The 57,671-nt window shown below is 54.5% G+C and carries 49 protein-coding genes and 1 riboswitch (1 of these 50 only partly in view); of the genes, 42 read left to right on the top strand and 7 right to left on the bottom strand.

The window, feature by feature from the left end:
• Together gap and JSS75_04850 are read left to right on the top strand one after the other, a co-directional pair.
• On the top strand, positions 1–863 hold the 3' portion of the coding sequence (gene gap / locus JSS75_04845; GenBank protein ID MBS1903011.1) for a type I glyceraldehyde-3-phosphate dehydrogenase. Its footprint begins 142 nt before the window's first position; only the last 863 of its 1,005 coding nucleotides appear in the window; its start codon lies beyond the left edge, outside the window; its stop codon occupies positions 861–863.
• Positions 864–921: 58 nt separating this feature from the next.
• Positions 922–2,121, top strand: coding sequence for a phosphoglycerate kinase (locus JSS75_04850; GenBank protein ID MBS1903012.1), 1,200 nt, complete (start codon positions 922–924; stop codon positions 2,119–2,121).
• On the opposite strand, the gene ruvA is transcribed toward JSS75_04850, so the two are convergent.
• Complete coding sequence (gene ruvA / locus JSS75_04855) at positions 2,118–2,717, bottom strand: Holliday junction branch migration protein RuvA (GenBank protein ID MBS1903013.1); 600 nt, start codon at positions 2,715–2,717, stop codon at positions 2,118–2,120. The two genes, JSS75_04850 and ruvA, sit on opposite strands and share 4 nt — an antisense overlap.
• Positions 2,718–2,829: 112 nt before the next feature.
• On the opposite strand from ruvA, the gene ald reads away from it, so the two are divergent.
• The 18 genes from ald to ccsA (JSS75_04945) all read left to right on the top strand — a co-directional run bounded on the left by ald (position 2,830) and on the right by ccsA (JSS75_04945) (position 25,618).
• On the top strand, positions 2,830–3,945 hold the full coding sequence (gene ald, locus JSS75_04860) for an alanine dehydrogenase (GenBank protein MBS1903014.1): 1,116 nt from the start codon (positions 2,830–2,832) through the stop codon (positions 3,943–3,945).
• A 19-nt stretch (positions 3,946–3,964) separates the two neighbouring features.
• Positions 3,965–5,680 (top strand): (2Fe-2S)-binding protein, encoded by a 1,716-nt coding sequence (locus JSS75_04865; GenBank protein MBS1903015.1) that lies wholly within the window; start codon positions 3,965–3,967, stop codon positions 5,678–5,680.
• A 15-nt stretch (positions 5,681–5,695) separates the two neighbouring features.
• On the top strand, positions 5,696–6,712 hold the full coding sequence (gene nuoH / locus JSS75_04870; GenBank protein ID MBS1903016.1) for an NADH-quinone oxidoreductase subunit NuoH: 1,017 nt from the start codon (positions 5,696–5,698) through the stop codon (positions 6,710–6,712).
• A 47-nt stretch (positions 6,713–6,759) separates the two neighbouring features.
• Entirely contained in the window at positions 6,760–7,236 is a 477-nt protein-coding gene (locus JSS75_04875) for an NADH-quinone oxidoreductase subunit I (protein MBS1903017.1), read from the top strand.
• 38 nt (positions 7,237–7,274) lie between these two features.
• On the top strand, positions 7,275–9,167 hold the full coding sequence (locus tag JSS75_04880) for a T9SS type A sorting domain-containing protein (protein MBS1903018.1): 1,893 nt from the start codon (positions 7,275–7,277) through the stop codon (positions 9,165–9,167).
• A gap of 35 nt (positions 9,168–9,202) precedes the next feature.
• Positions 9,203–9,299: riboswitch (TPP riboswitch) on the top strand.
• 84 nt (positions 9,300–9,383) lie between these two features.
• Complete coding sequence (locus tag JSS75_04885; protein ID MBS1903019.1) at positions 9,384–11,678, top strand: TonB-dependent receptor plug domain-containing protein; 2,295 nt, start codon at positions 9,384–9,386, stop codon at positions 11,676–11,678.
• A complete protein-coding gene (locus JSS75_04890) occupies positions 11,675–12,334 on the top strand; it encodes a thiamine diphosphokinase (GenBank protein MBS1903020.1) in 660 nt (219 codons plus the stop codon). Before JSS75_04885 ends, JSS75_04890 begins: the two co-directional genes overlap by 4 nt.
• Entirely contained in the window at positions 12,334–13,761 is a 1,428-nt protein-coding gene (locus JSS75_04895) for a sodium:solute symporter family protein (GenBank protein ID MBS1903021.1), read from the top strand. Before JSS75_04890 ends, JSS75_04895 begins: the two co-directional genes overlap by 1 nt.
• Positions 13,762–13,854: 93 nt before the next feature.
• The gene (gene ffh / locus JSS75_04900) at positions 13,855–15,204 is read left to right on the top strand and encodes a signal recognition particle protein (protein MBS1903022.1); all 1,350 of its coding nucleotides are present in this window, start codon (positions 13,855–13,857) and stop codon (positions 15,202–15,204) included.
• Positions 15,205–15,271: 67 nt separating this feature from the next.
• Positions 15,272–16,618 carry an asparagine--tRNA ligase gene (gene asnS / locus JSS75_04905; GenBank protein MBS1903023.1) on the top strand — a complete coding sequence of 449 codons (1,347 nt, stop codon included), beginning with the start codon at positions 15,272–15,274 and terminating at the stop codon, positions 16,616–16,618.
• Positions 16,619–16,633: 15 nt separating this feature from the next.
• Entirely contained in the window at positions 16,634–17,143 is a 510-nt protein-coding gene (locus JSS75_04910) for an NADH-quinone oxidoreductase subunit J (GenBank protein MBS1903024.1), read from the top strand.
• A 4-nt stretch (positions 17,144–17,147) separates the two neighbouring features.
• Positions 17,148–17,450, top strand: a complete 303-nt coding sequence (gene nuoK, locus JSS75_04915; protein ID MBS1903025.1) for an NADH-quinone oxidoreductase subunit NuoK — start codon at positions 17,148–17,150, stop codon at positions 17,448–17,450.
• Positions 17,451–19,367 carry an NADH-quinone oxidoreductase subunit L gene (nuoL, locus tag JSS75_04920; GenBank protein MBS1903026.1) on the top strand — a complete coding sequence of 639 codons (1,917 nt, stop codon included), beginning with the start codon at positions 17,451–17,453 and terminating at the stop codon, positions 19,365–19,367.
• Positions 19,368–19,370: 3 nt separating this feature from the next.
• Complete coding sequence (locus JSS75_04925) at positions 19,371–20,921, top strand: NADH-quinone oxidoreductase subunit M (GenBank protein ID MBS1903027.1); 1,551 nt, start codon at positions 19,371–19,373, stop codon at positions 20,919–20,921.
• Positions 20,922–20,928: 7 nt separating this feature from the next.
• The gene (locus tag JSS75_04930) at positions 20,929–22,401 is read left to right on the top strand and encodes an NADH-quinone oxidoreductase subunit N (protein MBS1903028.1); all 1,473 of its coding nucleotides are present in this window, start codon (positions 20,929–20,931) and stop codon (positions 22,399–22,401) included.
• A 14-nt stretch (positions 22,402–22,415) separates the two neighbouring features.
• On the top strand, positions 22,416–23,987 hold the full coding sequence (locus JSS75_04935) for an NAD(P)H-hydrate dehydratase (GenBank protein MBS1903029.1): 1,572 nt from the start codon (positions 22,416–22,418) through the stop codon (positions 23,985–23,987).
• Positions 23,984–24,640: a heme exporter protein CcmB gene (locus JSS75_04940; GenBank protein ID MBS1903030.1), complete on the top strand. Its 657-nt coding sequence runs from the start codon at positions 23,984–23,986 to the stop codon at positions 24,638–24,640. Before JSS75_04935 ends, JSS75_04940 begins: the two co-directional genes overlap by 4 nt.
• A 9-nt stretch (positions 24,641–24,649) precedes the next feature.
• Positions 24,650–25,618 (top strand): cytochrome c biogenesis protein CcsA, encoded by a 969-nt coding sequence (ccsA, locus tag JSS75_04945; protein ID MBS1903031.1) that lies wholly within the window; start codon positions 24,650–24,652, stop codon positions 25,616–25,618.
• A 491-nt stretch (positions 25,619–26,109) separates the two neighbouring features.
• Here the strand turns inward: ccsA (JSS75_04945) and JSS75_04950 are convergent, their stop codons facing one another.
• Positions 26,110–26,841, bottom strand: a complete 732-nt coding sequence (locus JSS75_04950) for a hypothetical protein (GenBank protein ID MBS1903032.1) — start codon at positions 26,839–26,841, stop codon at positions 26,110–26,112.
• 122 nt (positions 26,842–26,963) lie between these two features.
• On the opposite strand from JSS75_04950, the gene JSS75_04955 reads away from it, so the two are divergent.
• Positions 26,964–27,164 carry a hypothetical protein gene (locus JSS75_04955; GenBank protein ID MBS1903033.1) on the top strand — a complete coding sequence of 67 codons (201 nt, stop codon included), beginning with the start codon at positions 26,964–26,966 and terminating at the stop codon, positions 27,162–27,164.
• A 702-nt stretch (positions 27,165–27,866) separates the two neighbouring features.
• Here JSS75_04955 and JSS75_04960 read toward each other — a convergent pair.
• On the bottom strand, positions 27,867–28,379 hold the full coding sequence (locus JSS75_04960; protein ID MBS1903034.1) for a super-infection exclusion protein B: 513 nt from the start codon (positions 28,377–28,379) through the stop codon (positions 27,867–27,869).
• 366 nt (positions 28,380–28,745) lie between these two features.
• Between JSS75_04960 and JSS75_04965 the strand changes: the two genes are divergently transcribed.
• From JSS75_04965 to JSS75_04995, 7 genes are all read left to right on the top strand, one after another.
• Positions 28,746–29,120 (top strand): cytochrome c maturation protein CcmE, encoded by a 375-nt coding sequence (locus JSS75_04965; GenBank protein ID MBS1903035.1) that lies wholly within the window; start codon positions 28,746–28,748, stop codon positions 29,118–29,120.
• Positions 29,120–31,738 carry a cytochrome c biogenesis protein CcsA gene (ccsA, locus tag JSS75_04970; GenBank protein ID MBS1903036.1) on the top strand — a complete coding sequence of 873 codons (2,619 nt, stop codon included), beginning with the start codon at positions 29,120–29,122 and terminating at the stop codon, positions 31,736–31,738. Before JSS75_04965 ends, ccsA (JSS75_04970) begins: the two co-directional genes overlap by 1 nt.
• 88 nt (positions 31,739–31,826) lie before the next feature.
• Positions 31,827–34,094 (top strand): phosphoribosylformylglycinamidine synthase subunit PurL, encoded by a 2,268-nt coding sequence (gene purL, locus JSS75_04975; GenBank protein MBS1903037.1) that lies wholly within the window; start codon positions 31,827–31,829, stop codon positions 34,092–34,094.
• A 75-nt stretch (positions 34,095–34,169) separates the two neighbouring features.
• A complete protein-coding gene (locus JSS75_04980) occupies positions 34,170–36,044 on the top strand; it encodes a HAMP domain-containing protein (GenBank protein MBS1903038.1) in 1,875 nt (624 codons plus the stop codon).
• On the top strand, positions 36,041–37,360 hold the full coding sequence (locus tag JSS75_04985) for a sigma-54-dependent Fis family transcriptional regulator (GenBank protein MBS1903039.1): 1,320 nt from the start codon (positions 36,041–36,043) through the stop codon (positions 37,358–37,360). The genes JSS75_04980 and JSS75_04985 overlap by 4 nt, the downstream gene beginning before the upstream one ends.
• Complete coding sequence (locus JSS75_04990) at positions 37,357–38,319, top strand: CPBP family intramembrane metalloprotease (protein ID MBS1903040.1); 963 nt, start codon at positions 37,357–37,359, stop codon at positions 38,317–38,319. The genes JSS75_04985 and JSS75_04990 overlap by 4 nt, the downstream gene beginning before the upstream one ends.
• On the top strand, positions 38,306–39,208 hold the full coding sequence (locus JSS75_04995; GenBank protein ID MBS1903041.1) for a phosphatidate cytidylyltransferase: 903 nt from the start codon (positions 38,306–38,308) through the stop codon (positions 39,206–39,208). Before JSS75_04990 ends, JSS75_04995 begins: the two co-directional genes overlap by 14 nt.
• A gap of 150 nt (positions 39,209–39,358) precedes the next feature.
• On the opposite strand, the gene JSS75_05000 is transcribed toward JSS75_04995, so the two are convergent.
• From JSS75_05000 to JSS75_05010, 3 genes are read right to left on the bottom strand one after another with little or no spacing between them, the layout of a single operon-like run.
• The gene (locus JSS75_05000) at positions 39,359–40,303 is read right to left on the bottom strand and encodes an NAD(+)/NADH kinase (GenBank protein MBS1903042.1); all 945 of its coding nucleotides are present in this window, start codon (positions 40,301–40,303) and stop codon (positions 39,359–39,361) included.
• Positions 40,304–40,307: 4 nt separating this feature from the next.
• A complete protein-coding gene (locus tag JSS75_05005; GenBank protein MBS1903043.1) occupies positions 40,308–41,201 on the bottom strand; it encodes a bifunctional 5,10-methylenetetrahydrofolate dehydrogenase/5,10-methenyltetrahydrofolate cyclohydrolase in 894 nt (297 codons plus the stop codon).
• A complete protein-coding gene (locus tag JSS75_05010) occupies positions 41,198–42,127 on the bottom strand; it encodes a TIGR00282 family metallophosphoesterase (GenBank protein MBS1903044.1) in 930 nt (309 codons plus the stop codon). Before JSS75_05010 ends, JSS75_05005 begins: the two co-directional genes overlap by 4 nt.
• A gap of 128 nt (positions 42,128–42,255) precedes the next feature.
• Between JSS75_05010 and JSS75_05015 the strand changes: the two genes are divergently transcribed.
• The 14 genes from JSS75_05015 to JSS75_05080 all read left to right on the top strand — a co-directional run bounded on the left by JSS75_05015 (position 42,256) and on the right by JSS75_05080 (position 54,106).
• Positions 42,256–43,395 (top strand): hypothetical protein, encoded by a 1,140-nt coding sequence (locus tag JSS75_05015; protein MBS1903045.1) that lies wholly within the window; start codon positions 42,256–42,258, stop codon positions 43,393–43,395.
• The gene (locus tag JSS75_05020; GenBank protein MBS1903046.1) at positions 43,392–43,805 is read left to right on the top strand and encodes a T9SS type A sorting domain-containing protein; all 414 of its coding nucleotides are present in this window, start codon (positions 43,392–43,394) and stop codon (positions 43,803–43,805) included. Before JSS75_05015 ends, JSS75_05020 begins: the two co-directional genes overlap by 4 nt.
• 233 nt (positions 43,806–44,038) lie before the next feature.
• Complete coding sequence (locus JSS75_05025; protein MBS1903047.1) at positions 44,039–44,923, top strand: hypothetical protein; 885 nt, start codon at positions 44,039–44,041, stop codon at positions 44,921–44,923.
• Positions 44,924–45,060: 137 nt separating this feature from the next.
• Positions 45,061–45,381, top strand: a complete 321-nt coding sequence (locus tag JSS75_05030) for a hypothetical protein (protein MBS1903048.1) — start codon at positions 45,061–45,063, stop codon at positions 45,379–45,381.
• A 325-nt stretch (positions 45,382–45,706) separates the two neighbouring features.
• Positions 45,707–45,892, top strand: a complete 186-nt coding sequence (gene rpmF / locus JSS75_05035) for a 50S ribosomal protein L32 (protein MBS1903049.1) — start codon at positions 45,707–45,709, stop codon at positions 45,890–45,892.
• A 204-nt stretch (positions 45,893–46,096) separates the two neighbouring features.
• A complete protein-coding gene (gene plsX / locus JSS75_05040) occupies positions 46,097–47,107 on the top strand; it encodes a phosphate acyltransferase PlsX (protein ID MBS1903050.1) in 1,011 nt (336 codons plus the stop codon).
• Positions 47,107–48,105: a ketoacyl-ACP synthase III gene (locus tag JSS75_05045; GenBank protein MBS1903051.1), complete on the top strand. Its 999-nt coding sequence runs from the start codon at positions 47,107–47,109 to the stop codon at positions 48,103–48,105. The genes plsX and JSS75_05045 overlap by 1 nt, the downstream gene beginning before the upstream one ends.
• 14 nt (positions 48,106–48,119) lie before the next feature.
• Positions 48,120–49,025, top strand: a complete 906-nt coding sequence (gene fabD / locus JSS75_05050) for an ACP S-malonyltransferase (protein ID MBS1903052.1) — start codon at positions 48,120–48,122, stop codon at positions 49,023–49,025.
• A gap of 20 nt (positions 49,026–49,045) precedes the next feature.
• Entirely contained in the window at positions 49,046–49,762 is a 717-nt protein-coding gene (locus tag JSS75_05055) for a DUF3109 family protein (GenBank protein MBS1903053.1), read from the top strand.
• Positions 49,759–50,511: a 3-oxoacyl-[acyl-carrier-protein] reductase gene (gene fabG / locus JSS75_05060; protein MBS1903054.1), complete on the top strand. Its 753-nt coding sequence runs from the start codon at positions 49,759–49,761 to the stop codon at positions 50,509–50,511. Before JSS75_05055 ends, fabG begins: the two co-directional genes overlap by 4 nt.
• A gap of 68 nt (positions 50,512–50,579) precedes the next feature.
• A complete protein-coding gene (locus tag JSS75_05065; protein MBS1903055.1) occupies positions 50,580–50,822 on the top strand; it encodes an acyl carrier protein in 243 nt (80 codons plus the stop codon).
• A gap of 63 nt (positions 50,823–50,885) precedes the next feature.
• Positions 50,886–52,139: a beta-ketoacyl-ACP synthase II gene (gene fabF / locus JSS75_05070; protein ID MBS1903056.1), complete on the top strand. Its 1,254-nt coding sequence runs from the start codon at positions 50,886–50,888 to the stop codon at positions 52,137–52,139.
• A 37-nt stretch (positions 52,140–52,176) separates the two neighbouring features.
• Positions 52,177–53,103, top strand: a complete 927-nt coding sequence (rnc, locus tag JSS75_05075) for a ribonuclease III (protein ID MBS1903057.1) — start codon at positions 52,177–52,179, stop codon at positions 53,101–53,103.
• 4 nt (positions 53,104–53,107) lie between these two features.
• A complete protein-coding gene (locus tag JSS75_05080) occupies positions 53,108–54,106 on the top strand; it encodes a flippase-like domain-containing protein (GenBank protein ID MBS1903058.1) in 999 nt (332 codons plus the stop codon).
• A 126-nt stretch (positions 54,107–54,232) separates the two neighbouring features.
• Here JSS75_05080 and JSS75_05085 read toward each other — a convergent pair whose 3' ends face one another.
• Positions 54,233–57,445 (bottom strand): hypothetical protein, encoded by a 3,213-nt coding sequence (locus JSS75_05085; GenBank protein MBS1903059.1) that lies wholly within the window; start codon positions 57,443–57,445, stop codon positions 54,233–54,235.
• Positions 57,446–57,671 lie beyond the last annotated feature (226 nt).

Consider the following 57,671-nt stretch of genomic DNA (forward strand, 5'->3'; position numbering starts at 1 on the left):
ATTCCACACAAGGAAGGTTCAATGGCGAAGTCACCGTTGACGGAAACGACCTGATCGTCAATGGCGACCGACTCAAGATCACCGCAGAGCGTGATCCAGCGAATTTGAAGTGGGGCGAGATGGGCGCTGATATTGTTATCGAGTCGACCGGCATCTTCGCAACCCGCGAAGGCTGCACCAAGCACCTCAACGGCGGAGCAAAGAAAGTGATCCTCACTGTCCCGCCGAAAGATCCGGTCGATGCAATGGTTGTTCTCGGGGTCAACGACGGGATCCTGACCGCCGACCACAAGATCGTTTCAAACGCCTCGTGCACGACGAACTGCCTCGCGCCGATGGTTAAAGTGCTCAACGATGCGTTTGGCGTCGAGCACGGCTTGATGACTACCGTGCACTCGTATACGAACGACCAGAACATTCTCGACCTTCCGCACAGCGATCTTCGCCGTGCCCGCGCTGCAGCGCTGAACATCATCCCGACCTCGACCGGAGCCGCTCGTGCGATTGGCGGGATCATTCCTGAATTGAAGGGTAAGCTCGACGGCACCTCGCTTCGAGTGCCGACTCCGACCGGATCAATCACCGATCTCGTTGCGATCCTCAAGAAGAGTGTCACAAAGGAAGAGGTCAATGCTGCGTTCAAAGCAGCTTCGGAGAAGGGCTCGCTCAAAAACATTCTCTCCTATACTGAGGACCCGATCGTTTCGACCGACATCGTTGGCGATACACATTCATGTATCTTCGACTCGCTCGAGACCATGGTGATGGCAGGGAACATGGTGAAGATCCTCGGCTGGTACGATAACGAGTGGGGCTATAGCTGCCGCGTCGTCGATCTGCTGGGGAAAATGGCGAAGCTGTAATTGATTCTCTAATTCTAAATAGCCATCCCGTCCGTAGGACGGGATGGCTCTCGTTCTTATGAGCTACAAGATCATCGACGATATCAACGTTCAAGGCAAGCGTGTATTCCTGCGTGTCGATTTCAACGTGCCTCTGACGAAGGTTGCTCCGTACACAATCACTGACGACACCCGAATCGTCGCGGCACTGCCGACAATCGAATCACTGCGCAAGCGAGGTGCTCGCGTGATCGTTGCAAGCCACCTCGGCAGACCAAAGGGTACCCCCTCCGAGGCATTCTCGATGGTTTGGGTTCGTGAACGACTTTCCGAACTTCTTGGAACAACGGTACAGTTCGCGAAGGATTGTGTCGGCGACGAGGCGATGCGACTTGCGAATGAACTCAATGATGGAGAAGTACTTCTGTTAGAAAACCTGCGCTTTCATGCAGAAGAAGAACAGAACGATTCGGAGTTTTCAAAACGACTCGCTTCTCTTGCGGAGATCTATGTCAATGATGCATTCGGGGCCGCACACCGAGCCCATGCTTCCACAGAGGGCATCACGCATTATTTGCCGATCAAAGCCGCCGGGTATTTAATGTACAGTGAGTTGAATTACCTCGGCGGAGTTATGTCCAATCCACGGCGACCATTTGTGGCCATCATCGGCGGAGCGAAGATCAGCGGAAAGATCGATGTCGTGAATAGCTTACTCACCAAAGCAGACGCGGTGCTTATCGGTGGTGGGATGATGTATACGTTCTACAAGGCACTCGAGCTCAACATTGGCAAATCACTCTGCGAGGACGACAAAGTGCAGCTCGCACGCGAACTGATGGAGGATGCAGTCGAGACTGGAAAGCGTCTCGTGCTACCAAGCGACACGGTCATTGCGGACGCGTTCGATAACGGGGCAAACCGGCAGACCGTTGCTTCGAACGATATTCCCGATGGTTGGATCGGGATGGATATCGGTCCCGATTCCGTCGAGTCGTTCAGCGAGTTCATCCGAAACGCCAACACGATCGTTTGGAACGGTCCGATGGGCGTCTTTGAAATGCCAAACTTTGCTGCGGGCACACTTTCGATCGCAAAGGCGATGGCGGAGGCGACCGATCGTGGTGCTACGACAATCGTTGGTGGAGGAGACAGCGTTGCGGCGCTTCAGATGAGCGGACTTGCAAGCAAGATGAGCCATGTCTCCACAGGTGGAGGGGCAAGCCTGGAGTTTCTGGAAGGAAAGGTGCTGCCCGGAGTGGCGGCCCTCCAAATCTAATTCGCTTGTTTTAGTGCTGCCTTTATGAGCTTCTCGACCGAATTCGCTTGATCGGGTTCGATCTTGATGACCTCTCTGATCGCTTTCTCGGCACTCTGTCGAGTGTACCCCAGTGCAATGAGCGCAGCAAGCGCCTGGGCTCGTATGCCCGAGCCAGAGCCCATGTCGATAACTTCCGGCGCGACGAATTCTTCTTTGAGGAGTTTGTCGCGCAGTTCGACGACGATACGCTCTGCCGTCTTCTTTCCGATACCTGGGATCGCAGTCAGAGTGGTCAAATCCTTCTGTACGATCGCTTCACGGATCCGGGCCGCACCCAAGGCAGAGACAATGGCGAGCCCGGTCTTCGGGCCAATGCCGCTGACCGCTAAGACCATGTCAAAGAGGTCGCGTTCGGCAGTGGTCGCGAATCCGTACAGAGTTTGTGAATCTTCGCGGACGATCAGCCGAGTAATCAGGCGATATAGCACCCCAAGTTCGGGTGCCTGTTCAACCACCGCTTGGGTACAGAGTATTTCGTAGCCGACACCTGCGGCCTCCAGGACGATCAGTCCCGCTTCCTTCGAGAGCAAAATCCCGTTAATTGATGCGATCATGTGTTGCGAAACTACGAACGCCAAGACGCAATACGAATTAATTGTCCAACTTCGGGACGTATATTTGTAATCTATTGTTTACCAGTATTCTCAAATCCATACTGCAAATCCTATGATCATCGGAGTACCACGCGAGATCAAGACAAACGAAAATCGTGTCGCACTGACACCCAGCGGCGCAGAGATCCTTCGCAGCAACGGCCATACTGTGTTGGTCGAGCACAATGCGGGCGCCGGCTCCGGTTTTTCGGATGCCGACTATCAGGCACACGGCGTTGAGATCATCGCGACCGCCAAAGAAGTGTTCGACCGTGCCGAGATGATCATGAAGGTCAAAGAGCCGATCGCACCGGAGTATGGTCTCATCCGGAAGGGCCAAGTACTTTTCACCTATTTCCACTTTGCCGCTGACCGTACACTGACCGAAGCGATCATCAAATCCGGTTCGATCGCGATTGCATACGAGACGGTGCAGAAGGCGAACGGTTCGTTGCCGCTTCTGGTACCGATGTCGGAAGTTGCCGGCCGTATGGCTCCGCAGGAAGGTGCCAAGTATCTCGAGAAGGCACAAGGCGGTCGCGGCATTCTGCTCGCAGGCGTACCGGGTACAGAGCCGGCTGAAGTCGTCGTGCTCGGCGGTGGTGTCGTTGGCACCAATGCAGCCAAGATCGCTGCCGGACTTGGTGCTCACGTCACGCTGCTCGACGTGAATCTCGATCGTTTACGGTACCTTGATGACGTCATGCCAAAGAATGTCGTGACGATGATGTCGAGCCCGTACAACATCCGCAAGGTGATTAAGAAGGCCGACCTCGTTATTGGCGGTGTGCTCATCCCGGGTGCGAAGGCTCCGCGCCTCGTGACGAAGGATATGCTCAAGGACATGAAGCCGGGTTCGGTCATTGTGGATGTCGCTGTTGATCAGGGTGGTTGTATCGAGACGTGCAAGCCGACGACCCATGAGAATCCTACCTACGTCGTCGATGGTGTAATCCACTACTGCGTTGCGAATATGCCGGGTGCTGTGCCGATGACCTCGACGATCGCCCTCACGAATGCGACGCTACCGTACGCGGTACAGCTTGCAAACGAAGGCTACGAGAAGGCGATCTCGAAGAACGCCGAGTTGCGTGCAGGCGTGAATGTGATCGACGGCCACGTGACATATCACGGTGTTGCCGAGGCATTCGGATTGCCGTACGAGGATTCGCACAACTTTATCAAGTAATTTTTCTTCCGACCGAGGTATGCCGACAGTAACGATCGACGGCGTCCAGTACGAAGCGCAAGCAGGGCAGACCATCATTCAGGTGGCGCTCGAGCATGGAATAGACATTCCGCATTTCTGCTGGCATCCGGGGCTGAGCGTAGCAGGCAACTGCCGTATGTGTATCGTTGATGTCGAGAAGATCCCTAAACCCTCGATCGCCTGTGCGACCACCATTGCCGATGGCATGGTAGTGCACACGCAGAACGAGAAGGCGTTGAAGGCTCGCGAGGATGTGATGGAGTTCTTGCTCATCAACCATCCGCTCGATTGCCCGATCTGTGACGAAGCAGGGCAGTGTAAGCTTCAGGATTATGCCTTCAATCACTCACGCGGCGAGTCGCGCTTCGAGGAAACGAAGAATCACAAGGACAAGCGCGTTGCGTTCGGGCCGAACGTGATGTTCGACGGTGAGCGCTGCATCTCCTGCTCGCGCTGCATTCGGTTCTCGCAGGAAGTGGCTGAGCAGCCGGTACTGACGTTCGTTCAGCGCGGTGATCACGTCACGATTCAGACTTTCCCGGGCACGCAGTTCGATAACCCGTATTCCATGAACGTGATCGACATTTGTCCGGTCGGTGCGCTCACGAGCCGCGACTTCCGGTTCAAGGCACGTCCGTGGGATATGTCGTTCACCGAGACAGTGTGCGCGGGATGTGCACGAGGATGTAGTATACGGGTCGGCGTTCGCAATAATGAGATATTGCGTCTCGAGCCGAGACCGAACCCGAACGTTAACGATTTCTGGATGTGCGACCCCGGCCGTCTCGAGACCTATCCGCATGTCAACGCCGAGGACCGAGTGAGTGGAGCATACATCCGTACAAACGGTTCGATCCAGCAGGTTTCGATACACGACGGAGTGCATGCAATTGCTTCAGGACTCAAAAAGTTTAAGCCTGAAGAGATCGCATTTGTCGCCTCTGCATTTGCGACACTAGAGGATAATTATATATTCCTTGAGGCTGCAAAGCAGCGCGGCGCAAAGCATGTTGGGTACTTCGAAGCGGTGAGTGGGGAAGATGCCCGATTGCTCATGAGAGCCGACAAGGCACCGAACGCATATAGTCTCGGACTGCTCGGCATTAAGCCGTTCGGTAGCGATATCGAATCGCAGATTGCCAGTGGTAAGATCAAAGCAGTGTATGCGCTTGAGGACGATTTCTTCTCGCGTACGCACCACTTGCAGCATGCGTTTTCTAAGCTCGAGTTTTTCGCTTGTCATGCAACGAATATGACGGCAACGGTCAAGGCAGCTCACGTTATCCTTCCTGCTGCGACATGGGCGGAGAAAGAAGGTGTGCTCATCAATTTCGAAGGCTGGGCACAGAAGCTCTCTCCGGCAGTTGCAACGGCGCACGTCGTTCGCGGATTCGATCATCTTGCGCAGTCGCGCCTCGATAAGTTCGGTACGCCGTTCGATAAGTGGGCACAGTCGAACAAGCGTGATGCGCAGGAGTCGTGGCGTTTGGCTCAGGAGGTTGCGAAGGCATTGGGTGGCAAGAGCGATCACCGATACACCGAAGACGTGTTTGAAGCTGTGGCTCACCACTACCCGCAACTGAAGGGTTTGACCTATGACCTGCTCGGTTCGCTCGGCCGTCCGCTCAACGGCATAGACAAACCGTTCAAAGAATCGTCGTATCGCGAGGTCTATCAGCTCGATACCATCGACGAGATTCCCGTACTATCGTAATTGCCGCACGAAGCAATGATCGTTGAAGCCCTCATTAAGATAGTCGCCTTACTGCTGATCGTTCTGACATCGGTTGCATACCTCGTTCTGCTGGAACGTTGGATCTGCGCCTGGTTGCAAGACCGTATTGGTCCGAACCGTGTCGGTCCGCTCGGATTATTGCAACCGTTGGCTGACGTCCTGAAACTCTTGCTCAAAGAGGATATCGAACCGACAGCGGCACAAGGGTGGTACCATTGGCTTGCACCTGTGATCTCGATCACAGTGGCGATCAGTGCATTGGCGATCGTTCCGTTCGGGGCCAGTCTCGTTCTCGGTGGTCATACCGTCAATATCGCAGTTGCAAGTGGTGTGAATATCGGGGTGCTGTATATCATTGCGCTCACGAGTGTCGGGGTATATGGGATTACGCTTGCCGGCTGGTCGAGCGGATCGAAGTACTCGTTGCTCGGCGGTCTTCGTTCGAGCGCACAGATGATCAGCTATGAGCTCACACTCGGGCTCGGCCTGGTGTCTGTGGTGATGCTTTCAGGGTCACTCGACATGACGAACATCATCCACTCACAGATTGCCGGTGGTTGGAATATTTTGCGTGCACCGCTTGGATTCCTCCTGTTCATCACCTCATCATTTGCCGAGACAAATCGCCAGCCATTCGATCTTCCGGAAGCGGAGCCGGAATTGGTCGGTGGATACCACACGGAGTATAGCTCGATGAAGTGGGCGCTGTTCTTCCTTTCGGAGTATGCGAACATGATCACCGCGAGCGCGGTCATGACCGTCTTGTTTCTCGGCGGTTGGCACGTACCGTTTTTTGATCTTTCGAGCATGAACCCAATCGCTCAGGCAGCGATCGGCGTTGGTGCAATGGCCGTCAAGATGTTCGCGATTATCTTCTTCTTCATGTGGGTGCGCTGGTCGATTCCGCGCTTCCGCTACGATCAGTTGATGGACTTGGGGTGGAAAGTGTTGTTACCACTCGGGATCTTGAATATCGTGCTCACCGCCCTGGAGAAAACGTATCTCTTATGAGCCAGCAGTATCGTTCGAAGTATAATAATCCGAAACCGGCGCGTACGATGTCGCTCTGGGAGCGTATCTACCTGCCAGAGATCGCGCGTGGGTTGTTCACGTCGATCAAGCATCTGTTTCGTCCGAAGTTCGTTCGTCAGTATCCGGAAGAAAAATGGGATGCGCCTGCGTCTTTTCGCGGACGCCCGGTACTGGTGCAGGAAGATAACGGCGTCGAGCGCTGTGTAGCGTGCGGGCTGTGCTCGCGGGTGTGCCCGCCGTTAGCAATCGAGGTGCAAGCCAGCGAAACGGAATTGCTGAAAGAACGCTATCCTGTCCGCTTCGAGATCAATATGCTTCGCTGTATTTTCTGCGGATTTTGCGAAGAGGTCTGTCCCGAAGAAGCGATCGTGATGAGCCAGGATTACGAACTTACATTTCGCAAGTATTCCGATGCTCTGTATGGTAAGGACAAGCTCCTGACTCCGAAGGCCAAACTGAAGGACAGGCTGGAATTTTTGCGGCAGATGAGAACTTCTAAATAACGAATGCCCCGTATGGGGCATTTTCGTTTATTATCACTATGCGTCGCGGCGCGCTTTTTCTCGTAGTCATAGTATTGTTTGTCGTGGCCCAAACAGCGTCCGCACAAGGCCGTCTGGGCACAGTACTTGCTCCTGCCGAAATCCCGGCGGGCGAAGATTTCTGCGTGCGTATTACCGCGTCGGCCCTCGAACACGGGGTTGAGCGTGCTATTGCGGTGCAGTACTCCGATGGATTCAAATTTCTCGGAGCTTACGCGGCGGATGAAGATGGAGCGGATACTGTATCGCTTGAGTGGTACCCAAGTGTAGCATCGATGTTTACTCGTGAGCGTGGACACGCCGTCGTCGCGTATGAAGACCACACTACCATGTACTCCAACCACTTCAATGCCGTTGCGTACTTCTTCCGTTTTCGAGCGCCGCTGAAAGCCGCAACCCTGAAGGTACAGGCGTGTTTGGTGGAACGTGCCGATCTTTCTGTCACCCCACCCAAGGAAACATCCAAGAAGAAGCAACCAAAACGACGCAAACCTTCCGCAAGTACAACTTGGAAAGTGGTTGCCCCCGATCTCGGAGAAGACTTTACGTTCGCCGACGCCGACACAAAAGAATACTCACGGAATATCCGTATCGTAACGGGATGGGAAAAGACGTCACGGGCGCTTACACTCCATGGCAACCATGGTGCAACCGCGATGCTCGAAACGGATTCCGCAGTGCTGCCGTCGCTTTTTGCGCAAGAGTTTACTCTGTCGTGTTGGTACCGGAGCACCGAACCGTTGCAAGGTATTTTCCATTGGGTTCTCAACGGAGCTGGCCGTGGTGCATGGTTGGCAACCGATGCATTAGGCGATCTGACATTCTATTCACATGAAGTCCACTCGTCGGATGATACGATCATTAGCGTTGCAGTACCGATAACGGATGGTGCATGGCACTATCTGACCTGCACCCACGACGCATTTGGCATAATAACGATCGAGGTCGATGGTAAGGAGCGCGACACGCTAACTTCGTCAACGGATTTGTCGGGACTTCGTAGGTTCGATATCGGTAATGCTTCCGGTGTCAATCGCTTCTACGTCGACGAACTGTCACTTCGTACTGGTGTCGAAATCACGAATGCGGCCCCTACCATTCTAGTTCGCGACACTGTTGCTTCTCTCTTCGGATTATTTCACTTTGAAGACTTTGGTCAAACCGCACGTTCGAGCGTTGCGCTGCGCAAAGTTATTCATCAGAATGACTCTATCGTAAGCCTTGTGCGTGTACCGATCTATTTTCAACTTGACTCCGGCGCATCCATCGGCGAGTCTTCGTCTCCGGTGCTCACCGATCATGCTGTTCTTTCTGTGGAACAGGCGAATGCTACAAAGGTAACTTTTTCCTGGCTTGCAACAAGTGAGATCGGTGTAAAGCGTTATGAACTGCAGCGTAGGATCGCCTCATTCGGCGATTACGAGAAAACACTCGATGTAAAAGCAAAGCAGTCGATCTCCGCTCAAGAAAAAGACCATGCGATTGTCTCACGTGCGAATTATTCTGCTGTCGAAACACTCCCATCAATAGGAAGAGATATAGAATTGTCCTATCGCCTCGCCCTGATCGGCGAACGGGATTCGGTGATGGGGTATACCCAGCCGGTTAAGCTCGAATACGGTGGCAATCGTGACGTATTCGTTGAACAAAACAAGCCGAATCCGTTCAACCCAAAGACAATAATTAACTTTCGTCTCGCACGCGCATGTGTTGTAACAGTCACTGTGTATGATATCATGGGAAGAGAAGTCGGAGTTCTGCTTAATGACAAACTTGCAGTCGGGAAACATTCTCTTGAAGTGGATGCAACAATGTGGCCGGGTGGCATCTATTTTTACAAAGTAAAAACTCCTCGCACCATTGTTACAAAACGCATGGTCGTGGCGAAGTAATAACGAACCATAACGGTTTTCTCGGAGTTGTAGAACCGGATCGTTAGGGGTGTCCGCTACTGGCGGACTGAGATAAGACCCTCAACACCTGATCCGGATTATACCGGCGTAGGGAAACGAAACAGTTTACGCATATTCCCCAGTGTAATCGTGTTCCGTTCCATACGCCGGAAGAACCCCGGATCTGCGAACGGATTTTTCATTTTACGCTAGTATATGCGCACGCTCGTACTCACCGCTTGGTTACTCGCAACCGCTGCACCGCTGTTCGCACAGACGGCACCGAAATCGGATACGTTGCGCCACATTGAACAAAAAGAGGTGATCGTCACCGGGTTTCCGGCGGTCGAAGGAAAAACGCCTGTTCCTGTAACAACCGTTCGACGCCAAGAGCTTGAGCAGGGAGCAACGTTCAAAGAACTTCCGAACCTGTTGCGGATGCTCCCTTCGATGGTTACCTACACTGAGAGCGGTACCGATATTGGATATAGCTATGTAAATATTCGTGGCTTCGATTCGCGTCGTGAGTCGATCCTCGTTAACGGCATTCCGCAAAACGATCCGGAAGATCACTCGGTGTATTGGGTTGACATGCCAGATCTGGCAAGTTTCAGCTCGAACGTTGAGATCCAGCGTGGTGCCGGATCTGCATTCTATGGCCCGCCGGCGATCGGTGGTTCCATCAACATCGAAACGTTTCCGTCGGCCGATCGGCAGTTCAGCTTCAGCGCAATGGGCGGCAGTTACGGTACTTCGAAAATTGGACTGGTTGCAAATTCCGGTTTGATCGACGGGAAATATCTCGTATCAACGAAACTCTCGCAGATGCATACCGATGGATATCGCGATCACGCATTCTTCGATACGAAATCATATTATGTATCGCTTGCTCGCATCGACGAACGTTCGACACTTCAGTTTAACTTCTATGGAGGGCCAATCAACGACGGGCTTGGTTATTATGGTATTTATCCTGCCGACGATGCACGTTCAAACTTCGTTGACCGTAACCTTCGCAAGTATAATCCTACCGAGACCGGTCTTTCCGAGCGACGCGCCAACGAACAGGAGTCGTTCTCGCAGCCGCATTATGAAATGCTATCGTCATACAAACTGGACGACCACCTAACGCTCTTTAATTCGCTCTTCTACGTGCAAGGAGAGGGATTCTTCGATTTCGACGGAACATGGCCCTATGTATTCGGCGGCTCGAATAGCGAGGCCTACCATCTTACGCAAGTGTATGGGGAGCGGTATGGATTCGCAGGGATCAACGATAGCAGTCTTGGCAACGAACTGACCCGTGCATGGGTGGGGAATAAACAGATCGGATGGTTGCCGAGACTCGAGTTTTCGCATGACGATGGAATGTTTACTCTTGGTGGCGAGATCCGAATTCATCGCTCCAACCATTGGGGGCAAGTACTCTATGCGGAGAAACTACCTCAGAATCTTCCAGTGAATTATCATTACTACGAATACAACGGCGGAAAGGATATCTTTTCTGGATATCTGGCTGAACGGTACGGTTTAAACAAGGACATCAATCTGTCAGCGAGCGTACAGCTCATCGGGCAAACGTACCACTATTATAACGAGCAGCCGATCTATCTCGATTCTATACATGCTGCGGCAGAAGGATTAACGGCCGGATTTCATTCTACTTCATTCGATGTACCGCTCTTCTTTGCAAACCCCAGAGCAGGAATCAATGTAAACCTCTCGGATAATGCGACGGCCTTCGTGAGCGCGAGCTATACTTCGCGTGAACCGCGCCTGTCTGATTACTATAGTGCGGAATCGCTCAAGCTTCCGAACTTCAACAAGAAGGCTGACAGTACGTTTGATTTTTCAAGCCCTAAAGTGAAGCCTGAGCATTTGATCGATATCGAGGTAGGTCTGCGCGCACTTGATCTCGATCTTGACGAATCTTGGAAGTTTACCGGGAAAGCGACAGGATACTACATGCCGTTTACCGACGAATTACTGAAGACTAACCAGGCCGACCTTTTTGGGAATAGCATCGTAGCAAATGCGGAAAAGGTCTTACACTATGGCCTCGAACTCGAAGCCGGATTACAATATTCCGATGCATTTGCTATAAAAGCAAACATGACATTGAGTCATAATGAGATTAAGCAATTCGATAGCTATTCCGATACCTCCAGTGTGGTAGGAAAGACCCCGATTGGATTCCCTTCGATAATTGCAAATGTTTCGGCGATCATTACACCGTTCAAAAACCTTCAAGTCACGCTCAGCGGACGATATGTGGGACAGATGTACGGTGACATCGAGAATACGGATTATTTCCGTAACAATGCGTACTCGGTCTGCGATCTTACACTTTCGTATCGTCTCGACAAGATATTCGGTGCCGATCATCTGACAATCCGCGGACAAATCAATAATCTATTCGACCGACTCTATACGAGTTATGTTCTTGCCGATGCCGGATTCTTTGTTGCAGCGCCACGCAACGGATTCGTATCGATCGAACTAGGTCTGTGAGCGAGACTGGCGGACATATCGTTCTGCTGCTTGATGGAGAGTCGCCGTCAGTGCGGCTTGCGGAGTATGCCGCTGCGAATGCGATCTATATTGCTGCGACGGACGGCGCAGCTCGAACTGCGAAGCAGCTCAAGCTGCCACTCCATCTCATTATTGGGGATCTGGATAGTATTGACCATGAAGCCCGCGAGCACTTCAGCTCGACTCGGATCATTACTGTTGCTGACCAATATTCGAACGATTTCGAGAAGGCGCTTCACTACATTCTTGAGCAGGAAGTCGGCGATGACCTACTGATTCTCGGAATGCATGGCCGACGTACCGATCATACACTCACCAATCTTAGCGTGCTCGTTCGTTTTCGTGATCGATTCAGGAGTCTCCGCATTCTCGATGATCACCAGGAACATCGTCTCTTGACAAAGCGCTATCCTGCATTGCACCTGTCGCAGTCTAATGGTTCTATTATTTCTCTCACTCCGCTTCCACATGCACTTGGCGTGACAACAAACGGACTATACTATCCGATAACACGTGCAGAAATGCGTTTTGGTCAACAGGAAGGGCTCAGTAATTATGTCGATGGTCACGAGGGAGCACATGTGTCAATCACCGAAGGCGCACTGTTGGTTTCGATGCCATATACGAACTTCTAATGAACACCCTCCCGCAGTTAGCACCGATTGACCTTGCAATCATCATCTTTTATGTAGTTGCAAATGCCACAGTCGGGTTTGTTTCGTTTCGACGATTCAAACGAAAGAAGGTATCCGAAGAGGAAGAATTTCTGCTGGCCGGACGTACACTGACGCTTCCTGCTTTTGTAGCAACGCTCGTCTCTACATGGTATGGTGGTATTCTGGCTGTTGGGGAATATGTATACGACAATGGGATCGTCACATGGATCGTATTTGGCATTCCATACTACGTAGCTGCAATCATATTTGCCATCATACTTGCAAAACGAGTTAACTCTGACCGCGTTCATCTTTCAATACCGGATCGAATGCGTGCGCTCTATGGTGAGCGAGCGGGCTATCTTGGCGCTGCAGCCACGGTATTCATGACTAGTCCTGCAGCATATATCATGATGCTTGCAACACTCTACCAGTGGTTCTTCGGATTTAATTACTGGTTGGGGGTTACGATCGCGATTGTGACTTCCATCTCATACTTATTCAACGGTGGTTTTCGAGCATCGATCCGGACGGATATCCTCCAGTTTATTGTGATGTTTGCCGGGTTTGTTGTCATCATTCCGTATGCCGTTGGTACGTATGGTGGTTTATCATACTTAGACGCTCATCTTCCGGCTACTCATAAAGCACCCTTCGGTTCGTTCAGCATTTGGTACGTACTCGTTTGGTACATTGCCGCGCTGTCCACGTTGACCGATCCGAACGTCCATCAACGTGTATTCGCTGCACGCAGTGTGAAGGTCGCGAGAAATGGAATGCTTATTTCCGTTGTGTTCTGGCTTTTCTTCGATGCGATGACGAATATCGCCGGACTCTACGCGCGCTCTGCATTTCCGCACCTTGCTGCCAGCAAATTTGCATATCCTGCTCTAGCCGAAGCGGTATTACCGATGGGACTAAAGGGGGCATTCTATGCCGGAATGCTTGCTACGGTACTTTCTACCGTGGACTCGTTCTTCTTCATGAGCGCGACGATTGTCGGTCGCGATATCCTCTGGCGTATCTGGGGGCGTGGAAACGAAGATCGTGTGAAATACTACACTCGTGTCGGACTTGTGGTTACGGCGCTTATCTCCGTAGTTGTCATTTCGGTCTCGGAGCGTATTTACATGATCTGGTATTCCTTCGCATCGGTCCTCGTGCCCATGCTTCTGTTTCCGCTGACACTGAGCTACTTCCCAAAGCTTCGCCCTTCGGTGAAAGCGGCTGAATGGTCCATTATCCTCGGTGGGTTAATGGCGTTGGCGGCCTATGGTATTGGCATTGTGCGAGGTGATTCAATCAATCCAATATACGTAGGTGGTATCGAGCCGATGTATGTCGGGTTGTTCTTCAGTGCAGTGCCGGTGGCGGGAAAGATATTTCGTCGTATGAAGGTGGCTTGAAGCCATTGTTTGGGAGTGCGCACAAAATCCCGCCTGGGGGCACAAAGGCCCCCATCCCGCTGTTTCATTCGCGCCAAATACCGTTGACCAGCTATGTTTGAAGAGCTTAGTTCGAAGTTTGAGGGCTTATATAAGAAAATCCGAGGTCAGGCCCGCCTCTCCGAAGGAAACGTCCAGGATGCAGTGCGGGATGTCCGCCGTGCGTTGCTCGATGCCGACGTTAACTATAAAGTTGCGAAGAAGTTTATCGACGATGTCCAGTCTCGTGCCCTTGGCGCCGAAGTACTGAAGTCGGTTAGTCCCGAACAGCAGTTCATCAAGATCCTCTATGATGAGCTAATCGCCATCATGGGCGGTTCAGCGGTCGATATCAGATATTCGGCGGAGCTTCCGACCATTGTGATGGTCTGTGGTCTGCAAGGTTCGGGTAAGACGACCTTCACTGCAAAGTTTGCGAATTACCTGAAGGGGAAGAACAAACGTGCGATGCTCGTTGCGGCAGATATCTATCGTCCGGCCGCTATCGAACAGTTGCAGTTACTCGGTACGTCGATCGATGTACCCGTCTTTACGATCCCTGGAGAGAAAAACGCCGTCCGTATCGCTGAGGACGGATTACGCGAAGCACGTTCGAAAGGCTTCGACGTCGTTATCGTCGATACTGCAGGCCGCCTGACGGTCGACGAGCAGATGATGAAAGAGGTCGCGGACATTAAGTCTGCGATCAAACCGCACGAAATCCTCTTCGTCTGCGACTCCATGACGGGCCAGGATGCAGTAACGACGGCCAAAGCATTCCATGATCGTCTGGCATTCGACGGTGTTGTCCTCACGAAGCTCGACGGCGACGCCCGAGGCGGCGCAGCGCTTTCGATCCGTTCGGTCGTACAGGAACCGATCAAATTTATTTCAACCGGTGAAAAACTCGACGCACTCGAGCACTTCCACCCCGAACGTATGGCCTCGCGTATACTCGGCATGGGTGATATCGTCACCCTCGTCGAAAAAGCACAGGCACAAATCTCCGAAGAAGATGCAGCGAAGGTCGAAGAAAAACTTCGCAAGAACGAGTTTACGCTCGACGATTTCCGAGAGCAACTTGGCCAGATCAAAAAGATGGGGTCAATTAAAGACCTCCTTGCCTATATTCCAGGAGTGAATACATCGGCACTTAAGGATGCCGACATCGACGATAAGTCGTTCAATCGTATCGAGGCGATTATTACATCGATGACTAAAGACGAGCGCCGTTACCCGCAGGTGCTCAATGCCTCCCGTCGTGAGCGCATCGCAAAAGGCTCTGGCACAACCGTTCAGGAAGTGAACCGTCTGGTGAAGCAGTTCACCGAAATGCAGAAGATGATGAAGCGCTTCTCGAACGGCAAAGTATCGAAACAGATGAAAGATATGATGGCGAACATGCCCGTGCCGCCCGCAAATTAGCGGAGCGAACGAGCTTGCAGTCGTATATTTGTAGTCTATAATTCGATATTATTCGCTAAGACGTATTTTGCGCCAGGAAATTTACATAGAGGATCTGAAGCAGCACATCGGCAAGGACGTAACCCTTCGCGGATGGCTCTATAATAAGCGGTCGAGCGGGAAGATCCAGTTCTTAGAACTTCGTGACGGTACGGGCATCTGCCAGTGCGTTGTTATGAAGAACGCTGTCGATGACGCGACATTCGGGGCGTACGACAAGCTAACACAAGAATCGTCCCTCGCTGTGACCGGCACGGTACAAGAATCTGCCAAGGCTCCGGGCGGCGTTGAGCTCTTTACCAAGAGCATCGAGATCTTCCAGATCGCGAATGAATATCCGATCAGCCCGAAAGAGCACGGTATCGAGTTCTTGATGGGGAACAGGCACCTGTGGCTTCGTTCGAAGCGCCAGCATGCCATCCAGAAGATCCGCCACGAAGTGGTGCACGCGATCCGCGACTTCTTCGATGAGCGCGGTTTCAACCTGCTCGATGCACCGATCCTCACCCCGAATGCCGCCGAAGGGACAAGTACGCTATTCGAGCTTGAGTACTTCGATGAGGGTAACGCCTATTTGACACAGTCGGGCCAGCTTTATGGCGAGGCCGGCGCGATGGCGCTCGGAAAGGTGTACGTCTTCGGTCCGACGTTCCGTGCAGAAAAGTCAAAGACCCGTCGACATCTCACCGAGTTTTGGATGGTCGAGCCTGAGGTAGCGTTTATGGACCTGCAGGGTGATATGGAGCTTGCCGAGGAATTCGTTTCCTACATTGTCCAGCGCGTACTTGCCAATCGCAAGGAAGAACTCGCGGCGCTCGAGCGCGATCTCAGCAAGCTCGAGAACATCAAAGCACCATTCCCAAAGCTTCACTATGATGAAGCAGCGAAGATCCTTGCCGACTACTGGGGATCGATGTCGCCGGAAGAGAAGGCCGAGCGATTCGCCTCGGGACACAAAGAGTTTGTATACGGCGATGACTTCGGCGCACCCGATGAGTCGGTGATCTCGTCACGCTTCGACCGTCCCGTCATCGTCCATCACTACCCGGCAGCAGTAAAGGCGTTCTATATGAAGCGCGATCCGAACGAACCGGACAAGGCGCTCGCGATGGACATGCTCGCGCCGGAAGGGTACGGCGAGATCATCGGCGGTTCGCAGCGTGAGGACGATTATGAGACACTCGTCGAGCGTATCAAGTCGCATGATCTGCCGCTTGAGGCGTTCGCCTGGTATCTCGATCTTCGTAAGTACGGCAGTGTGCCTCACGCCGGCTTCGGCCTCGGCGTCGAGCGGACGGTTGCATGGATCTGCGGCATCGAGCACGTCAGAGAGACGATCCCGTTCCCTCGGACGATCTCGCGTATTTGGCCATAAAACTTTCGATTCACCTTGAACTGGGGAGAGATCGTATTCTGGGTGTTGTCGGCGGGGGCGATCGTATCGGCCCTGTTGATGGTCACGCGCAAAAGCGCCGTTTCGAGCGCGCTCTCACTTGTGATGACGTTCTGCTTCCTAGCTGGTCTCTACCTGACACTGCAGGCACAATTCCTCGCCATCGTGCAAGTCGCGGTGTACGCCGGTGCTATCATGGTGTTAGTGCTGTTCGTGATCATGCTGCTCAATCTCAAGGAAGAGCGCTTGACCCTTGGCACAGATCGCAAGGCGCTCATTGGAACCCTTGGGGTCATCGCCATTTTCGCACAGATCGCCGCGATCATTTTCGCCAATAGCAACGGTCTGCCCCCAGCGATAAGCGCAAAGGCGGCGGAGCTCGGGACCGTCGAATCGGTCGGCATGTCGCTTTACTCAAGTTTCGCATTCCCGTTCGAGATGGCCTCGGTGATCCTGATCGTCTCGGCCGTCGGTGCGATCGTCTTAGCCAAGAAGAAGCTTCGTTAACGCCATGACGTCACTTACGAACTACCTGCTCGTTTCCGCGGCCTTGTTCGCGATCGGCGCAGCCGGCGTCTTCTTCCGTCGCAATGCGATCATCATTTTCATGTGTGTCGAACTCATGCTCAACGCGGTGAACCTTACGCTCATCGCATTTTCGCAATTCCTTGGCGACCATTCCGGTCAGGTCCTCGTCTTCTTTGTGATGACAGTGGCCGCCGCGGAGGCTGCCGTTGGTCTGGCGATCGTCATTGCGATCTATCGCAATAAGGCTTCGACGGAAGTTGACACGCTCAATCTGCTCAAGGGATAAGTGAACGAGTTGATCCCATATATCGTCCTGTTCCCGCTGCTTGGCTTTGCCATCAATGGGCTCTTTGGATGGAAGTACAAGACGAACCCCATCGCCGGCGTCATCGCTACGCTGGCGGTCACCGCTAGCTTTGTCGTTGCGTGCATGGTGTTCTTTAACATGGTCGGAGCGACCGAAGAACACCGTGTCCTGAAGGTCACGGTAATGGACTGGATCTCCGTGGGGAAGGTCAACGTCGGGATTAGCTACCTCATCGACCAACTTTCTATCATCTTCGTTCTGGTGATCACGGGCGTAGGGGCGCTGATCCATCTGTACTCGATGGGGTACATGAAAGGTGACCCGGGCTACGCGCGGTTCTTTACCTATCTGAACCTCTTTATCGTCATGATGCTCCAGCTCGTCATGGCAGATAACTATCTCCTAACGTTCCTCGGCTGGGAAGGCGTCGGACTGTGCAGCTACTTGCTCATCGGTTTCTGGTACGAGGAAGTGAAGAATGGGGATGCCGCGAAGAAGGCGTTCATCGTAAACCGTATCGGCGACTTTGGCTTCCTGGTTGCAATGGGTATCATGCTCGTGACGTTCGGCACGCTGAATTATCAAGACGTCGCGAACGGAGCGTTGAGCATGGGTAGCTCAACGGCCATTACGGCTATCACGATGATGCTCTTCTTGGGCTGTACCGGTAAGAGTGCGCAGATCCCGCTTTTTGTATGGCTGCCTGACGCCATGGCGGGTCCGACACCGGTTTCAGCACTTATCCATGCGGCGACGATGGTTACGAGCGGTATCTATCTTGTCGCTCGGTCAAACATCTTGTTCGCGCTCTCACCCGCGACACTTAGTGTTGTCGCAGTTGTTGCGATCTGTACGGCACTCCTTGCCGCAATGATCGGCATCTTCCAGAACGACATCAAGAAAGTACTTGCGTACTCCACGGTGTCGCAGCTTGGCTATATGTTCCTCGGGCTCGGCGTTGGTGCGTTTTCGGCGGGCGTGTTCCACGTCTTGACCCATGCGTTCTTTAAGGCTTGTCTCTTCCTCGGTTCGGGCGCTGTCATCCATGCGATGCACCACGAACAGGATATGCAGAAGATGGGAGGCTTGAAGAAATATCTGCCGATCACGTATTGGACATTTCTCATTGCTACCATCGCGATCGCGGGTATCCCGCCATTCGCAGGGTTCTTCTCGAAGGACGAGATATTGTGGAAAGCGTTCTCGCAAGGTAGTGTGCTGCTGTGGGTACTTGGTGCCCTCGGCGCGTTGATGACGGCGTTCTATATGTTCCGCCTTGTATACCTGACTTTCTTCGGCAAGGAGCGCTTCGACGCACATCACCATCCGCCGCATGAAGTTGGGGCGGCAATGTACATCCCACTTATCGTGCTCGCGGCGCTGTCGATTCTTGGCGGATTCCTCGGCGTTCCGGAGATCCTCGGAGGCGGTGAAACACTGCACCGCTGGCTCGAGCCGGTGCTCGGCGCAGGTGAGCAGCTCGCAGCTGCCCACGCCGGTGTCCACGGAGAGGGGATGGAGATCCCATTGATGGCTGTGTCGGTCGGCATTGCCGTTGTTGGTATTCTCCTGGCAACGCGTTACTACAAGAGTAAGACCACGCTGGCCGAGAATGAGCGGAAGATCGGCGGCTTCTATAAGATTGCTTCGAACAAGTTCTATGTGGACAAGCTCTACGAAAGTGCTGTCGTGAAACCGACATTCGGTCTTTCCAATAGCTTCCTGTACAAGATCGTGGATGTGAAGATCATCGATGGTATTGTCAACGGGGCGGCTGCCGTCACCGGCATGCTCAGTGGGATCTTGCGCCGTTTACAGAACGGACTCGTCCAGAACTATGCCATGGTGATCGTCATCGGCATCTTCGCCTTGATCGGTTATATTCTGATGTTCTAGGCCATGGGAATGATCTCACTACTCATCCTCATTCCACTAACCGGCGCGGCGTTGCTTCACTTCGTGAAGAACGATAACGCTGCGAAGATCTTTACGCTCGGGGTTTCCGTCGTCGCGTTCGTTGTTTCGCTCGTTGCCTATTTCCAGTTCGACCCGAGGGCGCTCGGCTATCAATTCCAGGAGAAGCTTGATTGGGTGGCGATCGGCAACATCCGTCTGAGCTATTTCGTCGGGCTCGACGGAATGTCAATGCTTCTCGTGTTGCTGACAACCTTCCTGATGGTCATTGCGCTCATCGGTACGTGGAATTCGCAGTCGAAGAAAGTATCGAACCTGATGGCGCTCTTGCTGCTGCTCGAAGCAGGCATGATCGGCGTTTTTTGTTCACTTGATCTCTTCCTCTTCTACATCTTCTGGGAGCTCATCCTCATTCCGATGTACTTCATCATCGGCGTTTGGGGAGGGGAGCGTCGTATCTATGCAGCGGTCAAATTCTTTATCTACACGCTTGCGGGATCGCTCTTCATGCTCGTGGCTATCATCTGGCTCGGACTCGAAGCCGCGAAGGTTGGCGGGACGTTCACTACAGACCTCGTGAAGCTGACTGCGATCAGCCACCAACTTCCGCTCGATGTTCAGAACTACCTCTTCTGGGCGTTTGCAGCATCGTTCGCGATCAAAGTGCCACTCTTCCCGGTGCACACGTGGTTGCCCGATGCTCACGTCGAGGCTCCGACGATCGGCTCGGTCATTTTGGCCGGCGTTCTTCTGAAGATGGGTACATACGGCCTGATCCGATTCAACCTCGGGCTTTTCCCTCAGGCAAGTGCGAACAATGCGTCTGTCCTTGCGGTACTGGCGGTCGTTGGTATCATCTACGGTGCTCTCGTCGCGATCGTCCAGACGGATATCAAGAAGCTGATCGCGTACTCGTCCGTTACGCACATGGGGTTCATCGTGCTGGGTATCTTCTCGATGACTCGGGAAGGTCTGCAGGGAGCGGTGATCCAAATGGTGAACCACGGACTCTCGACAGGCATGCTCTTCATGATGTTCGGCATGATGTACGAGCGGAAGCATACCCGGGCCATCAGTGAGTATGGCGGAGTAGCAAAGATCACGCCGCTCTTTGCAGTCTTCTTCGCGATCGCTATGCTTTCGAGCGTTGGTCTGCCGGGACTCAACGGCTTCGTAGGTGAATACCTGACACTAATGGGGGCGTTCCAATCGCCGGTACTGCACTCATGGGTGTACTCGATCTTCAGTTCTACCGGTGTCATTCTCGCTGCAGTATATCTACTGTGGATGTACCAGCGCTTCATGCTCGGCCCGGTGACGCACGAAGCGAATCGTTCGCTGAAAGACCTTTCGACGCGTGAGATAGTGTCACTTGTGCCGCTCGTCGTATTCATGATCTGGATCGGAGTCCGACCGATGCAGTTCATGCGCACCAGCGAGACGAGCATCAATGCACTGTCGAACTCTTTGCTCGGTGTTCAGCCCGAGAAGACCAACGACTATCAGGTTGTGAACCCGAAGGTGATCGTGAAATAGTACGACTGTGAGCTACAACGACTTCATCAGTGTGCTGCCGCTGCTCGTCCTGACCGGGACAGGGTTCCTCGTGCTATTGTGGGATGCTTTCAGCAAGAAACCCTCGCGGGCACCGCTTACACTGACGATGCTCGGTGGTGTCGGGGCGATCGCGGCTGCGGCGGCGAATCTGATGAATTCCTCGAGTGTAGCGTTCGGCGGTCTTTTCTTCTCCAATAGCTTCACCAATTTCTTTACTATCATCTTCTCGGCAGCCGTCATTTTGACTTCGATGCTTGCCGAGCGATACCTGCAGGGCAAGGAAGTCATCACCGGCGAGTTTAGTGCACTCCTGATCTTCTCCGCGGTGGGAATGGTCATGCTCGCTTCCGGGGCGAACCTGATCGTGACGTTCCTCGGACTTGAGACAATGTCCGTTTCCTTCTATGTCCTGGCTGGGCTCTACCGAACTGAAGCCCGGTCCAACGAAGCATCGCTGAAGTACTTCCTGCTTGGCGCGTTCGCGACTGGTTTCTTCTTGTACGGCATCGCTCTGATCTATGGTTGTACCGGAACGATGAGCCTTGTCGATATCCGAGGCACGATGGCGGCGACCGGTGCCCAGCCACGAATCGCTTCGCCCGATTCGACACTGCTCCTTCTCGGCTCAGTGCTGCTGATCGTCGGCCTTGCGTTTAAGGTCGCAGCATTCCCATTCCATCAATGGGCACCAGATGTGTATGAAGGATCGCCGTCGATCGTCTCGGGCTTCATGTCCACCGCGGGGAAGACTGCTGCATTCGCGTCCTTTGCCCTGATCTTTGGCTACGCGCTCATTCCGAACGGCCACCCGCATGGCGGGATGGAGAAGGTCCAGATGATCCTCGCGATTCTCGCAGCGTTGTCTATGCTCTACGGCAACATCGTGGCGATCGCCCAGACGAAGATCAAGCGTATGCTGGCCTACTCGAGCGTAGCTCATGCCGGATATCTGCTGCTCGGTGTGACGGCGCTTAATGCGAATGGCCAGAAGGGCATCGCTGTTTACTCGGCCGTTTACACGCTGATGCAGATCGGTGCGTTCGGCGTCGTTTCGTACCTCGAGCGTGAAGACGGTGTCGGCCTCGAATTAGCTGACTACGCCGGCCTCTCGAAGCGCAGGCCCTACCTTGCATTGCTGATGTCCATCCTGATGTTCTCGCTTGCCGGAATACCTCCGTTCGCCGGATTCTTTGGTAAGTACTACCTCTTCATGGCCGCCCTTGATGCGGGCATGACGTGGGTCGTGATCGTCGGCGTTATTTCGAGCATCATCGCCTCCTTCTTCTATCTGCGTGTGATCGTTCAGATGTACTTCACAGAGCCGAAGCATGTTACAGAGCCCGCGAAGGAAGGCTTCTCATTTCCGATGATCGCCGTCGGACTGGCGGTGGTTGCACTGCTCGTCTTCGGCTTGCAGCCATCCTTGCTTTTGCAAGGGATCGGCTATTTCTTCCAATAATCTTTTTGAATATAATGCGCGCGGTACTCACCAAAGCAGAGTCCAAAGCGTATGACGAGTTTCTGATCAAGAAGATCGGCATGCTGCCTGCCGTCTTGATGGAGAATGCCGCACGCGGTGCACTTGATTCGATCAACGATTGGCTCGTTGCAGCACCGGCAAAATCGGTACTCATCTTCTGTGGTGGCGGAAACAACGGCGGCGACGGCTTTGCCCTGGCTCGGTTGCTGACCGAACGAGGCAGCGACGTCGACATCGTAATGCTGGCAACGCCGGCACAACTCTCGAAGGACGCGGCGCAACAATACGGTATCCTTCGCAAGATACTCGGCCCCGAAAGCTTCCATAAGTATCCGTTCAGCGATTCGCATTTCTTATCGCATCTCGATCTGTGCGTCATCGTTGACGCCATGCTCGGAACCGGTGCAAGCGGGAAGCTGCGTGACAAATACGCTGACGCCGTCGTTACGATGAACCAGTTGGCCCAGGCAATCGGCGCAAATATTCTGGCTGTTGACATTCCGACTGGACTCGATGCCGATACCGGTGACGTCCCGACCGTTCGCGGCCAGAAGCCGATCGTCGTTCTTGCCGACCGTACCGCTACCATGGGCGCCTTCAAACAGGGCTTCTTCCAAGGATTTGCACCCGACGTTACTGGCGATGTGAGCGTCATCGGCCTCGGCGTCGCGATCGACTCCGAGTCAGCTGTGAATATGTTGGACATCTCCGACATCCGGCCACTCGCACCATCCCGGTTCAAGACGGCTTCCAAGTACGACGAAGGCGTTGTGCTTTCGATCGCCGGCTCCATTGGAATGACCGGAGCGGCGATCATGAGCGCAGAGGCTGCCCTGAAGAGTGGCTGCGGACTCGTCACCGTTGCGACACCCGAATCGCAGCGACCCATCGTCGCTGCGGCGATGCCGGAGATCATGACCATCGCCCTCGAAGATTCGGACGGCGAGCCGATAGGGAAGTCACTTGCTTCGCTCGGCAGATCGCTTGAACGCGCCGATGTCATCCTTCTCGGTCCCGGACTCCGCGACAGCGACAGCGCCAAGGCGTACTGCAAGATGGTGCTTGGTGACGCGGAACTTCCGATCATTGCAGATGCCGGAGCTCTCGCAGCGATCGCCGATGACGTGACCATCCTCAAGAAACGCAAGGCACCGACCGTGCTCACACCGCACGCCGGAGAAATGTCCCGCATGCTCGGGATAGATCGTGATGAGCTCGAGGCCCATCGCATCGAATATGCCATTGCATTTGCCAAGGCCTTCAAAGTTGTCGTAGTGCTGAAAGGAGCCCCGACCGTCATTGCATCGCCGGACAGCAAGGCCTTTATCTCTCCGACAGGCAACGCAGGTATGGCGACAGCCGGAACAGGCGACGTCCTCGCCGGAATGATCGCCGGCTTCGTGGCCCGCGAACCGCAGTCTGTTCTGAACCCGACGATCTTCGCCGTCTATGCTCATGGCCTTGCAGGCGATGTGGCCGCAAAGGAGAAGACGCAGAACTCGCTTGTCGCGACCGATCTCATCGCCGTCTTTCCCGAGACGTTCAAGCAACTCGGCCTGCAATGATCTCACCCGTCCTTCGCAAAGAACTTCGCATCGAGCTTCGCAGCCGTTACGGCACGAGTGCGGTGGTGATGTTCCTTGTCGTAACGGTCGTAACCATCGCCTTCGCCGCAGTCGATAAGATATCCCCGTCGTTCATGAGCGCGTTCTTTTGGATCACGCTGTTCTTCGGGACGATCACCGGTCTTTCGCGCTCGTTCATCAGTGAAGAAGAACGGGGGACAGGCCTGCTCCTGCGACTCTATGGTCGAGCCGACTCGGTCTATTGGGGCAAGTTCATCTACAACCTCCTTCTTAGCCTTGCATTGGGCTTTACGGCAGTGCTCATTTTTGCATTTTTCTTCAAAGAGTTTGTGCTGAAGGATGCAGGTTTCTTCTTCCTGCAACTCCTTCTTGGCCTGACCGGCACCGCAGCGATCGTTACGATCCTATCAGCCCTCGTCGCACGTGCGGCGCAGAAGGGGGCGTTGCTGCCGGTACTCGCCTTGCCGCTACTGTTTCCGCTCGTGATCGCCGTCACCGATGCGACGCGCATCACGATGGAGATCCCCAACGCCTGGGAAGGCGTCCGGGGAGATATTCTCATACTTTTTTCGTTCGATGTAGCGCTCATTCTTGTGAGCTATGTGCTCTTCAGCTATATTTGGCAAGACTGACCAAACCGCATGAAGCTGCTTCGTAACCCCGTCTTTCTCTGGCTCTATGCCGCGATCTTCGCGGTGAGCATCTATCTGTCGTTCGCCACGCCGGTTGCCGGTATTTTTCGCGACGCCGCGACGCTCATGATGATGAACGTCTCGAGCAAAACGCCGGTCCAGGCGACAATCAAATCCGTTGTCAGCTCTGACGCCAACCGCACTACGTTTCTCGCTACCGACCGCTTTGAAGTCGAGCGAAAGCTCGTCGCAAAGAACTCGTATGGCCTGAAGCCCGGCATGATGGTCGTTGGTGACTGTGCCTACACAGCCGGCGACAGCAGCTACGAACTCGTCTCGCTCGAACGTATCAATCCGTCGATCGTCTTTCCGCTGATCCAAGGGCTCGGCGAGCTGGGCCGTAATATCCTGTTCCACGTCCCGATGTCGTTCGTCGCGTTTATCGCATTCCTGCTCGGGACGATCAACAGCATTCAGCTCTTGCGTAAGAACGACCTCAAGTACGATCTCCGCGCTCGTGCATCAAGCGCCGGCGGATTGCTTTACACGACGCTCGCGACTGTTACCGGCAGCATCTGGGCTCGATTCTCGTGGGGGAAGTTTTGGAATTGGGACGAACCGCGCGAAACGTCGATCCTTGTTCTGCTGCTGATCTACATCGCATATTTCCTCCTTCGCTCGCTCTTGGAAGATTCCGAAGAGAAGAAGGCCCGCATTGCGGCGGTGTATAATTGCATCGCGTTCGTGACCGTGCCGTTCCTGATGTTCATCCTGCCGCGCATCACGCGCAGCTTGCATCCGGGCTCGGGCTCCGAGGCTCCGGTCGTAAACCTCTCGGGCAAGACGCATATCGACCCCTGGTTTTCGATCTTCCTGTGGGTGAACGTCACCTGCTTTGCTATCCTGTTTCTTTGGATGCGCGACCTCTACATCCGCACGGAAACGCTCGAAGCACGCCGCGCACAACAATACGAATAGCCATGGACTACTTGCAAGAACACTCGCTCTACGTTGTTGCCATCATCTCGACAGTGATTTGGCTTGGCATGTTCGTTTTCTTGAACCGCGTCTCGTCGAGAGTCTCGAAGCTGGAGAAGGGAAGCTGACACGTTTCTCATCCGCACGTAGGACGGACTCGTAGTCCGTCCCTCTTTCGGACACCTCTCAGCATCAGTTGCCACCCCAAACTCCGCCCACGAATGAATTCGTGGGCTGACATCTGTGGCCGTCCTCTCGGACTCAATGCCGCTTCGCCCATCCTGTCATTCGAACGAAGTGCGTCAACCCTTCCGATATCACTCCGAGAATAGGTTAGTTTGCTTCGCTTGGCTCACAATGACACTGTACTGAATCAGCGAACATCCGCCCAATCCGTGTCATCCGTGTGCCATGTATTTCGGGCACCTATCGAGCCTCATCTAACCCCGTTACTTGTCAACGAACTAACTATACACAAACACAGGCCTCGCTCATTCGACGAGTTCGAGTTCGCGCACCTCCTCAACGATCGGTTCGAGTACCGGCGGTTGTCCGTTGAGATGTCCCTCTTCGCTGATGAAGTGATCGGAATGCTCCGTTGCCGCGGTCTGAGGTTCTTCCTCGCGGGTTTCTACCGGACCAATAATGGCGGCCAATGCCGAGAGGCGGCCGAGCGTGCCCCGCATGATGCAGCCGGGCTTATACTCTTTAGGATTTGCTTGAGAATACACGACGATCGTCACGTTCAATTCGGCCATCAATTCACGCAACGCAAAGATCGCCTCTTCGCGGTAGCGGGCGTTGGCGCTGGCAAACTCCCATGAGTTTATCAGAATCACATCCACGCCTTTGCGCTCGACACGGTCGCGTATAAAACTAAGTTCTTGCGAGAGCCGACCCTGCCCAAGCGTCAAGATGTCGAGCTGCTTCCATGGCGCATCATTTAACCGGGGCTCTGCGGCCAGTGCACGTGCGACAGACATTCCCCAACGATGCGTCGAGGCGCAGTTGAGCACCATCGCACGCTTGAAGTATCCGCTGGCGACGAGCTCCAGTCCCTTCTCGCATGCCGCGCGCGTATTGAGCAGTACGTTCTCGCCGCAACAGATCGTTATTTCGGCAAGCGCCACACGGTGCTTTCGTGCGATGGCTGCCGAATGCTTGTCATAGAATTTCTCGAAATCATTGCGCTCGTTCTCCGCGCCGACCTGAGTTGCCGACATATTGTATCCTCCTCGATTGTGTTGATGAAAAAAACACCACCGCGACCAACGCATGGTGCCTACTTGTTCACCGGCTAAGATAGGGCACCGAGGAGGATGTTGTCAAGGTGCCCATCGAAGAAATGTTGAGATTTAATATTGCGGGCACCTATGAATTGAAAAGCCCCTCCGTTACGGAGGGGTTGGGGGAGGTGAGTCACGCCAAGCCCAACGAAGAGTATCTGCTCTTCACGTGCGATGCCACCGTCGCCGAAGAGTACAAAGCGAATTGGGAGGAACGGAAGAAGCAGCGTGAGGAAGCCGGAGGGAATCAGACTACATAGCATGGGGACAATGATTGTAGCGAACTTCACAGCATCCCCCACTCTGACTCTATACGCGAGACCGCGTCAAGAAGGACCACTTGGGGGCTAGGCTGACGCCTTGATCCTACTACCAAGTTAATGGTCATCCCTTCCAAGTCAGCCGTTGCCTCTCTCTGAAGGTACGGACGGATGGAGGCGTACACGGCCGTATCGAATAGATTATCCTGAATCAGCGGAATTTCCTTCCTCCAATACTCAATTAACTGCTTCCTATATGCGAACTGAAGTTTCTGCTTTTCGATTCGCCATGCCCAGGCTGGCGCAACCAAAATTGTAAGGGTCGATGAGCCGAGGCCCACAACAGCGGGTACAAGGAGTGATGTAATGTCCATCAACTTAAAACGGCCAGATCTGAGATTTTAGTGCTATCATTCTTGACGCCACTAGCACATCGGTTGTAACCTCATTGTTTGGTACAAGAGAGAACAATTTCCGTCTTAGCCGGCGTACAAGTGCTGAATCAGGCATCGCGTGCCATAATGAGTCAATCGTTGAATCGAGGTTAGCCCTGACAGACAGCAATAACCGGATCGTGCACTGAAAACAGAACACGGTGAACAAGGTTGTCAAGAGCAACCCAGACATTACATATGAGAATTTTAATCACTGCATCAGCGCCAGGAAATATTACGTATGCCGAAAAGAGGGATTGAGGGAGAGCTAGGAGACGATCTTGGGTTCAGATTCGAGTATGTCTGCCGCCCATTCTTGTACGTGATAGCTTGTAATCGTAGACATGCCAGAATAGTAGAGTACAGGCTCTGCGCCAGCGATGATATCCGCCCGCTCAAGAGCCGAAACATCGTCATCTGTAAAGTCAAGCTCCTGAGCCTTATAGCGATTCTGTGGGATAGTCCAGTACCGTAGAATCTGTTTTGCACGCGGTGGGAGATTCATTAGCTTCCTTTGATTGGCACGTCTGGCGTTTGTGGCCCTTGCTCTCGCGCTGCCAGCGCCGAAAAACCACAGGATAGCTTCGACTAGCAACCAAGCTGTGAGAAGACAAAATGCGAGTGCAAAATAGACGACATAACTCTGAAACGAAGACCTGAGTTGTAAAATGTTGAGTTCCGCAAGTACTACTAACAAGACGATGCCTATCCATGCAATGATGAGCACCCTGAATCTGACGTTACTCTCTGCGAACTCTCGGATATCCTTAACTACTGACATTTGCATATCTCCTAAAACATCCCCTCCTGTCCGCTCTCCTTCTTCTCCTTCTGCGCGCGCTTGAAGGTTAGCGAGCCCACGGTGAGTTCAGGGTATTCGGGGCGTTTGGTTTTGTTGAGCTGTCCTTCGATTTTCATGCGATATGCTCCCTAAGAATGTCGAGGTTGTCTCCGAAGAACAGCTTGTTCATTGGTACAAATATACTGCGCCTCGCCCCGGCCCCCTCCCGTAATCGGGAGGTGGAGGCACCACCCCTGCTCGGCGAGAGCGCCTCGCTTCCCCTCCACTTTGGTGGAGGGGAAGTGCGCCGTGTTAACGAACCTCCTCACACCAACGGATGTTTGTAATGTAGCAACCATCCTTCGTATGAAGAAAAAACACATTATCGCACTCGTTGTCGCACTGCTGTTTATCGGTGTAGCAGCGTTCGCGCTGGTCGATAACAAGATCGACTATTCCGATTTCGCGTCTGCCCAGAATACGGGCAAGCGCGTGCAGGTCTCGGGCTCGTGGGTGAAGGAGAACAACTACAACTACGACGCCAAGAGCAACATCTTCTCGTTCACCATGAAGGACCACAAAGGCAATGTGCTCCCGGTGAAGTTCGAGGGGATGAAGCCGAACAATTTCGAGACCGCACCGTCGGTCGTCTGCGTCGGGAAGGTCGAGAATGGCATGTTCATGGCCTCCGATATCCAGACCAAGTGTCCGTCACGATACGAGGGGAGTAACAAAGAATAATGGTAGGCTCTGTCGCCATGGGCGTGGTACTGGCGGCATCGCTTGTCGCTTGTATCCTCTACGTCCTCGTTGCTCGCGGTCGCACCGAACTCCTGACCGCCGCCCGCATCACCACCCATGTTGCAATTTGGGCACAATTTGTCGCAGCCGGGACGCTGCTGTATCTGATCTTCAATTACCGCTTCGACATCAACTATATCTACGAGCACGTATCGCGCTCGTTGTCGAAGCCGCTGCTCTTTGCATGTTTCTACGCCTCGCAGGAGGGGAGCTTCATGCTCTGGGCCTTGCTGACGGCAATTGTGGCGATCTTCCTGATACCATACGCCCAGCGACAGCGCGTCGAAGCGCCGGTGATGGCCGTGTATCTCGGTGTGTTTGGTTTTCTGGCGCTCATGCTCGTTGCAAAGAGCCCGTTCACGACGATCTATGCCGCGCATCCGGGCGATGTCATGGCTGGCTTTATTCCTCCTGACGGACGAGGACTGAACCCGTCGCTTGAGAACCTGTGGATCGTCATTCACCCACCGATGCTCTTTACGGGCTTCACGCTGCTGGCGGTACCGTTCGCATTTGCCGTGACTGGCCTGATCCGAAAAGACTTTCAGGGCTGGGTAACGACTTCGCTTCCGTGGACGCTCGGTGCCGGTATGATTCTCGGTTTCGGTATTATGCTCGGCGGCTTCTGGGCATACGAAACGCTCGGATGGGGTGGTTATTGGGGCTGGGATCCGGTCGAAAATGCAAGTTTGCTGCCATGGCTCATTACCGTTGCGGGCACGCATACGATGCTGACGCAGAAGCGCACCGGTGGCCTCGTGAAGACGAACATCGGCATGACGCTGCTGGCGTATGCACTGGTGCTCTATGCCTCCTTCCTGACGCGATCAGGCGTACTCGGTGATGCATCGGTCCATAGTTTTGCCGATCCGGGGTACGTCGCATTCGCGCTGCTGCTCTATGGTATGATCTTCTTCGTCGGCGGCTCCTTCGCGCTCTTCCTCTGGCGTTGGCGCGCAATGAACGTGCGTGGCAAGGATTACAAAGTGCTCTCGCGCGAGACGGCGCTCTCGATCGGTTCCGCACTGCTTGGTGCGTCGACGCTCGTCGTTTTTATCGGCACCAGTGCTCCGCTCATCAAAAAGAAGGTCGATATTAGCTTTTATGGCGATCTGCACGTGCCGATCGCAATCTTGATGATGCTTGTCAACGGGCTCTCGCTCGTGCTGAAGTGGAGGCAGTCGGGGTGGCAGGAAATGCTTCGCAAAGGAGCGTGGGGATTCGGCCTGGCGCTGCTTGGGGCGATCGGTCTGTACTTCGCCGGGCTCGACGATATCAAATTCCTGGCGATTGGGTTTAGCGCGCTGTTCTCGCTGTTTATCAATATCGAGGTTGCGCTGAATCTCTTCCGCGGAAAAGTCGGGGTTAAGATGGATGCATCTGCCGGCTCGATGAAGCAGAAGATCTGGTCGGCGTTCAAATGGTCGTTCTCGATCGGCCTTGTCGCGCTCCTGATCTTTTCGAAAGGGGATTATTACAAGTTCGGACAGATCATTGTCGATGACGCCGGCGGTTTCTACTGGCTTGGGTTCTTCCTGATCGTGACGGCAGCGTTTATGATCTTAGGCGCTCCGTCGTTCCGATTGGACAAGCGCTTCATCGGCGCCTATGTTGCGCATATCGGCTTAGGCCTCTTCCTGCTCGGAGTGATCGCAACGACGCGCTACGAGAAGAAAGAGTTCGTGAAGCTTGTGCAGGGCAAGCCGGTCAAAGCATTCGGTGGTAAATATACTCTAAGCTTCGATTCGACGGAGATTACTCCACCGGAAAATTACTACTTCCACGTCGGCGTGCATGACCAGGCCGGCAACGTTGCGCTCGCAAAACCGCTGTGGTTCTGGACGGCGTTCAATAACCACACCGACCCGATCGCGAACCCAGGTATTCTGAAATACGGCTCGAAGGATCTATATTTCACCGTCGTTGCGACCGATCAAGAAGGCGGCATCCCGCACGATTCGCTCGTTCGCGGGCAGGCTGTGACCATTCTCGGCGGCAAGAAGACGGTAAAGTTTGTTGACTTCGACTTCCCGCCCGAAGAGATGGCGAAGATGCGCCAGCAACAGGATTTCCGTGTGAAGGCCCGTGTCGAGGTCTTCGAGGGGAAGGACACGACAAGTGCCAACCCGGTGCCGCTTGAAATCAGCGTGACGCGCAATCTCTCGACCGGCGAAGCGCATCAGGAAGATGTCGTTGTTCCGAATACGGCATACCATCTCCAACTCGCGGAGTTGCGACCCGATCTTTCGGATCGCTCGAAGTCGAAGATCATCTTCGCATGGTTCGACAAGAACAATCCGCCACCGAAGCCGGTACCGACAATTACGGTTGAAGCGTTCGTGAAGCCGTTTATTAATGCGGTATGGGGCGGCATCCTGATCGTCGTGCTGGGTTTCTACTACAGCGTATTGCGCCGCCGCCGCGAGGCGCTCGTTGCCATCGACCGTGCTGAACGCGCATACGAAAAGAGCAAACCGCAATCCGAAGGCCTAAAGGATCCGATCGCTTCCGAGGGAGCGCGAATCTCGCCGGTCGAAGCGCCGAAGAAGCTCTCCTGAAGTGCTTGCCGAGGCTTCGGGCGATAGTCCGTAATGCATGATTGTTTCCGGGCCTGCTCGATCACAAGCAGGCCCGTTTCTGAATTCTATGACCAACACAATAACTACTCTGGCCGAAGCGAAAAAGACAGCGCTTGGCCTTGGCCTTTTAGAAGAGGAATTTGAACGAATCGTTACTATCCTCGATGGGCGCATCCCGACCTATACCGAGCTTGGTATCTTCTCTGTGATGTGGAGTGAGCATTGCTCGTACAAGAATAGCATCACTCAGCTCAAGACGCTCCCGCGCAAAGGGAAGCGGCTCCTGGTCGAAGCAGGCGAGGAAAATGCGGGTCTGGTCGATGTCGGCAACGGCTTGGCCGTCGCGTTCAAGATCGAGTCACATAATCACCCTTCGGCCGTCGAGCCGTATCAAGGGGCGGCGACCGGTGTCGGTGGGATCTTACGCGATATCTTTACGATGGGTGCAAGACCGATCGCTGCACTGAACTCGCTACGTTTCGGCTCCATCGACCATCCACGAACGAAATACCTCTTACGCGGAGTGGTCCATGGGATTGCCGATTATGGCAATTCATTCGGTGTGCCGACTGTCGCAGGCGAAGTGTACTTCGATCCTCGCTATCAAGGCAACCCGCTTGTCAATGCGATGGCCGTCGGGATCGTCGAAGCAGGGAAGACCGTCAGCGCGACAGCAGAGGGCGTCGGGAATACGGTCATGATCGTGGGTTCGAGCACCGGCCGCGATGGTATCCATGGCGCAAGTCTTCTTGCAAGCGCTGTCTTTAGCGAAGATGCCGAAGATATGCGCCCGACCGTGCAGGTCGGCGACCCCTTCACGGAAAAACTTCTCCTTGAAGCGACACTTGAGGCAATTGCTGCCAACCTCGTTGTTGGCATGCAGGATATGGGTGCCGCCGGAATCTCTTGTTCAACGTCAGAGATGAGCTTTAAGGCTGGGACTGGTATGCACATAACGCTCGATCATGTCCCGCTCCGAGAGTCCACTATGTCGTCCTACGAGATCATGCTTAGCGAGTCGCAAGAGCGCATGCTCGTCGTCGTGAAGCCCGAGAACGTGGAGAAGATCAAGGCCATTTTCGACAAATGGGATTTGCAGGCAGCCGTCATCGGAACAGTGACCGATACCGGCCGGGTCGTTATCAGGTACCGAGGGGAGCAGGTTTCGGATATCCCGGCAAAAGCTCTTGCCCTTGGTGGAGATATGACGCCAGTGTACATCCGGGACACGAAAAAACCGGAATATCTCAAGGCGACTTCGAGCTTCGATCCGCTCTCGCTTGCGGATGTGACCGATCCGGGAGCTACGCTACATCGGCTGTTGTCGTCGCCGAACATTTCGAGCAAGCGCTGGGTCTTCGAACAGTACGATTCGATGGTTCGCACCAACACGCTCGATCTGCCGGGTGCGGATGCAGCCATTATTCGTATCAAGGATGCAAAGAAGGGGCTTGCAGTCAAGACAGACTGCAACAGTAAGTATGTCTATCTCAACCCGTATCGCGGAGCAATGGCAGCGGTGTGCGAGTCGGCCCGGAACGTGGCCTGCGTTGGCGCACAACCGATTGCGATTACAAATTGTCTGAACTTCGGCAATCCGTACGATCCCGAAGTGTACTACCAGTTTACTGAAGCCATCCGTGGGCTTGGCGATGCCTGCCGCACACTCGAGACCCCGGTGACAGGCGGGAATGTGAGTTTCTATAATGAAAGCCCGGACGGAGCAATCTACCCGACACCGACAATCGGTATGCTCGGCGTAATTGATGACGTCTCGAACGCAATCGGGGCAGGCTTTACGACGAGCGGCGACGCGATTATCCTGCTCAAAGGGTATGACTCGCCGACGCCGGCCGATGGCCTCGGAGGCAGCGAGTATCTTGCACTTTGCAAGGATGGGCAAGCATTGGGCGAGGCGCCGTTCGTCGATCCGGCAGGGGAAGCACGGCTGATCGAAGTGCTCGTTCGTGCTGCGTCTCGCAAACTTCTCCATAGCGCACACGATATTAGCGAGGGCGGCTTGGCGGTCACGCTCGCGGAATCATGCATCGATGGTTCGACTGGAGCAATGATTACCGCGCCCTCGGGGGTAATCCGCCGCGATTCGTATCTGTTTGCCGAGCATCAGGGCCGCGTGGTCGTGAGCGCTCCGGCCGACTGTGTCGTCGAGATCTTCCGTCTTGCCGAGCAGAACGGCGTGCAAGCGGAGGTCATCGGAAGCGTCGGTGGCACGGATCTTGTAATCGGCGATCTTATCAATGAGCGCGTCGATGCACTTCGCACCAGTTATGAGACTGCCATTCCCGACGCGGTGGAATCGGTGGTCGAGTTATAACGACAAACGACGAATTTGTGTCGTGATGAACGGCGGGAGGCATTCTGTCCCCGCCGTTGTGTTATACAGACGTCAATGCTCCTAACGCTTCGTTCGAAGATACTGGCGGGGTATGCGGTGCTCGCAGTGCTGATGGCGGCGCTTGGCGGGTATATGGTGATGAGTTTCCGCACCTTCACCGGCGTTTCCTCGCAAGCGTACGAGCGTATTTCCAACGCCGACCGTGCGAATCTTGCGATCTACGAATCGCTCGTGCGTATCAACGATGCCGCCGTCCGTTCGTTTGGCGAAAACGTCCCGCTCTCTTCGACCGTATTTTCCGACGAGCCTCCTCGTATCAACGCCGAACTCTCGTCCGCAGAAAAGATTATTGCCTCAATCCCTACAGACATAGCACCGACACTTGCACCGGCCTTTACGAGGTTGGAGGTGCTGTGGCATCAGTATCAGGCGCAATTACCGGAGTTCACCAAGCGAATACTCGATAGCCCGACCGAGGCCCGAAAATTTTATAGCGGCGTGCTGTTGCCGACATACACCGAACTCACGATAACAAGCCGGGAAGTCTCGGCGATGATGCAAGGGCTCTTTGAAACGACCCGACGACTGACCGAGCAGGAATCGCAGGATGCATCGCAGACGGTCATTATCGTGACCCTTGCCGCAATTGCCCTCGGTATCGTGGTTGGGTTTGCCATCGTTCGGGCTACGACGCGGCCTTTGCGGACGCTGAGCGACTCGCTCAAACGCATCCAGGCAGGCGATCTCGGCGTCCATCTCGATGTCACCGGTGCCGACGAACTTGGCGAAGTTAGCTTCGAGTTCAACCGAATGGCCGAACGACTGGATCGCTACGACAAGCTGAACGTCGAGCGATTGATGGACGAAAAGAGTAAGTCGGAGGCTGTGATCCTCGCCCTCGACGAACCGCTGTTTCTGCTCGATAGCACCGGGCGAGTATTGGTCACCAACCGCAGCGCGGAGCGTCTGCTTGCCAAGACGGAAGATGCAATTATCGGGCAGGAGCTCATTCGATTATTCACCGACGAAGAAACGGTCCGAATTATCAGATCGTCGGTGAGCGAGACGCCTGCGCCGGCAAGCAAACCGCCGCTGATCGAGGCACGTGTCGGAACAACAACCCGGTTCTACCGCGTATCGTCGACACGCATCGTATCCAAAGCTGCCGCCAGTCCGACGAAGCTCGGTTCGCTCGTTCACTTTAGCGATGTCACACAGTTCGAGGAGCTCGACCGCTTGAAAGACGATTTCCTTGCCAAAGTGTCACATGAATTCCGCACACCGCTGACATCGATCAAGATGGCGCTTGATATTCTGGCAAAATCAAAGATCGGCGCGCTTACCGACGACCAGCGAGAGCTTGTGTTGACCTCGAAGATGGACACCGAGCGTCTGTCGAAGTTGATTAAGGACCTGCTGACGATGACCCGACTGCGCCAGGGAAGCGAAGAACAGCGCGAGCTTGTCAACGTTGCCGAAGTTGCAACCGACGTCCTTCGTTCGATCGAACCGCAGGCCTCAGCTAAGTCGGTGAGTATAAAAAAGCTCATGTCACAAGGCATTGCGGCGGTATTCAGCCGCACGCAGCTCGAGTCGCTCGTGCAGAATCTGGTTGGCAATGCACTGGCACATACGCCGGAAGGCGGCACGATTACCGTAGAAGTACTTGCGAGGCCAGAAGGTGGCTGGAGCCTTGCCGTGAGCGATACCGGTTCGGGGATTGCGGCCGCCGACCTAGAGCGTATCTTTGAGCGATTCGTGCAACTGAAACCCAAAGATGTCGCTACTCCCGGATCCGTCGGCCTTGGACTGTCGATCGTGAAGGATATAGTAGATTCAAACGCAGGGACGATCACCGTGACAAGCACCCTTGGAAGCGGCTCGACGTTCGTAGCCGTATTCCCCAAGACGTTTAACGAGCAAGCATGACTAACGTACTCATCATCGACGACGAGCCGAATATTCTCAAAACGATGTCCATCGGACTGCGCAGCGAAGGATATGCCGTAACGACGGCGTCGTCCGCCGAAGATGCGCTGAACGATTTGCAGGCAGGGAAGACGGACTATGCGGTTGCCTTCGTCGACCTGATGATGCATCCGGTTGACGGCCTGACCGTGCTGCGCAGGATGCAGTCGATCTGTCCGCAAATACCGGTGATCATCATTACAGCACATGCAACGGTCGAATCGGCAGTCGAAGCGCTGAAGCTTGGCGCATACGATTATCTGCAAAAACCATTCGACCAAAACGATCTTCTCCTCATTACGAATCGGGTCGTTCGGCTACAAGAGTTTAAGAATATCGCACCGCAGCATAACGGCATCGTCACGCAGAATGCCGAACTGCTGTCGTTGCTCAAGACAGCCGAAAAAATTGCAGCGTCCGATCTGACAGTGCTCATCGAGGGGGAGACCGGAACAGGAAAGGAGTTGTTGGCTGATTTTATTCACGAGCATAGCACACGCCCATCGAAACCGATCATCAAGCTCAACTGTGCGGCGCTCTCGCAGGAATTGATCGAATCGGAATTATTCGGCCACGCAAAAGGAGCGTTTACGAGCGCAATAAAGGATCGTGTCGGTCTGGTCGAAGCGGCAAACGGCGGCACTCTGTTCTTAGATGAGATCGGTGAAATGCCTATTCTGATGCAAGCGAAGCTGCTGCGATTCCTTCAGAATCACGAGTTTGTCCGAGTTGGCGAGAATACGGTACGCAACAGCGACGTACGCATCGTTGCTGCAACGAATCGCAATCTTGAAGAAGCCATCGATGACGGAAGATTTCGCGAAGATCTGTTTTATCGCTTAAGCGCATTCCGGCTGACCGTCCCGCCGTTGCGCCATCGAAAAGACGATATCATACCTCTCGCCGAACTCTTCGTTGACCGTGCAAGCAAAGGTACTATTGTCCCCACATTATCTGATGAAGTAAAAACGGCTCTTCTACGATACGAGTGGCGGGGAAACATCCGTGAACTCGAAAACGCGATGATGCGCGCGGCGATCCTCGCTTCCGGTGAACGATCTATCACGATGGAACACTTGCCCGCGCATATTGCCACGGGGAGACAATCGGAGAAAACAATCGATGTAGCGCAGCCCTCGCTTCGTTCGCTTGAAGAGGTAGAACGCGATCATATCGCATTCGTCCTCTCGAAGACGCAGAGCCTCGAAGAGGCAGCCCGCATTCTGCAAATCGACAGCGCAACCCTCTGGCGCAAACGCAAGAAGTTCGGACTATGAGAAACGGCTATTTCGGCATTCCTCGTCTTATTCTGCTTGTTGCGGCGGCTGTGGGCGTGTTCAATGTGCTCGGCGGCGTCGTGCTTGTGGCACTCTATGGCTTGAATGTGCAAAATGCAGATGCATCGGTCATGGTCATTGTCAATGCCGTCTCCGAGCTGTTGGTCATGCTTGCGATTCCGATCTTGCTTACACGCACGACCCGGAAGGATCCGCATGCGGTATTCCGTATCGAAGGAATGCACGAGACGCCTCTCGGGGCCCAGCTTATCGGCGTACCGGTCATTATCGCCACCGAGGTCGTCGGCGGCGGTCTCGATGGACTCTGGCATTCGTTTCTCAAGTTGTTTCCGTCGCTCTTCGATACGCTTGTCGGCTTGCAGAAGCAACTCGACGATCTCATGTCGAATGTGACGACGGCGCATAGCTCGGGCGAGCTGATAATTCTCTTGATCGGTATTTCTGCCGTCCCTGCGATCGCCGAAGAGGCATTCTTCCGAGGTTTCATACAAACACACATCGAACGAAGCGGGAAAGGGAGGCCTCGGCCGATCGTTGCACTGGTGATCACATCGCTGCTCTTCGGGGCAATGCACATGAGCCCGCTCAATCTCCCGGGCCTCGTCGCGATGGGTGCGGCACTTGGCTGGCTTGCGTATCGAACAAGCGATCTACGGGTGAGCATGCTCGCACATGCGATGAACAACGGCCTGATCGTGTTGGCGACGTTCTATTTTCAGGGGAGTGCTTTGACATCGGAGTCGCTGGCCAAGACGCCGGATGTTCCACTCGCGGATTCGGCGGCACTGATCGGACTCGGATTGCCGTTCCTATTTGCCATGTTATTCGTATTCCAACGGATCACCGCTCCACTAACGGCCAGAGGTAACGCCGCTCGTGAGATCGATGCGCTGAACCGCGAAACGTTTTCACCCATCTACCACGATGTCACTCAGTAATCTTGCGCAGCGCGTACTTGTCGCCGTCATTGCGATCCCGGTCGTGCTCTTTATCGTGCTCTATAAACCCGTCGGGTTTTATGCGCTGGCCGTGATGCTTTCGGGTATAACGGTATGGGAATACTATGGGCTCGCCCGTGCGAAAGGCTTTGTACCGCAGACGTATCTCGGCATTGCAATCACAATGTGTATTACTGCCGTCTTCGGACAGTATCGGATGAAATTCTATCTGACCGACTCAGCCGATCTCGTCTGGGGGGCACTGGTTGCGATCATTTTGCTGTCATCGTTTATCGTTCTTGCCGTCGAGATATTCCGGAACCTTCCGAACCCGATCGTACAGTCTGCCGTGACGATCTTCGGCGCCGCATACATCGGTGTCGGCATGGGCGCTGTATTTGGGGTTCACGATGCACTCAGCCGGTGGGCGAATATTCGCGGAGGGTACGAAGAGCACATGCCGGGCTATTTTATTCTTGCTGTGTTCGTCTCGATCTGGGTTTGTGACAGTGCCGCATATTTTGCCGGCCGTGCATTCGGCAAGCACAAATTTTTCGAACGTGTGAGTCCGAAGAAGACGTGGGAAGGAGCCATCGCAGGGTTTCTCGCTTCGGTCGGTGTGTGGATCGCACTACCGCATCTAATTCCGGCTTTGAACTGGTTGCGATTAACAGACGCTATCATCATCGGCGTTATCGCGGGTTCTATTGGGCAGCTTGGCGATCTTGGTAAATCGCTCTTGAAGCGCGATGCCGGCGTTAAGGACTCATCGAATCTTATCCCGGGTCACGGCGGGTTCTTAGACCGTCTTGATTCGATTCTCTTTACTTTTCCGGTGATCCTGATCCTCCTGAACCTGGAGCACTTCCTACAAGTCTTGGGAGTGTAGCTTTGCGGATAGAAATCACTGTCATTGCGAGGATGACGCGAAGCGTCTGACGAAGCAATCTCGAATGTTGATCCTGCAGTGCATCTGAGGAATTTCAGATTGCTTCGGGGGCTAAAGCCCCTCTCGCAATGACACCACTAGGTACGGTTTCTATGCCCTAAGTCCTCGGATATCCGCGCTCCAGAGCAGCTTGTTGCGAAGCAGATCGAAATATGACTGCGACGGATGCCGCAGGAGCTTCAATCGGTTCTGATGCCCCGACAGACGCACGATTGCCGGCGTCTCGATCACGACTTCTTCCTGACCGTCAGCTACAGCGAGCACCGAAGAACTGGCGTCATTATAAATTCGCAGATCGATCTCGTACCATTCCGGCACAACCACAGGCCGGACGGTTAAGCTATGTGCGGCAATAGGGGAGATAATGAGCACGGGACTTGTCGGCTCCACGATCGGACCACCGGCGCTGACGCTATAGCCAGTCGAGCCCGTTGGTGTTGAAACGAGAATACCATCTGCACGAAGTGTACCGAGCAGCGAACCCTGTACCCGAATCTCGAATGTCAGCATTCGTGTCGAACCGAAATTATCGATCACGATCTCGTTGAGCGCACAGGCACGAGCCGAATCGCCGCGTTCGCCTTCGCGTGATGGAGTTAAGACGTCGCGACGAATCAGCACCCCGGTCTTTTCGTTCGATTCGCTCGTGAGCAAGCCTTCGAGCACCAGACGGTTCTCTTCGGTCATGGTACCCTGCTTGACCGCCACGATGAGCTCTTCCAATGCATTCGGCGAATGCTCGGAAATAAAGCCGAGGTGACCGAGATTCACGCCGACGAGTTTTGCCGCCGGGTTTTCGCGCATGATTGCCCGCGCAGCGGTGAGCATCGTGCCGTCGCCACCGAGTGAAACGATGACGTCGCTGTTTGCCGCAAGCTCGTTTGCGCTATCATAGAACGTCACCTGGCGATTCCCGACATATTCCCGCAGCGACGAGAGCGTCGCGCATGGCTCCGGACTCAGAAGATGGAGTAAGTGTTCGAGCGTGGAATGGAGCTCGACTTTGCGAATGTTCGCATAAATCCCGAAACGCATAGCGTTATGTAGTTTGGCGAATGGCTGCCGTAAGCGTATTGCGGAGCACCATGGCGATCGTCATCTTCCCGACGCCGCCGGGGACAGGCGTGATTGCACTCGCAACGTCTTTGACGCCGTCAAAATCGACGTCGCCGACAAGACGGGTGCCGCTTTTTTTCGTAAGATCCTCGATACGGTTCATCCCGACATCGATCACCACTACGCCTGGGCTGACCATGTCCCGGGTAATTGCACGCGGGACGCCCATGGCGGCAATGAGGATATCCGCTGAACGGGTATACTCCTTTAACTTCTCCTTTGCGCCAGTGTGCGCCATCGTGACGATGGCGTTCGCACCCTGTGCCTTCTGCACCAGCAGAGAAGCCATCGGTTTGCCGACGATGTTCGAGCGGCCGACGATCACGACGTGCTTGCCCGACGGATCGATGTTTTCCTGCGCCATCATTTCCATAATCCCGAGCGGTGTGCATGGGACGAAATACTCGCCCCGACCGATCGAAAGGCGACCGACATTCACCGGATGAAAACCGTCGACATCTTTATGCGGCGCGATCGCTTCGATCACCGCTTCTTCCGACAATTGCTTCGGTAATGGAAGTTGACAAAGGATGCCATGAGTCGCGGGATCTTCGTTCAGACGGTAAACCGTATCGAGCAGTTCGGATTGCGAGACGGTAGCAGGCAGGCGGACGGTCTCGTGCGAGAAGCCCATGTCCGCGCTTGACGTGCCCTTCGAACTGACATACACTTCGCTTGCCGGATTACTGCCGACGAGGATAAACACAATTCGTGGGGTAATACCGGTGCGCTTGATGAAATGCCCCGCATCGTGTTTGACCGAGTCGCGGACACGTTGCGCAATCGCCGCGCCGTCGATGATCCGAGCCGTACTCATTTTGCCGGCACTCCTTCCTCGGTGTGATTACCTGCGTCTTCGACGTACGTCCGCTGTCGTTCGAAGTCGGGGTAGAGAATTCGCTCGATGCGCAGTGCGCGGCCGGTGGCTTCGTCGACTTCGACGCACACACCCGAGATCTTCATGTCGCCTTTGGCCGTCTCATATTTATGTGGTGTCCCGTAGGTAAAACGCTTGATGGCGATGTCGGTCCGCATCCCGACGCAGCTATCGTACGGGCCGGTCATGCCGACATCGGAGATATATGCCGTGCCTTGGGGAAGGATACGCTCGTCGGCGGTCTGGACGTGTGTGTGAGTGCCGAGCACGGCGCTCACGCGACCGTCGAGATAGTAGCCCATTGCCTGTTTTTCGGCGGTCGCTTCGGCGTGCATATCGACGATGACAATCGGTGTTTCGCGAAGGATATGTTCGAGCGCCCAGTCGGCGGCATTGAACGGGTCGTCGATCGGCGGCAGGAATACCCGGCCCTGCAATGACAATACGCCAACTTTCTGGCCGGACTTGGTCTCGAATATTGCGAACCCCGCACCGCCGTTATTTCGCGGATAATTCAGCGGACGCAAGATGCGGCGTTCTTCCCGAAGAAGCGGGCGAGATTCCCAGCGCTCCCAGATGTGGTTGCCGGTCGTGATGATGTTCGCCCCGGCCGCGAAGAGCTCGTCTGCTTGTTTGCGGTTAATGCCTTTGCCTTCGAAGACATTTTCACCGTTGACGATCACGGCGTCGGCATGATACTTATCGGTGAACGTCTTGAGGAGCCGCGTCAGCATCCCAAGGGCGTCCGTGCCGACGACATCACCTATGAATAGTATATTCAAGAGAAATAGGGCTGTTTCCTGTGAAGTTACCTTAACAAATCTGGCGAGGAAATTGGTACAGGATTTTGGTGCACCGATGTTCATCAGCAAATGTGCTGCAGGCCTGAGAATTAAACCCGCATGTTCGGGCGAATTCGTAGATGGTGCAGGTAACAATATGAGTCCGCACGTGTTATTTGTATAGCATCAGCGTATACCACGTTTCCGATACTATGCTCATTCATCCGATCATTCGCACCGTTCTCATCGCAGCCGCATGCATCCTATTTGCGGATAGCCGGAGCGCAGTTGCCCAGACTTCAACCGGCCACTGGGTCAAAGGCCCGACGTTCTTTGAAGATTCGATGGAGTATGGCAAGATCGTCTTTGCCGATAGCCTTCACGGGTATTTCTTTGGTGCCCGTAACATATACGTTCTCAAGAAATCGAATTGGGCCGACCGGACGTGGTACCGCACCGTCGATGGAGGTGAAAGCTGGCAGAAGCTCGACCCGGTGGCATTGTTTGCCTGGGATAGTGCACTCTTGGAACAGCCAGGAGATGTCATCGTCGGTGAACCTACCCCAATTTCCGCAAACGAACTTGTATTCACCAATGCCTGGGGAGTGCACAATGCCTTCCATGACACCATCGTCACCTACCGTTCGACGGACAATGGGACCACCTGGACGCGAAAGGCATCCAATCCGGTGGTCAGCCGTGGGACGTTAGCTGAGGAGGCCATCACGAAGAAGGACGAAGTCATTACAATGAGGATGGACGACCTGAACCTGTTGCACGATGAGGGCAAACTTTTTATTTCGTCGAACGAGGGTGCGGTTTTCACGCTTGACAAGCGGTGGGACTCAACATTGTTATACAACATTTCGCAACTTGGCTTCGGGAAGACCGGCAAATTTAATCAGGTGAATAACCATGCATTCACCATACGTGGCGATGGGGCTTGGGTCATTAGCGTCCCTGATAGCAATAACGCTGCATCTATGGATACAAAACGCCCATTCTCATGGGTCACGCTTATCTCGACCGATGAAGGTCATCATTGGGTGGCAAATCGGGGTGTCGTACCGAGGATACCGTCAGACCACGAAATCGCATACCTCGCACCGCAAGCGATCGCAAACTCCAGTTGGCTCTACGCATTCTCGGGCTACGGCGAGGGCGGCAATCCGTTCAATCACTATATGGTCGCTTCGGGCTTTCCCGTATACGGCGTGAACTACGCATACTCATCCGACGACGGCCAGTCATGGCAGATCGATACGTCATTCGGCACCAACCGCCGGCCGAGCACATCGCCCACACGACCGATTTTGGTCGAACCTGGGATATCGATACGCGCACACTCATGAACGACATCCCGTTCGATGCGCGCAGTATGACATTCCTCGATCCGCGGCACGGTTGGATCTACGCCCAGACCACCGACCGGCACACGTTCAGCATTTTCCGCTATGTTCCGGCTGGGACAAGTGATGTTCACACCGACGCGACCGTAGCCACCCCTGATCTTCGTGCGTACCCGAATCCGAGCAGTGGTGACGTAAAGTTGACGTTCACACTGCCGCAGGCCGCGCCGGTGAGGGCAGAGGTGTATGACGTGCTTGGGGAAAAGGTCTCGACACTTGCAGACGGCGAAGTCCTGGGCAGCGGGGGACATCATCTCGAGTGGCATCCCAAGAACGCTGCTGCTGGCGTCTATCATGTGGTCCTGAGGGCCGGCAATACAAACGCCGTGCTACGGGTTGATTACATCAAATGAGGTACCCCATGAGATTGCTATCGATTTCGATGATCGTAGTGCTACTTGCAGGAGAGTTGCTCTCCTGCAAGTAGCATTATCCAACCGAGACGAAGAAATGCGATACATGCTCGGATACGACACATCACCCATGCGACACCTGCAACCTGAATCAGGACTCGCTGCTACGGGTGAAGGATTCATTATCTCATGCGTGGTTATGGACGGAATACACGATCCCCGGAGAGACCAATTTGACAGGTGTATGGGTTTTTGGCCCGGATGACATCTATCTCGTCGGCAATAATCTCTACCGATTCGATGGGTCGTCATTCCATCAGATCCATACACGGGATTCGACACACCATGTCACGATGGACGGTGCGATGAACGGTTATTCGATCTTTGCCTTCGACACGAATCACTACTGGCTTATTCATTACGGAGGTGACGCGGTTCATTCGTTGACAAATGGAGTCTTCGAAGATTTCCGTCCTGGCCAGACAAATGCGTGCTGGGGGCAATCGAGCCATGATCTGTTTGTCGTTGGAAATGCCGGTCAGATTCATCATTACGACGGGACGACGTTCACGGATATGGCCTCCCCAACGACGAAGGACCTGCGGTCGGTCTGGGGGACGAGCCACAATGATGTATGGGCCTGTGGAGCGAATGTTTCTACAGGTCAAACGACACTCCTACATTATGATGGCACGATCTGGACCGAAGATCCGCTTGCGAATACAGAAAGCGCTAAACGCTCCGGGATGTTCGTCGTGTGGGCAGGTGACAGCCTTGGTCACCACCTCGCTGTGACCGCTGGGTCAAACGTGTATCACCGGACAGATGGAGGTGCGTGGAGGAATGATACAACTCTTGTTCCAAATTCTCTCGGACAAGGGACGTTTGTGGGGCTATATCTCTTATCCGCAAACTCCTCAACGGACATTATGGCTGCTGGCAGTTGGGGCTGGGTTGGGCACTGGAATGGAAAGACATGGCAGCGATACGATGCGTTGTATGATTATTCGAACGTCAATTACATTGGCAAAGCACTTTCGCTCAAGGGCAACACAGCCTGTGTAGTCGGTACAAAGAACGGTCAGTCTTGGGTAGCGATCGGCCGACGAGCGAAATGAGATTGCTGTCACTATCAATGATCACAGTGCTGCTTATTGATCAGTAGGTCCAGGCACATCTGTAAGTGCGGAAATCGAGCATTTGCACCAGTCTTATTTACGGAGCCATATATTGGCAGAGACAATTATAGGCACCTATGCGACCGCCACGACCCGATACCCGAACGAAGCTCCAACTCGATACGCACGAACGATTCTATGACCGCGATTATGGCTGGGTGCGCCGTCTGCCGCAGCCATGCCCGAAATGTAAACGGACCGGGACAATGGCTCGGCTGGAAGATCAGGGGGTCGAGGGGTGTACGCATTGCTCGTACGCACATGTGCTCGAAGGCTACGCATTCAAACCGGGTGGCTATTACGAGGCTCGGAAACTTCTGGAAACGCTCTTTGACGAACGCCGCGTCGAAAAGCCAGTTCAGTACCGCTTTCAACCGATGAATATGAAACGGAATTGAGAGTGGGCGGGGGGACAAGCAATTGGATCGGAGCGTGGATTACTCCACATTTCCCCAAGATTCGAAGGAGTGGCTTTGTGTTGACTGTATTACTATCGTCATTCTGAGCGAAGCGAAGAATCTCTGCGGCGGAGACTCACTGCGTTTCATCAAGGGATTCTTCGCTTCGCTCAGAATGACGTCTGCGTAGAGCAATTCTTCGCTTTGCCCAGAATTACGGCTGCTTATTGAATTTTAATTAGAGGTGCTGCAAGATTCGACATAGTTGAACTTCCCGGGCTCTGTGGGTGTTATCACCCCGCTTAGAAAATAGGGGAATATAGAGATGCCAAATCCTACTCATAGAAACAGCCGTACACGTCGCGATAAGCGCCGCACGCATTATAAGGCCGCTAAGCCGTCGTTCGGCGAATGCAAGAACTGCGGTGCTGCGAAGTTGCTTCACCGTGCTTGCCCGAACTGTGGCCACTACAACGGCCGCCAGATGTTCGAACCGAAGTCGGTCGCGTAACAAGTCTGCACTGATCGTTAAGCCGTTCATCTTGCGATATCGCAAACAAGATGAGCGGCTTTGCTGTTGAATTCAAGTTCGTAATGACAATGCGCATGTCATTCTGAGCAAAGCGAAGAATCCCTTCGGGTCTGCACGGATCCTCGAGGCGCACCTCAAGGGATTCTTCACTTCGTTCTGAATGACGTGTTTCGGAAGGAAAGTATGATCCGGATCGGTCTCGATACCATGGGCTCCGACAACTCTCCGGCCTACGAGGTCGAGGGGGCGCTCACTGCGCTTGTCGAGACCAACGGCCGTTTCGTCGTTACGCTCTATGGCAAACGATCGGTGGTCGAGCCGCTTGTCAGCGGTAAGCCGGGCAGCCAGTGGGTGACCATCGTGGATACCCCCGAGGTCATCACGATGCACGACGAGCCTGTCGCAGCGCTCAAGCATAAACGCGATAGTTCGCTCGTGCGCGGAGTGCTTGCACTGAAAGCTGGCGAGGTCGATGCGTTTATCAGCATTGGCAACACGGGCGCCGTCATGAGTGCTTCGACGCTCGAACTTGGCCGCATTAAAGGCGTCAGTCGCCCGATGATCGGCGCACAATTCCCGCGCGGCGGCGGTGGCTTTACGCTTGTCTTCGATGTCGGCGCGACCGTCGATGCCAAAGCCCAATGGCTCAAAGAATACGGCATCATGGGCACGGTCTATGCGCAAGAGATCTTCGGTGTGAAGAACCCGACGGTCGGATTGTTGAGCGTCGGCGAAGAGAAGGAGAAGGGAAATGCGCTCACAGCCGAGGCGATCCCACTGCTCGAGAACGCCGGACTGAACTTCATCGGTAATGTGGAAGGGCGCGACATTCTCGCGGGCAAAGCGGACGTGATCCTCTGTGACGGCTTCACGGGGAACATCATCCTGAAGTTCGCCGAGAGCGTGCTGACGAGCCTGCGAGTACGCATCAAAGCATACGCCGCGAAAGGGATCGTCAATAAACTGAAAGCCGCGGTAACGGCTTCGGTGCTCAGAGCAAGTTTGAAAGATTTCGATTATCAGGAGCACGGCGGAGTGCCGCTGCTCGGCGTCAATGGCGTCGTGATTATCGGTCACGGCTCTTCGACACCCCGCGCAATCAGAACAATGATGCTGCGCGCGGAAGAAATGGTAGAAAAGAATGTTGTTGCAGTGACCCGGGCTGCATTATCCACTGCCGGGACAAACGCATAATGGCGACACAGACTCTTCGCAGGGCAGGCATTACTGCCATCGCTCACTACCTTCCGGAAGAAGTACTTCCGAATTCTTTTTTCGAATCGTATCTCGATACGAACGATGAATGGATCCGCACCCGCGCCGGTATCCGCGAACGACGTATCTTCCGAAGCGGCCCGACGAGCGACCTCGCCGTTCCCGCGATCAAGGAAGTACTCGACAAACGCGGGATCACTGCCGACGATATCGACATCATCCTCGTCGGTACCGTTACGCCGGATATGTTCTTCCCGTCAACGGCCTGCGTGATTCAAAATAAGATCGGCGCATCGAAGGCCTGGGGCTTCGATGTCTCGGCCGCATGCTCCGGGTTTATCTTCACGCTCGAAACCGGCAGACGCTTCATCGAATCGGGAGCGGCGAATCGCGTGCTGGTTGTCGGTGCGGATAAAATGAGCTCGATCATCGATTATGAAGATCGCAACACGTGTATCCTCTTTGGTGACGGCGCCGGGGTCGTGCTGCTCGAGGCTGTGGAGGAAGAATACGGCATTGTGGATTCCATCCTGCACATCGACGGCAAAGGCGGCGAGCACCTGCACATGAAAGCAGGCGGCAGCCTGAACCCGCCGACGCACGAGACGGTCGACAACAAGTGGCACTACGTGTATCAAGACGGCAAGACCGTCTTTAAGAGTGCGGTCGTCGGCATGGCAGAAGTCTCGGCGGAGATCGTCGAACGAAACGGTTTGACGGCCGATGACATTGCATATCTTGTGCCGCACCAGGCGAACCTTCGGATCATCGACGCCGCACGCCAGCGTGTCGGCTTGCCGGAAGAGAAGGTAATGGTAAATATCGACCGTTACGGCAACACTACCGCCGCGACGATACCGATTTGTTTGAGCGAGTGGTATGCCAACGGTAAACTGAAGAAAGGCGACTACGTGGTGCTCTGTAGTTTCGGCGCAGGCTATACGTGGGGTTCGATGCTCGTTCGTTGGTGCATCTAAGATACAGACCAAACATGACCGCTTTCGTTTTTCCCGGACAAGGATCGCAATACGTCGGCATGGCGAAGGAGTTCGCCGAATCGAACGCAACGGCGAAGTCGATGCTCGAGCAGGCGGACGATCTGCTCTCGACGCATCTGTCGCGGACAATGCTCGAAGGGCCGGACGATCTGTTAAAGCAAACCGAGTTTACGCAGCCTGCGATTTACCTGCACTCGATGATCGCACTTCGTTGCGGCGAACCAACCACGACGCCCGCGGCGGTTGCGGGGCATTCGCTCGGCGAGTTCACAGCGCTTACTGCCGCAGGGGCGCTATCGTTTGACGACGGCCTGAAACTCGTACGACTTCGCGGAATGCTCATGGCAGAGGCAGGCAAGCGGCAGCCAGGCACGATGGCAGCAATTATCGGTATGGACGAAGCCGTGTTGCGTACGATGTGCACCGCAGTCGAGTCCGAAACAGGGAACATCGTTCGTCCGGCAAATTTTAATTCGCCCGGTCAGGTTGTCATCAGCGGCTCTGTCGATGGCGTACGCGAGGCGATGAAGCGCGCGAAGGATGCGGGGATCCGGATCGTGAAGGAATTACCGGTCAGCGGCGCATTTCATTCGCCGTTGATGCAATATGCTGCCGATGGATTGAAAGAAGCGCTCGAATCGACGGCGATCGGTGCGCCGAACATTCCCGTCTATGCGAATGTGACATCGGAACCGCATGGCGACGCTGCGTCGATCCGTATGCGTCTTGTCGAACAGCTTACCGCACCGGTGCTCTGGGAGCAATCAGTACGCAATATGCACAAAGCGGGCATCGTTAATTTTGTGGAGTACGGGCCGGGCAAGGTATTGCAAGGACTCATCGGACGTACCGTGACGGATGTCATGACATCTGGCGTCGAAAAACCGAACGCCGCATAACAAGTAAGGAGCGATCACGAATGACTGGGACGGACCACCTGGGCGAAGCGGCGGAAATGCACGGAGATATTCCGGCATCGCGTCTTGCCCCGTTCACTATTAAGGGCTTCAAGGTCGACGAGCTGATCTTCACGCATGGCTTCGTGAAGTATTGCGACATCGACAAATGTGGAGGCGGCTGTTGCCACAGCGGTGTCTACGCCGACACGGCCGAGTACGAGACGATCCTTCGTCATAAGAACGAGATCGCCGCGCACATGGACGAGACGCAGGATACAGACCCCGCGCATTGGTTCGATGGCGAGTGGATCGACGACGCCGATTTTGCCAGCGGACGCGCAACCGGCACGAACGTGCATGATCGTGATGGTGGTATCTCGGGCTTCACCGAAGGATGTGTCATGCTCGATAAGCGCCATTTCTGTTCGATCCAGGTTGCTGCGGCTGCAAACGGTCTGCATCGTTGGGCATGGAAGCCGACGTATTGCATCCTGTTTCCGATCACGGTCGTCGAAGGCGTTATCACCTATGACGACTCGCATTCCGAAGATCTTAATCATTGCGGGCCGACGGGTGCAGGGAATTATGTGCACTCGGTCTTCGAGTCGATGACCGAAGAAATCAAGTACGTCTTCGGCGAAGAAGGCTACACCCAAATGAACGAGTATTTCCAGGCGAATCGCGCACGCTTCGAGGACGAGCGTCGCAAGAATTCCATGGTACAGATCTCCTTATGACCACCATTGACCTAACCGGAAAAAGCGCCATCGTCACTGGTGGCTCGCGAGGCATCGGACGCGGAATCGTCCTGGCGCTGGCGGCGGCGGGGGCAGACGTGCTATTTACCTATGCATCGAACGAAGCGGCGGCGAACGACGTCGTCGCCGAGGTTGAGAAGCTCGGCCGCAAGGCTGTCGCCATCAAAGCCGATGCGGCATCGAGCGAGGATGCAACGAACGTCGTCGACCAAGCGACCAAGCAGTTTGGGAAGATCGATATCCTCGTCAATAATGCCGGTATTACGAAGGACACCCTGCTGATGCGCATGAGCGAGGCCGACTGGGATTCGGTGATCGATACGAACCTGAAGGGTGTGTTCCTGTTGACCAAGGCGGCGATCCGGCCGATGATGTCTGCCCGAAGCGGGAGGATTATCACGATATCCAGTGTTGTAGGCCTCACGGGAAATCCGGGTCAGGCAAATTATACGGCTTCGAAGGCCGGCGTGATCGGATTCTCGAAGTCGATCGCAAAGGAAGTCGGCTCGCGCGGGATCACGGCAAATGTTGTCGCCCCGGGGTATATCGCAACCGACATGACAGGCAAGCTCAGCGAGACGCAGCAAAAGGCAATCATGGATCTCGTGCCCGTCAAGCGGATGGGGACGGTCGAGGATATTGCGAATGCCGTGCTCTTTCTTGCGTCGCCGTTGGCCGAGTATATCACCGGCGAGACCATCCGCGTCGATGGCGGCATGGCGATGTAACGGGGCAGGGAACTCAAAAAGTGTTATATTTATAGGTTGAATTTTCTACTTTATTCACTAAACCAGTTATGGCAGACACAGCAGCAATCGAGTCAAAGGTACGGGATATCATCGTTGGCAAGCTTGGCGTTGAGGCCTCGCAGGTAACCACCACCGCATCCTTCACGAAGGATCTCGGTGCGGATTCGCTCGATACCGTTGAGCTCGTCATGGAGTTCGAAAAGGAGTTCGGCATGCAGATTCCCGACGAGGACGCGGAGAAGATCCAGACCGTCGGCGATGCAGTGACCTACATCTCCGGCAAACAGTAATTCATTTTTCCAACAGAAGGTGAGCGCACCGACGATTCGTTGCGCTCGCCTGTGTTTCTACTTATGGCTCACGAATACCGCCGCGTTGTCGTTACCGGAATGGGGGCAGTGACCCCGATCGGCAACGATCTTGCTTCCTACTGGGATGGCCTGCGCAATGGCCGCTCGGGCGGAGCGACGATCACCCGGTTCGACGCATCCGATTACGACACCAAATTCGCCTGCGAAGTCAAGAACTTCGATCCCGTCGAGTACGTCGATCGCAAGCTCGCTCAGCGGATGGATCTCTTTACGCAATTTGGCATGGCGTCGAGTGTGCAGGCGATCGCCGACTCCGGAGTCGATATGGAGAAGGTCGATCGCGACCGCTTCGGCGTCATCTTCGGCTCGGGCATCGGCGGGATGTGGGCGTATCAGAAGCAGCAGCAGACGGTATTCGATACCGGCGGACCGCACCGAATTTCGCCGTTCTTCATACCGATGATCATTTCGGATATTTGCGCCGGGTATATTTCGATGCGGTTCGGCCTCAAAGGACCCAACTACGCAACGACGAGCGCCTGCGCGACGAGCAACCACTCGATCATCGACGCCGTGATGTACATCCAGCGAGGGCTGGCCGACATGATGGTTGCCGGAGGCACCGAAGCGGGCATCTGCCCGATGGGTGTCGGCGGTTTCAATGCAATGAAGGCGCTTTCGACGCGCAATGATTCGCCCGAGACGGCGAGCCGTCCGTTCGACCTTACGCGCGACGGGTTCGTCTGCGGCGAGGGATCGGGCAGCCTCATTCTCGAAGATCTTGAACATGCGATGAACCGTGGCGCACGCATCTATGCCGAAGTCGCAGGCTTTGGAGCAACGGCAGACGCGCATCACATCACTGCACCGGCGCCGGGCGGGGAGGGAGCCGTTCGTGCCATGAAAATGGCCCTGCATACCTCGGGCATGTCTCCGAAGGATTTTGATTATGTCAATGTCCACGGTACGTCGACGCCGCTTGGCGATATTGCCGAGACCGAAGCGATCAAAACGACATTCGGCGATCATGCGTACAAGCTTGCCGTCAACTCGACAAAGTCGATGACGGGCCATTTGCTTGGGGCGGCCGGTGCCGTAGAAGCCATTGCAAGCGTTCTGGCCATCCACCACCAGATCGCGCCGCCGACGATCAACCTGCAGACTCCCGATCCGCAGTGCGATCTCGATTACATCCCCAATACTGCCCGTCCGATGGAGATTCGCGCTGCGATGAGCAACGGATTCGGATTCGGCGGTCATAATGCCACGATCGCGCTGAAACGGTTTGAGCAGTAATCTAACGTTCTTTCGGCATTTCGGGGGAGACGAACCGGTGAGTACTCCAGCAGCCGACGGCAGTAGTATCAGTCTTCTTGGCAAGCTCAGGAAGCGCATCGAATATTATCGCGAACTCGGCGCGAAGCGCCGAGTTCGCCGTGGCGTCGAACCTCCGGGCATTACGCCCAGACGCAGCGACCAAGTCTATGTCGCGCCGCCGCCCGAAGTCGCGGGCGTTGCACGAGGGAATCTCTCCGGCGCGGACTTCGAGGAATTAGAGCGTCGCATCGGCCATGTGATCAAGTACCGCTTGTACTTCATGCAGGCACTCACGCACCGCTCCTACTTGCAGTTCGTTCAACAGCCGGATATGCAATCGAACGAGCGTCTTGAATTCCTCGGCGATGCCGTACTCGATCTGGTCATCGGTGAATATCTCTACCGAGAGTTTCAGAATCTTCCCGAAGGTGAACTCACGAAACTGCGGTCGCGGTTAGTGAGCGGCACTGCATTGGCTAAGCATGCCAATGACATCGGTCTCGAAAAATTCATCCTGCTTTCTACCTCCGCACGCCATTCGCTCGATCGGGGCTCGCAGACGCTGCTTGCCGATGCATACGAGGCGATTATTGCGGCGATCTACCTCGATGGCGGGATGGATGCTGCCCGTGATTTTATCTATCGGCAGATCATCACGCATACGCGCCGCGACGAGCTGATGCTCAGCGATACGAATTATAAGTCGATGCTCCTTGAGTTCGCCCAGTCGCAGAAACTCGGCGTGCCGCGTTATGTGACGGTCGGGGAAGAAGGCCCGAACCACGCACGGGTCTTCTCGGTAGAGGTGCTCGTCGGCGGGATGGTTCGCGGCGCCGGACGCGGGCACTCGAAGAAAGAAGCAGAGCAGGAGGCCGCATTACGCGCACTCGAAGAGTTTGGCGTGCTCACACCGGGTACGACGGATCAAACACCGATGGTCTGACCGAATGAAGAAGTCTTGGTTGAAGTATGTAGTCGCAACGGTCCTCACCGTGGGCGCATTGTTTCTGGCATTTCGAGGGCAGGATTTCGGAGCGCTGCTACAAGTAGCGAGCCATGCAAGCATCCCTGCGCTGCTTGGCATCGTCGTCTTTCAGCTCATCGCACACTACGTTAGGGCATGGAGGTGGCAATATTTACTTCGCCCACTCAAAGGGAAGGTATCTTCGTACAACTCTTTCAAAGCAGTTGTTGCGGGGTACGGGCTCAATAATGTAATTCCGCGCGCTGGCGAACTGGTGCGCCCGGCAATGATCGCTCGCTCCGAGCGTGTCCCGTTCGCCGGAGCACTCGCCACAATCGTCATCGAACGCATTCTCGACGTCATTGCGCTCGGCAGTATTCTCACGCTCACGCTCTTCGTCTATCGCTCCGAATTCGAACGCGAGTTTCCTGATCTCGCTAGCGCAACAATGCCGCTGATCGCCATTGTCGCGGTCGCTCTGGTAGTGTTCGTTGTGGTAGTAGTGAATCGGCGGGTGGGTGACTTCGTGTTGCGCCTGATCGACCGATTGCTTCCGGCAAAGATCGCCGGCGTACTCAGTCGGGCATTCAAGACGTTCACGACCGGCTTGCACGGGCTATCGAAAGAAACCATCTTCCCGATCATCGTCGGGACAGTTGGTGTCTGGCTGTTCTATCTCATTTCAACATTCTCCGGCATCTTCGTCTTTCCGGGGAGTGGCATCGAAAGCATTGGCATTACGGGTGCACTTGCGTTGCTTGCGCTCACCGGCGTATCGATCACGATCCCAGCGCCTGGCGGCACAGGAACATACCACTACTTCATCAGCCGTGGCCTCGCAGGCTTCTTCAACACGCCGATGCCCGTCGCCATCGCCTTCGCGACCATCACACATGCCGTGAATTACTTGGCCATCACACTCCTCGGTCTGTTTTATATGGTTCGCGCCGGGGTGTCGCTTCGTGCACCTCAGACTGACTAGCGGACACAGGCACTTCGGAACAGAGCACTGGACTTCAGCAATTGCAGTCGAGGGCCGGATGCAGAAAGGGGATTGAAGTAGGTCTTCAACCCCCCCCCCCCTCAGAACTCTCTCTCTAGGTGTGAATTACGGTCCTACGCGCTGCCAGGCACCAGCCGCAACAACGAACGTTGCTGTTGCGCCTGGATTTATTACTGTTCCAGTTGTTGCGCCTGCGTCCCCATTATAGATGTAGAGGATGCGCCCATTATCTCCAGACCCAACAGTGGGCATTGTAACAGCGTTGGCTAGGGTTAAGCCATCGTCTGCAATCCCGATTACCGACGAAGTTGTCGGAATCGTGATCGTTGCGCCGGCCGTGACCGTGGCATATGAAAGTGTCGTAATCCCCGCCGTCACGTCAATACCACCGCTGGTTTTGACGAGACCAGAGGTATTGACTACGGTTACGCTTCCGTTACCGAGCTGGATCTTGTTGCTTGCATCCACGACCGAATTCGCGCCGATCGCGGTCGCATTACTGAGGCTGCTTGTACTGGCATCAGAATGATCACCCAAGAAGGTGTTGTTAGATCCAGTGGTATTAGTCTGCCCTGCAACAGTACCAATTGCGGCGTTGTTGGACCCCGTGGTGTTGTTCAAGAGAGCGCTGTACCCACTTGCGGTGTTGTTATGACCTGTGTTATCGTAGTAGAGCGCTTCCTCGCCGTCGGCAGTATTGTTATCTCCGGTGGTAAAGTTGAGCGAGTAAGTACCGGTAGCAGTATTATAACTTCCCGTACTGCTATAAAGCGCCTGATTGCCGCTGGCAGTATTGTTTACTCCAACCAAATTAGAATAGAGTGTATTGTGACCGATAGCCGTGTTACCGCCTCCTGTGAGATTGCTGTAGAGCGCGCTCTCACCGCACCCTGTGTTCCCTGAACCATAGGTATTGTTGTGGAGCACTGCGGACCCGTAAGCCGTATTGTAGTCAGCATCGGCATTATAAAGTGCCTCCCAGCCGCTGGCCGTATTGCTGTGCCCGGAGGTGTTGCTGTAGAGCGCGGAGTACCCGTTGCTTGTATTGTCGTACCCCGTCGTATTATTCCCGAGTGCTGTCACGCCACTCGCGGTGTTGCTTTCCCCGGTCGTATTGTTATACATCGCATAGGCACCGCTTGCAGTATTGTCGTGCCCTGTCGTGTTGTTCTGGAGCGAGGATGCCCCTGCGGCGGTGTTGTTGTAACCGGTCGTATTGGCGTGTAATGCATGTCCGCCGTTTGCGGTGTTATAGCTTCCGCTGGAGTTAGTGAAGAGTGAGTAGGCTCCGGTCGCCGTATTCTCGTACCCGAACGTTTCGCTCCATAGAGCCATACATCCAGTTGCGGTATTTGCTAGCCCCGTCGTGTTACTATGTAACGACTGGAAACCAGTGGCGGTGTTGTCGCCCCCAACGGTATTGCTGAATAGAGCGCTCGATCCTAGCGCGGTGTTCTGCTCCCCGGTGGTGTTACTATAAAGTGCTGAATCTCCGAACGCACTGCTCTGCGATACATTGCTATTAAAGAGTGCGTATGCTCCCACGGCCGTGCTGAGAGTGGCTGTCGTATTCGCTTGAAGGGCCGCAGTTCCTACGGCAGTGTTGTTCATGCCGTATGTGTTATTGTAAAGCGCAGCGACACCGATACCTGCATTAAAATGCCCCTTGTTCTCATGAAGTGCATCCGCTCCATCGGCAGTGTTGTACGTCCCAGTATCACTGTTTGCCATGGCCCCCCAGCCGGACGCAGTATTGCCGACACCGGTGATATTCATTTCTAGCGCGCAAGCTCCTATCCCCGTATTTTTTGCTGATGCTACTGTTTTCCACAGCGCCCAAAAGCCAACGGCTGTGTTTTCCCACCCTTTAGTATTTGCTTCAAGTGCACCGGAACCACACGCTGTATTGCGTGCTCCCTCCGGTTCATACTCACCATCGACCAACGTATAGGTACCACCGGTATTTGCATGCAGGGCGTTGAAGCCGATGCCTGTATTATCGAAGCCGCTATCGTCTACTGACAGAACACCCGACCCGCAGGCTGTATTCTGCACGGAAAAGACGTCGGTACCATGACCGGTGCTTCCACCACCGGTGAGCTTCTGGAGGGACCCAAAGCCGGTCGCAGTGTTATTGTCTCCTATTGTATTGCTGGTGAGGGCATGAAAACCGCTTGCGACGTTGCCCATACCGGTAGTGTTCGCTGCCAATGCGCCGGACCCAAGGGCAGTATTACCAGTTCCGGTGCTACTGCTTGTGAGAGCGTGGAATCCCACAGCAGCGTTATCCGAGCCGACAGTGTTAGCTGAAAGTGAGCCGGATCCAATCGCGGTGTTGCTGCTCCCGATCGTGTTGTTGGTGAGCGCCTGAAACCCACTGGCTGTATTGTCTGATCCTATTGTGTTTGCGCCAAGCGCCCCAGCGCCAGATGCGGTGTTTTCACTACCCGAAGTATTCGCATTCAGCGCGAGGTTTCCGACTCCGGTGTTATTGGTACCTGTCATCGACAGATTGCCGGCGTCATTCGCCGCAAAGAAGTTTGTGACTCCGCCAAAACTGTGGATAAACGTATGGTTGGTGTTGGTTTGAAAGATTACACCTAATCCCGAAGCGGCAGATGTTGGCAGAATGATACCACTTGTTATGCCGCCGACCGGAGCGCCAATTAATATCATCTGCGTCACGCCGAATGCGACCATATTGACGTTAGCAGGGTTTGTGTTGTCAGACCCCAAAAGGCCCGCGCCGTAGCCGGCGGCAGTGTTTGCTCCGGTTACCCAACTCACTCCTCCGCCCTGTGGGGTTGCATTCCCAATACCCGCATAGGAGTTTAGCGAGAGCGTGTTCGTGGCTTCATCGTAGTTGAAGGCCGTATGCTCGCCGTTAACAAGGTTCAACGTTGACCCTTGTGCTGTGATCGGCTTTCCGTTGACGTTGATCGCACCCACATAGTTGAAGTCGACCTTGTCCTTGGTCACCGATCGATCGGCAACCGAGACGGCGTATGGCGATCCGGAGAGTCTTGTAAGAGGCTTCATTACTTCTCCGCCGTCGATCTGGACACCGATCCAGAGCGGCTTCGAGAAATCCAGCTCGTTCGGTAACGGATATGCACCGCTGCCAAGCAGGACGGTAAAAACACCTCCAGTCAGTTCGTGGCGGTAGGTGCCGCTCCAGACGGGCACGGTTCCACTCGCATCGGAGTACAGTGTGGTTGTGATCCGATGCTCGCCCGTAAGTGGGGTTCCCGTGCCTGTCGTCACGGAACCCTGATACGAGAGCACCCTCGGATTCACTTCTTGCTGAGCACGAATCAAAGTGGATTGAGTTGCTATCAACAGCACTGCAAGTAGGCTCAACGCCAAACGGCGGAACGGCCTTGCATGGAACAAGGAATAGAGTCCTGATTTCATTGTGGTATGTCTTCTAGTTGAATAAGTTATCACTGGCAGCCCAATGGGTTAAGAAGGCAACTAATGAAAGAAGATGCAAGTAGCTTCTTTCCCACTTGACCACTATGTCGAGTACACGTACTTCAGGAAT

It is taken from the genome of Bacteroidota bacterium, assembly GCA_018266755.1.
GTDB lineage: Bacteria > Bacteroidota > Ignavibacteria > Palsa-1295 > Palsa-1295 > JAFDZW01.

Bases quoted from the DNA above. Each gene is read 5' to 3' on its own strand.
- JSS75_04850 (MBS1903012.1), top strand. From the start codon at position 922: ATGAGCTACAAGATCATCGACGATATCAACGTTCAAGGCAAGCGTGTA.
- ruvA (MBS1903013.1), bottom strand. From the start codon at position 2,717: ATGATCGCATCAATTAACGGGATTTTGCTCTCGAAGGAAGCGGGACTG.
- ald (MBS1903014.1), top strand. From the start codon at position 2,830: ATGATCATCGGAGTACCACGCGAGATCAAGACAAACGAAAATCGTGTC.
- JSS75_04865 (MBS1903015.1), top strand. From the start codon at position 3,965: ATGCCGACAGTAACGATCGACGGCGTCCAGTACGAAGCGCAAGCAGGG.
- nuoH (MBS1903016.1), top strand. From the start codon at position 5,696: ATGATCGTTGAAGCCCTCATTAAGATAGTCGCCTTACTGCTGATCGTT.
- JSS75_04875 (MBS1903017.1), top strand. From the start codon at position 6,760: ATGTCGCTCTGGGAGCGTATCTACCTGCCAGAGATCGCGCGTGGGTTG.
- JSS75_04880 (MBS1903018.1), top strand. From the start codon at position 7,275: ATGCGTCGCGGCGCGCTTTTTCTCGTAGTCATAGTATTGTTTGTCGTG.
- JSS75_04885 (MBS1903019.1), top strand. From the start codon at position 9,384: ATGCGCACGCTCGTACTCACCGCTTGGTTACTCGCAACCGCTGCACCG.
- JSS75_04895 (MBS1903021.1), top strand. From the start codon at position 12,334: ATGAACACCCTCCCGCAGTTAGCACCGATTGACCTTGCAATCATCATC.
- ffh (MBS1903022.1), top strand. From the start codon at position 13,855: ATGTTTGAAGAGCTTAGTTCGAAGTTTGAGGGCTTATATAAGAAAATC.
- nuoK (MBS1903025.1), top strand. From the start codon at position 17,148: ATGACGTCACTTACGAACTACCTGCTCGTTTCCGCGGCCTTGTTCGCG.
- JSS75_04925 (MBS1903027.1), top strand. From the start codon at position 19,371: ATGGGAATGATCTCACTACTCATCCTCATTCCACTAACCGGCGCGGCG.
- JSS75_04935 (MBS1903029.1), top strand. From the start codon at position 22,416: ATGCGCGCGGTACTCACCAAAGCAGAGTCCAAAGCGTATGACGAGTTT.
- JSS75_04940 (MBS1903030.1), top strand. From the start codon at position 23,984: ATGATCTCACCCGTCCTTCGCAAAGAACTTCGCATCGAGCTTCGCAGC.
- ccsA (MBS1903031.1), top strand. From the start codon at position 24,650: ATGAAGCTGCTTCGTAACCCCGTCTTTCTCTGGCTCTATGCCGCGATC.
- JSS75_04950 (MBS1903032.1), bottom strand. From the start codon at position 26,841: ATGTCGGCAACTCAGGTCGGCGCGGAGAACGAGCGCAATGATTTCGAG.
- JSS75_04955 (MBS1903033.1), top strand. From the start codon at position 26,964: ATGTTGAGATTTAATATTGCGGGCACCTATGAATTGAAAAGCCCCTCC.
- JSS75_04960 (MBS1903034.1), bottom strand. From the start codon at position 28,379: ATGTCAGTAGTTAAGGATATCCGAGAGTTCGCAGAGAGTAACGTCAGA.
- JSS75_04965 (MBS1903035.1), top strand. From the start codon at position 28,746: ATGAAGAAAAAACACATTATCGCACTCGTTGTCGCACTGCTGTTTATC.
- ccsA (MBS1903036.1), top strand. From the start codon at position 29,120: ATGGTAGGCTCTGTCGCCATGGGCGTGGTACTGGCGGCATCGCTTGTC.
- purL (MBS1903037.1), top strand. From the start codon at position 31,827: ATGACCAACACAATAACTACTCTGGCCGAAGCGAAAAAGACAGCGCTT.
- JSS75_04980 (MBS1903038.1), top strand. From the start codon at position 34,170: ATGCTCCTAACGCTTCGTTCGAAGATACTGGCGGGGTATGCGGTGCTC.
- JSS75_04985 (MBS1903039.1), top strand. From the start codon at position 36,041: ATGACTAACGTACTCATCATCGACGACGAGCCGAATATTCTCAAAACG.
- JSS75_04990 (MBS1903040.1), top strand. From the start codon at position 37,357: ATGAGAAACGGCTATTTCGGCATTCCTCGTCTTATTCTGCTTGTTGCG.
- JSS75_04995 (MBS1903041.1), top strand. From the start codon at position 38,306: ATGTCACTCAGTAATCTTGCGCAGCGCGTACTTGTCGCCGTCATTGCG.
- JSS75_05000 (MBS1903042.1), bottom strand. From the start codon at position 40,303: ATGCGTTTCGGGATTTATGCGAACATTCGCAAAGTCGAGCTCCATTCC.
- JSS75_05005 (MBS1903043.1), bottom strand. From the start codon at position 41,201: ATGAGTACGGCTCGGATCATCGACGGCGCGGCGATTGCGCAACGTGTC.
- JSS75_05010 (MBS1903044.1), bottom strand. From the start codon at position 42,127: ATGAACATCGGTGCACCAAAATCCTGTACCAATTTCCTCGCCAGATTT.
- JSS75_05015 (MBS1903045.1), top strand. From the start codon at position 42,256: ATGCTCATTCATCCGATCATTCGCACCGTTCTCATCGCAGCCGCATGC.
- JSS75_05020 (MBS1903046.1), top strand. From the start codon at position 43,392: ATGAACGACATCCCGTTCGATGCGCGCAGTATGACATTCCTCGATCCG.
- JSS75_05030 (MBS1903048.1), top strand. From the start codon at position 45,061: ATGCGACCGCCACGACCCGATACCCGAACGAAGCTCCAACTCGATACG.
- rpmF (MBS1903049.1), top strand. From the start codon at position 45,707: ATGCCAAATCCTACTCATAGAAACAGCCGTACACGTCGCGATAAGCGC.
- plsX (MBS1903050.1), top strand. From the start codon at position 46,097: ATGATCCGGATCGGTCTCGATACCATGGGCTCCGACAACTCTCCGGCC.
- JSS75_05045 (MBS1903051.1), top strand. From the start codon at position 47,107: ATGGCGACACAGACTCTTCGCAGGGCAGGCATTACTGCCATCGCTCAC.
- fabD (MBS1903052.1), top strand. From the start codon at position 48,120: ATGACCGCTTTCGTTTTTCCCGGACAAGGATCGCAATACGTCGGCATG.
- JSS75_05055 (MBS1903053.1), top strand. From the start codon at position 49,046: ATGACTGGGACGGACCACCTGGGCGAAGCGGCGGAAATGCACGGAGAT.
- fabG (MBS1903054.1), top strand. From the start codon at position 49,759: ATGACCACCATTGACCTAACCGGAAAAAGCGCCATCGTCACTGGTGGC.
- JSS75_05065 (MBS1903055.1), top strand. From the start codon at position 50,580: ATGGCAGACACAGCAGCAATCGAGTCAAAGGTACGGGATATCATCGTT.
- fabF (MBS1903056.1), top strand. From the start codon at position 50,886: ATGGCTCACGAATACCGCCGCGTTGTCGTTACCGGAATGGGGGCAGTG.
- JSS75_05080 (MBS1903058.1), top strand. From the start codon at position 53,108: ATGAAGAAGTCTTGGTTGAAGTATGTAGTCGCAACGGTCCTCACCGTG.